General features: G+C 60.5%; 48 protein-coding genes and 2 pseudogenes. 19 read left to right on the top strand and 31 right to left on the bottom strand.

What is annotated here, in order from left to right; all coding sequences use genetic code 11:
* Nucleotides 1–261: 261 nt before the first annotated feature.
* Complete coding sequence (locus EN845_RS31740) at nucleotides 262–912, bottom strand: universal stress protein (RefSeq protein WP_245511860.1); 651 nt, start codon at nucleotides 910–912, stop codon at nucleotides 262–264.
* Nucleotides 897–1085: a hypothetical protein gene (locus EN845_RS36375; protein WP_245511861.1), complete on the bottom strand. Its 189-nt coding sequence runs from the start codon at nucleotides 1083–1085 to the stop codon at nucleotides 897–899. The genes EN845_RS31740 and EN845_RS36375 overlap by 16 nt, the downstream gene beginning before the upstream one ends.
* 213 nt (nucleotides 1086–1298) lie before the next feature.
* Between EN845_RS36375 and EN845_RS31745 the strand changes: the two genes are divergently transcribed.
* On the top strand, nucleotides 1299–1682 hold the full coding sequence (locus EN845_RS31745; RefSeq protein WP_127873514.1) for a phasin family protein: 384 nt from the start codon (nucleotides 1299–1301) through the stop codon (nucleotides 1680–1682).
* A gap of 76 nt (nucleotides 1683–1758) precedes the next feature.
* Nucleotides 1759–2049 carry a cytochrome c gene (locus EN845_RS31750; protein WP_127873515.1) on the top strand — a complete coding sequence of 97 codons (291 nt, stop codon included), beginning with the start codon at nucleotides 1759–1761 and terminating at the stop codon, nucleotides 2047–2049.
* A 99-nt stretch (nucleotides 2050–2148) separates the two neighbouring features.
* Here EN845_RS31750 and EN845_RS31755 read toward each other — a convergent pair whose 3' ends face one another.
* Complete coding sequence (locus EN845_RS31755) at nucleotides 2149–2388, bottom strand: lipoyl domain-containing protein (protein ID WP_127873516.1); 240 nt, start codon at nucleotides 2386–2388, stop codon at nucleotides 2149–2151.
* A gap of 34 nt (nucleotides 2389–2422) precedes the next feature.
* On the opposite strand from EN845_RS31755, the gene EN845_RS31760 reads away from it, so the two are divergent.
* Both EN845_RS31760 and EN845_RS31765 read left to right on the top strand, forming a co-directional pair.
* Nucleotides 2423–2677 (top strand): hypothetical protein, encoded by a 255-nt coding sequence (locus EN845_RS31760; protein ID WP_127873517.1) that lies wholly within the window; start codon nucleotides 2423–2425, stop codon nucleotides 2675–2677.
* Between the two features lie 4 nt (nucleotides 2678–2681).
* Nucleotides 2682–2894 carry a hypothetical protein gene (locus EN845_RS31765; protein WP_127873540.1) on the top strand — a complete coding sequence of 71 codons (213 nt, stop codon included), beginning with the start codon at nucleotides 2682–2684 and terminating at the stop codon, nucleotides 2892–2894.
* A gap of 9 nt (nucleotides 2895–2903) precedes the next feature.
* Here EN845_RS31765 and fixJ read toward each other — a convergent pair whose 3' ends face one another.
* Both fixJ and EN845_RS31775 read right to left on the bottom strand, forming a co-directional pair.
* Nucleotides 2904–3518, bottom strand: a complete 615-nt coding sequence (fixJ, locus tag EN845_RS31770; RefSeq protein WP_127275555.1) for a response regulator FixJ — start codon at nucleotides 3516–3518, stop codon at nucleotides 2904–2906.
* Entirely contained in the window at nucleotides 3505–5061 is a 1557-nt protein-coding gene (locus tag EN845_RS31775; protein ID WP_127873518.1) for a PAS domain S-box protein, read from the bottom strand. The genes fixJ and EN845_RS31775 overlap by 14 nt, the downstream gene beginning before the upstream one ends.
* Nucleotides 5062–5248: 187 nt before the next feature.
* Between EN845_RS31775 and EN845_RS31780 the strand changes: the two genes are divergently transcribed.
* From EN845_RS31780 to EN845_RS31795, 4 genes are all read left to right on the top strand, one after another.
* Nucleotides 5249–6058, top strand: a complete 810-nt coding sequence (locus tag EN845_RS31780; RefSeq protein WP_167531550.1) for a universal stress protein — start codon at nucleotides 5249–5251, stop codon at nucleotides 6056–6058.
* The gene (mgtA, locus tag EN845_RS31785) at nucleotides 6058–8676 is read left to right on the top strand and encodes a magnesium-translocating P-type ATPase (RefSeq protein ID WP_245511862.1); all 2619 of its coding nucleotides are present in this window, start codon (nucleotides 6058–6060) and stop codon (nucleotides 8674–8676) included. Before EN845_RS31780 ends, mgtA begins: the two co-directional genes overlap by 1 nt.
* A 113-nt stretch (nucleotides 8677–8789) precedes the next feature.
* Complete coding sequence (locus EN845_RS31790) at nucleotides 8790–9059, top strand: DUF6455 family protein (RefSeq protein WP_127275558.1); 270 nt, start codon at nucleotides 8790–8792, stop codon at nucleotides 9057–9059.
* Nucleotides 9060–9166: 107 nt separating this feature from the next.
* On the top strand, nucleotides 9167–9715 hold the full coding sequence (locus tag EN845_RS31795; protein ID WP_127873521.1) for a hypothetical protein: 549 nt from the start codon (nucleotides 9167–9169) through the stop codon (nucleotides 9713–9715).
* Nucleotides 9716–9791: 76 nt separating this feature from the next.
* On the opposite strand, the gene EN845_RS31800 is transcribed toward EN845_RS31795, so the two are convergent.
* The 3 genes from EN845_RS31800 to EN845_RS31810 form a co-directional block, all read right to left on the bottom strand.
* Nucleotides 9792–10490, bottom strand: a complete 699-nt coding sequence (locus EN845_RS31800) for a CBS domain-containing protein (protein WP_127873541.1) — start codon at nucleotides 10488–10490, stop codon at nucleotides 9792–9794.
* A gap of 135 nt (nucleotides 10491–10625) precedes the next feature.
* Nucleotides 10626–11165 (bottom strand): DUF2231 domain-containing protein, encoded by a 540-nt coding sequence (locus tag EN845_RS31805; RefSeq protein ID WP_127873522.1) that lies wholly within the window; start codon nucleotides 11163–11165, stop codon nucleotides 10626–10628.
* A gap of 43 nt (nucleotides 11166–11208) precedes the next feature.
* Nucleotides 11209–11442 carry a hypothetical protein gene (locus EN845_RS31810; RefSeq protein WP_127275561.1) on the bottom strand — a complete coding sequence of 78 codons (234 nt, stop codon included), beginning with the start codon at nucleotides 11440–11442 and terminating at the stop codon, nucleotides 11209–11211.
* A 185-nt stretch (nucleotides 11443–11627) separates the two neighbouring features.
* Between EN845_RS31810 and EN845_RS31815 the strand changes: the two genes are divergently transcribed.
* Genes EN845_RS31815 through EN845_RS31825 form a run of 3 tightly spaced genes read left to right on the top strand, consistent with a single transcriptional unit; the run spans nucleotide 11628 to nucleotide 13905 of the window.
* Nucleotides 11628–11897 carry a hypothetical protein gene (locus EN845_RS31815; RefSeq protein ID WP_245464237.1) on the top strand — a complete coding sequence of 90 codons (270 nt, stop codon included), beginning with the start codon at nucleotides 11628–11630 and terminating at the stop codon, nucleotides 11895–11897.
* Nucleotides 11897–12562 carry a response regulator transcription factor gene (locus EN845_RS31820; RefSeq protein ID WP_127275563.1) on the top strand — a complete coding sequence of 222 codons (666 nt, stop codon included), beginning with the start codon at nucleotides 11897–11899 and terminating at the stop codon, nucleotides 12560–12562. Before EN845_RS31815 ends, EN845_RS31820 begins: the two co-directional genes overlap by 1 nt.
* The gene (locus EN845_RS31825) at nucleotides 12562–13905 is read left to right on the top strand and encodes a HAMP domain-containing sensor histidine kinase (RefSeq protein ID WP_127873523.1); all 1344 of its coding nucleotides are present in this window, start codon (nucleotides 12562–12564) and stop codon (nucleotides 13903–13905) included. Before EN845_RS31820 ends, EN845_RS31825 begins: the two co-directional genes overlap by 1 nt.
* Nucleotides 13906–13912: 7 nt before the next feature.
* Here the strand turns inward: EN845_RS31825 and EN845_RS31830 are convergent, their stop codons facing one another.
* From EN845_RS31830 to EN845_RS31840, 3 genes are read right to left on the bottom strand one after another with little or no spacing between them, the layout of a single operon-like run.
* On the bottom strand, nucleotides 13913–15424 hold the full coding sequence (locus tag EN845_RS31830; RefSeq protein ID WP_127873524.1) for an RnfABCDGE type electron transport complex subunit D: 1512 nt from the start codon (nucleotides 15422–15424) through the stop codon (nucleotides 13913–13915).
* Complete coding sequence (locus EN845_RS31835; RefSeq protein WP_245464236.1) at nucleotides 15421–16143, bottom strand: FAD:protein FMN transferase; 723 nt, start codon at nucleotides 16141–16143, stop codon at nucleotides 15421–15423. The genes EN845_RS31830 and EN845_RS31835 overlap by 4 nt, the downstream gene beginning before the upstream one ends.
* A 25-nt stretch (nucleotides 16144–16168) precedes the next feature.
* The gene (locus EN845_RS31840; protein WP_127275567.1) at nucleotides 16169–16930 is read right to left on the bottom strand and encodes an FMN-binding protein; all 762 of its coding nucleotides are present in this window, start codon (nucleotides 16928–16930) and stop codon (nucleotides 16169–16171) included.
* A gap of 328 nt (nucleotides 16931–17258) precedes the next feature.
* Here EN845_RS31840 and EN845_RS31850 point away from each other — a divergent pair, with 328 nt between their 5' ends.
* The gene (locus tag EN845_RS31850) at nucleotides 17259–17954 is read left to right on the top strand and encodes a VIT family protein (protein WP_127873525.1); all 696 of its coding nucleotides are present in this window, start codon (nucleotides 17259–17261) and stop codon (nucleotides 17952–17954) included.
* Nucleotides 17955–18123: 169 nt separating this feature from the next.
* Nucleotides 18124–18339 (top strand): DUF1858 domain-containing protein, encoded by a 216-nt coding sequence (locus EN845_RS31855; protein WP_127873526.1) that lies wholly within the window; start codon nucleotides 18124–18126, stop codon nucleotides 18337–18339.
* Nucleotides 18340–18342: 3 nt separating this feature from the next.
* Here the strand turns inward: EN845_RS31855 and EN845_RS31860 are convergent, their stop codons facing one another.
* Complete coding sequence (locus EN845_RS31860) at nucleotides 18343–19044, bottom strand: Crp/Fnr family transcriptional regulator (RefSeq protein ID WP_127873527.1); 702 nt, start codon at nucleotides 19042–19044, stop codon at nucleotides 18343–18345.
* A gap of 150 nt (nucleotides 19045–19194) precedes the next feature.
* Between EN845_RS31860 and EN845_RS31865 the strand changes: the two genes are divergently transcribed.
* Together EN845_RS31865 and EN845_RS31870 are read left to right on the top strand one after the other, a co-directional pair.
* Nucleotides 19195–19632 carry a pseudoazurin gene (locus EN845_RS31865; RefSeq protein WP_127275571.1) on the top strand — a complete coding sequence of 146 codons (438 nt, stop codon included), beginning with the start codon at nucleotides 19195–19197 and terminating at the stop codon, nucleotides 19630–19632.
* A gap of 99 nt (nucleotides 19633–19731) precedes the next feature.
* Nucleotides 19732–20907 carry an NnrS family protein gene (locus tag EN845_RS31870; protein ID WP_127873528.1) on the top strand — a complete coding sequence of 392 codons (1176 nt, stop codon included), beginning with the start codon at nucleotides 19732–19734 and terminating at the stop codon, nucleotides 20905–20907.
* Nucleotides 20908–20964: 57 nt separating this feature from the next.
* Here the strand turns inward: EN845_RS31870 and EN845_RS31875 are convergent, their stop codons facing one another.
* From EN845_RS31875 to ccoN, 10 genes are all read right to left on the bottom strand, one after another.
* On the bottom strand, nucleotides 20965–21834 hold the full coding sequence (locus EN845_RS31875) for an SUMF1/EgtB/PvdO family nonheme iron enzyme (protein ID WP_127275573.1): 870 nt from the start codon (nucleotides 21832–21834) through the stop codon (nucleotides 20965–20967).
* Between the two features lie 53 nt (nucleotides 21835–21887).
* On the bottom strand, nucleotides 21888–22994 hold the full coding sequence (nirK, locus tag EN845_RS31880; protein WP_127873529.1) for a copper-containing nitrite reductase: 1107 nt from the start codon (nucleotides 22992–22994) through the stop codon (nucleotides 21888–21890).
* A 205-nt stretch (nucleotides 22995–23199) separates the two neighbouring features.
* On the bottom strand, nucleotides 23200–23355 hold the full coding sequence (ccoS, locus tag EN845_RS31885; protein ID WP_127275575.1) for a cbb3-type cytochrome oxidase assembly protein CcoS: 156 nt from the start codon (nucleotides 23353–23355) through the stop codon (nucleotides 23200–23202).
* A 5-nt stretch (nucleotides 23356–23360) separates the two neighbouring features.
* Entirely contained in the window at nucleotides 23361–25640 is a 2280-nt protein-coding gene (locus EN845_RS31890) for a cation-translocating P-type ATPase (RefSeq protein WP_127873530.1), read from the bottom strand.
* Nucleotides 25637–26134, bottom strand: coding sequence for a FixH family protein (locus EN845_RS31895; RefSeq protein ID WP_127275577.1), 498 nt, complete (start codon nucleotides 26132–26134; stop codon nucleotides 25637–25639). Before EN845_RS31895 ends, EN845_RS31890 begins: the two co-directional genes overlap by 4 nt.
* The gene (gene ccoG, locus EN845_RS31900; protein WP_127873531.1) at nucleotides 26131–27690 is read right to left on the bottom strand and encodes a cytochrome c oxidase accessory protein CcoG; all 1560 of its coding nucleotides are present in this window, start codon (nucleotides 27688–27690) and stop codon (nucleotides 26131–26133) included. The genes EN845_RS31895 and ccoG overlap by 4 nt, the downstream gene beginning before the upstream one ends.
* A 178-nt stretch (nucleotides 27691–27868) precedes the next feature.
* On the bottom strand, nucleotides 27869–28732 hold the full coding sequence (gene ccoP, locus EN845_RS31905) for a cytochrome-c oxidase, cbb3-type subunit III (RefSeq protein ID WP_127873532.1): 864 nt from the start codon (nucleotides 28730–28732) through the stop codon (nucleotides 27869–27871).
* A 2-nt stretch (nucleotides 28733–28734) separates the two neighbouring features.
* Nucleotides 28735–28884: a cbb3-type cytochrome c oxidase subunit 3 gene (locus EN845_RS31910; protein WP_127275983.1), complete on the bottom strand. Its 150-nt coding sequence runs from the start codon at nucleotides 28882–28884 to the stop codon at nucleotides 28735–28737.
* A 12-nt stretch (nucleotides 28885–28896) separates the two neighbouring features.
* Nucleotides 28897–29628 carry a cytochrome-c oxidase, cbb3-type subunit II gene (ccoO, locus tag EN845_RS31915; protein WP_127873533.1) on the bottom strand — a complete coding sequence of 244 codons (732 nt, stop codon included), beginning with the start codon at nucleotides 29626–29628 and terminating at the stop codon, nucleotides 28897–28899.
* Nucleotides 29629–29639: 11 nt separating this feature from the next.
* Nucleotides 29640–31250, bottom strand: coding sequence for a cytochrome-c oxidase, cbb3-type subunit I (gene ccoN, locus EN845_RS31920; RefSeq protein WP_127873534.1), 1611 nt, complete (start codon nucleotides 31248–31250; stop codon nucleotides 29640–29642).
* 248 nt (nucleotides 31251–31498) lie between these two features.
* On the opposite strand from ccoN, the gene EN845_RS31925 reads away from it, so the two are divergent.
* Nucleotides 31499–31909 (top strand): hemerythrin domain-containing protein, encoded by a 411-nt coding sequence (locus tag EN845_RS31925; RefSeq protein WP_127873542.1) that lies wholly within the window; start codon nucleotides 31499–31501, stop codon nucleotides 31907–31909.
* Nucleotides 31910–31911: 2 nt separating this feature from the next.
* Here EN845_RS31925 and EN845_RS31930 read toward each other — a convergent pair whose 3' ends face one another.
* Nucleotides 31912–32640, bottom strand: coding sequence for a Crp/Fnr family transcriptional regulator (locus EN845_RS31930; protein WP_127275980.1), 729 nt, complete (start codon nucleotides 32638–32640; stop codon nucleotides 31912–31914).
* 162 nt (nucleotides 32641–32802) lie between these two features.
* On the opposite strand from EN845_RS31930, the gene hemN reads away from it, so the two are divergent.
* Nucleotides 32803–34152 (top strand): oxygen-independent coproporphyrinogen III oxidase, encoded by a 1350-nt coding sequence (hemN, locus tag EN845_RS31935; protein WP_127873535.1) that lies wholly within the window; start codon nucleotides 32803–32805, stop codon nucleotides 34150–34152.
* Nucleotides 34153–34255: 103 nt separating this feature from the next.
* On the opposite strand, the gene EN845_RS31940 is transcribed toward hemN, so the two are convergent.
* The 7 genes and pseudogenes from EN845_RS31940 to EN845_RS36385 all read right to left on the bottom strand — a co-directional run bounded on the left by EN845_RS31940 (nucleotide 34256) and on the right by EN845_RS36385 (nucleotide 41017).
* Entirely contained in the window at nucleotides 34256–34591 is a 336-nt protein-coding gene (locus EN845_RS31940; protein WP_127275978.1) for a DUF779 domain-containing protein, read from the bottom strand.
* Nucleotides 34592–34653: 62 nt separating this feature from the next.
* Nucleotides 34654–36171: an aldehyde dehydrogenase gene (gene adh, locus EN845_RS31945; RefSeq protein ID WP_127873536.1), complete on the bottom strand. Its 1518-nt coding sequence runs from the start codon at nucleotides 36169–36171 to the stop codon at nucleotides 34654–34656.
* 144 nt (nucleotides 36172–36315) lie between these two features.
* Nucleotides 36316–37284: a helix-turn-helix domain-containing protein gene (locus tag EN845_RS31950; protein WP_127275976.1), complete on the bottom strand. Its 969-nt coding sequence runs from the start codon at nucleotides 37282–37284 to the stop codon at nucleotides 36316–36318.
* Nucleotides 37285–37492: 208 nt separating this feature from the next.
* Nucleotides 37493–37924, bottom strand: coding sequence for a potassium channel family protein (locus EN845_RS31955; RefSeq protein WP_127275975.1), 432 nt, complete (start codon nucleotides 37922–37924; stop codon nucleotides 37493–37495).
* A gap of 128 nt (nucleotides 37925–38052) precedes the next feature.
* Nucleotides 38053–40136, bottom strand: a pseudogene (locus tag EN845_RS31960) (mechanosensitive ion channel family protein); the annotation flags it as partial.
* Nucleotides 40137–40262: 126 nt separating this feature from the next.
* Complete coding sequence (locus EN845_RS36380; protein WP_245511863.1) at nucleotides 40263–40715, bottom strand: DUF1214 domain-containing protein; 453 nt, start codon at nucleotides 40713–40715, stop codon at nucleotides 40263–40265.
* Nucleotides 40640–41017: a hypothetical protein gene (locus EN845_RS36385; RefSeq protein ID WP_245511864.1), complete on the bottom strand. Its 378-nt coding sequence runs from the start codon at nucleotides 41015–41017 to the stop codon at nucleotides 40640–40642. Before EN845_RS36385 ends, EN845_RS36380 begins: the two co-directional genes overlap by 76 nt.
* A 50-nt stretch (nucleotides 41018–41067) precedes the next feature.
* Here EN845_RS36385 and EN845_RS31970 point away from each other — a divergent pair, with 50 nt between their 5' ends.
* Both EN845_RS31970 and EN845_RS31975 read left to right on the top strand, forming a co-directional pair.
* Nucleotides 41068–41652, top strand: a complete 585-nt coding sequence (locus EN845_RS31970) for an alpha/beta hydrolase (RefSeq protein ID WP_245511865.1) — start codon at nucleotides 41068–41070, stop codon at nucleotides 41650–41652.
* A 93-nt stretch (nucleotides 41653–41745) separates the two neighbouring features.
* On the top strand, nucleotides 41746–42018 hold the full coding sequence (locus EN845_RS31975) for a hypothetical protein (protein WP_245511866.1): 273 nt from the start codon (nucleotides 41746–41748) through the stop codon (nucleotides 42016–42018).
* Nucleotides 42019–42250: 232 nt separating this feature from the next.
* Here EN845_RS31975 and EN845_RS31980 read toward each other — a convergent pair.
* A pseudogene (locus EN845_RS31980) lies at nucleotides 42251–42366 on the bottom strand (IS630 family transposase); the annotation flags it as partial.

Here is a 42366-nt window from a genome sequence, read left to right on the forward strand (position 1 = left end):
CCGTTGGAACGCCAGATGGCGCGCGGAAACTTGCCCGCGATGCGCTCTAGATCGGCGAAGACGCGGTAGCGACGCTCGGCATGGAGCTGGTCGATCGCGTCCTCGAAGAACCGCTGGTAATTCATGTCCGAATTTCCTTATTTGCTCGCGGTTGCGCTGCGGGCATCAGCTACACCGAACTTGGCAAGGTTAGACGTAACCGTTTGCGGGAGCGGAAGACCTTGATTTATGTCAAAACCACGATTTGGAGGTGTCACCTCCTCAGTTCGATATGAACCGATGCAATGATCCGCTGCGCAGCACAGAACGTGTCACGCCGCCAAAGGTCCTCTCCAGTACCCGGCTATGACCGTAGCCACCGAGAACGATGAGATCGGCCGCAATATCCTGTCCGATCTGGAGGAGGATTTCCGCCGGTTCGGAGCGGCACGCATCCAAGATTTCGGATCGCGCCTTCACACCGTGGCGCGTCAGAAAGAGTTCGACATCCGCTGCATTTTCCCTGGGTCCAGTATTCCCATTGTCCACGGTGGCGATCACGACATCCCTGGCGGTGATCAGGAAAGGCATAGCGTCGACGACGGCACGTCGCGCTTCCCGCGTGTCATTCCACGCAATCAGGATGCTTTCGGCTCTTATCGGCGCAAGGGGTTCCGATGCCACGAGTATCGGACGGCCCGCCGCAAGGATGAGACTTGCCGGATCAAGCACACGATGACGGTCGACCACCAGATCGGCCGTCGGCGGGCCAGCGAGGATCAAGTCGGCGGCACGCGCATTGAGTGCAAGTTGGCGCGTGGGATTGCCTACCTCTCCGCGCCACGAGGCACGATTGCTGCCGTTGACGATGCTCAGGAATTCCTCCCTCAGGCAGTCGAGGCGACCTTCTATCTCCTCTACCTGGCGCCACAACGCTTGGTCGCGGCCTGGTCATCAGTGCTGGTTGGGAGGACAAAATGCGGCTCGGCGGCGCAGAAGCCGATCAGGTCGGCCTCGATCCGTTGAGCAAGATCCCACGCCATCGCGATGCGTGGCGCTGCGATTGCGTCCACGTCCAGTTGAACCATGATCGTCTTGAAAGCCATCGCGTCATTCCATCTGCGGTTGACGCGACTTGGCCATCAAATAGAGGCAAGCACCTTGATGCGGGTCAAACGCAACGAGACCGGTTGGTGCCGGGGCGCTCGTACAGTCCGCAAGGTCAGAGGGTTGATCCTGATCAAGGACACGGCGACGAATGGCGTCAACGTTGCGCTGTGGAGATTATGTTCGCATGCCTCAGGATGGAGTAGTCGATAATGCACACTCAGCCCGAGCCATCCTCATTCGGCACACAATTGTTGCCGATTGCGGGAAATGGCCAGACGTTCTTCCTTGCTGCCGCGTCTCTTCAAGTCCACGCCTTCAAGGCGATGATGCGCTATAACGTCGAAACGCTGGCATTTCTGAAGCATCGTTGCGAACAGGACATCAAGCTGGCCGACGATCTCATCACCTGTCCGGAGTTCAATGACGCTTTCGACATCTTCTCTGCTTTTCTGCAGAATGCGACATCGCAATACGTCAGCGAAGCCGGCAAGGTCGCCGCACTGACCTCCAGGCTTGCTTCGGAAACGGCCAAACGGGTCCGCGAGGAAGCCAGAACCGCGATCGAGGACGCAGCGGCGAAGACAGTCGCGTAGATCGGCAATGCAGAGGTCGTCAGACATGAACAGCTTTTGTGGGCATCGTCGTCTGCCGGCTTCCGTCCTTGCACTGATGCTGCTCGGATATGTGCACCCAGCCCGTGCCGATAGCCTAACGGATCACGGGAAGGCGTTGGTGGAAGTCAATTGCGCCCGCTGCCACGCCATTGGAAAAACCGACAAGAGCAGTCATCCCGACGCCCCGGCGTTTCGCACCTTGTCAAAGCGCTATCCGGTCACCGATCTCGAGGAAGCCCTCGCCGAGGGGATTTCGACGGGCCATCCGGACATGCCTGAGTGGATCGCCAGCCCCGACCAGATCGATGCAATAATCGCTTACATCAACACCTTGCAGAAACCGTGATCGGAGCTGCGGACGCAGCTGGCGACCAAGCCTGATGCTCTCCTTGAGGCTACAAGTGAGGAATGAGCGCAATCAGCCCGGTGAGGCGTCCTCACCGGGCTAAGACTCCAGCGTTGCCAGAATCGAGCCTGGTTCGATGACGGTATTCGCGGTGGCGACAATCGTCGCGCGGCCACCTGCCGGCGCTACAATCTCGTGCAGCGCGTCTTCAACGCGAACTTCGGCTATTCGCTCGCCGGCCTTGATTGTGTCGCCGCTCGTAATGAACCAGCGCTCCAGGATGCCTTCCGGCAACATGCTGGAGGCCCACAGGGCTTCATCGGCCTTGATATAGTGCATCCCAATTCTCCCTATGCCGTCTGATGATATGCGCTTGCGCAGCACGGTCCTTGATCCCGATCAATCGGCGTCCAGCGTCGCGATGGGCGCCGGATCAGGTATCAGCGCTGCGTTGGCAATCAATTGGGCTGCCCGCGCCATGCATGTGATTGGCACCGATGACGATATGGCGTCTGCCGCAGCAGCTATTAGCCAGATCAGCTCGACGCCCGGCAACGCGCATGCCTGTTCGGCGATTCCAGAAAATGATGCAGATCAATGCGCAACGCACCGTTTGCGAAGATTTTGATGCGATGTGGAAACCAATCCTAAGCGCTCCGTTTGGTCGCGATCTCGAACTCGCCGTCTTCGACGAAGACGGCGAGCACGCGCTTGTGTTTGCCTGCAGAAGGGTGACGGAGGGTTGGAAGAATGCTGCCAGCGGTGCCCGTGTCGACATCCGGCCGACCCACTGGCGCGATTGGGACTTGGAGCGGGCCCAGGTCGGAATTCGCAAACCCTCTTGAAAACTCTTCCTAGGGTCGGGATTCCACGATCAGCGCCATGCGCACAAGATGTGACAAGCTGCTTGCGCCCATTTTGCTCATGACATTGGCGCGATGGATCTCGACCGTGCGCGGGCTGATGCCCAGATCGTAGGCGATCGTCTTGTTAGGCAGACCCGAAACAAGTCCATCCAGCACCTGCCGCTCGCGCTCTGACAAGGCCGACAGACGCGTGCGGATATCCGCAGACTGGGGATGCGCCGCGTTTGCTTGGTTCCGATTGGCCAGCGCGGAGCGAATCGCTTCGATCAGCATTTCGTCGTCGAACGGCTTCTCGATGAAATCGGCAGCGCCTTCCTTCATTGCCTGAACGGCAAGCGCCACATCGGCATGGCCCGTCATGACAATGACGGGAATTGTATGCCCGCCCGCCCTGAGTTGCCGCAGGAACTCAATACCGTCTATGCCCGGCATGCGTACGTCGGTGACAATGCAGCCCTCGAGGTTGCCTTTTGCCGTCGAAAGAAATGCCGTGGCCGATTCGTGCAGGCGTACGGCGAAGTCCGCTGTGGCCAGAAGAAAACCGAGCGACTTGCGGACGTCGACATCGTCGTCGACCACGTGCACCAGATCACTGTCGGCCATTTGTGACCTCTTCCTTCTCTACGATGCGCAAGGTGAACCGGAAAGCGGTTCCGCCGGCCGGCGTTACCTCGGCCCATATATGGCCACCGTGCGATTCAACGATGGTACGGCAAATGGAAAGGCCAACACCCATGCCTTGCTTCTTGGTCGTTACGAACGGCTGGAAGAGCTGGGCCGAGACCTCCGGCGCGAGACCCGGACCTGTATCGATTACGCTTACCTCGGCCATCCCATCATCCCGGGCAACGGTTGTGACTTTCAATTCGCGTCGCGTCGCGTCCTGCATAGCCTCCACCGCGTTGCGCATCAGGTTGAGCAGAACCTGCTGAATCTGGATGCGATCGGTCAAGACCAGTTCGGCGGCAGGGTCAAGCTTGTAGCTGACAAGGAGATTTATCTCCCTCGCGCCGACCAGGGCCAGGGACGCGGCTTCCTCGATGAGAACCGGCAGTCGTTCGACCTGGCGCTCGCTTTCGCCCCTGGCCACAAAATCCCTCAGATGACGGATGACGTCGCCTGCTCGCAATGCCTGCTCAGCTGCCTTTTCGACAGCATCCCGAAGCATAGGCGCATTCTCGTCCTGGCTTTTCTCGAGCAGTCGACGACTGCCTTTGAGGTAGTTCGTGATCGCCGTCAGTGGCTGGTTGATCTCATGAGCAAGCGTCGAAGCCATTTCGCCGAGTGCTGTAAACCGCGCCATGTGCAGCAGTTCCTGCTGCTGCTCCTGGATTCTTGCTTCTGCCCGGTGGCGTTCGGTGAGGTCGCGGCAGAAGCCGGTAAAGAAACGTCCGGTTCCCGGATGCATCTCGCCGACGGAAAGCTCCATTGGGAATGTCGTGCCATCCTTGCGCGCGCCGGTAACGGTGCGGCCGAGTCCGATGATCCGGTGCTCTCCCGTCGTCAGATAGCGAAGCAGATAGGCATCATGCTCGTCGCGGTAGGGCGAGGGCATCAGCATTCTCACGTTTTGACCAATGACGTCGCTTGACTGATAGCCGAACAGCGTTTCGGCAGCGGTGCTGAAGGACTGGATCCGGCCCTGTTCGTCAATGACGACCATTGCGTCCGGCACTGTTGCCAGGATGGATCGCAAATGGTCCTCGCGCAGCCGAAGTGCGGCGTTTGCAAAGGAGAGTTCGCTGACATCCGTGCCTTCAATGAAGATCGCGGTGATACGGCCATCGTCAGCCTTGATCGGCTGATAGACAAAATCAAGGATGCGCTCTTCGACCGGGCCGTCGGCTGTGTTGCGAAGGCCAACCTTCACCCCGTGGCCCCTATAGGGCTCGCCGGTCGTGTAGACTTGGTCCAGATGGTCGAAAAACTCATATCCTTCGAGCTCGGGAAAGGCATCCTGCACGGACTTTCCGATCACTTGCCTGTTGCCGATCAATTGCTGGTAGGCGGCATTGGTCAGTTCGAAAACGTGACCTGGCTCGCGCATGAGCGCTATAAATCCCGGAGCCTGATCGAACATTCGCGACAGCAGTGATTTGAGTGTCGTCCCGCCGGGCGACAAACTGAGCGCTTCGTCTTTGATCACCTGAGGTTCCTGAGTTCGAGACGGTGCTACCGGGGCTAATTATCACTTCTCGCCGCTCACGCAAAACGGATCGAGCCGACGTTTTCGTGCGCAGGCGCAGTTGGCGATCTTTGACGCGCGTCAAGGCATTGGACGCTGGCGAATGCAATTCATCACGCATTCCATAGTTCAGCGAAAGGCGTCCGCAATGTCTTACAAGTCAATCATCGTCAACCTCGCCATCGATGCGCCTCCTGCACCTATTGTAAAGGTGGGGGTCGAACTCGCGGAACGGTTCGGAGCCTGTCTTATCGGCTTGGCGGCAGCCGATGTTCCGCCCTTGGTCGCGACCGGCCAAGGCATGGTCTACGAAGGCGAGATCATGCAGATCCAGCGAACAGAAATCGAAAAGCGGCTTGCCGAACTGCGTGCCGAGTTCGAGAGGCTGGTTCCTGCTTCGATCTTTAGCGAATGGGGCCAAGCTGTTTGCAGCCCGACCCGGTTCCTCAGCGTTTCGGCCAGAGCAGCCGACCTTATCGTTACCGGCCAGGCAGGAGACAATGTGTTTCGCGCCGTGGATGTCGGCAGTCTGACACTGGGCGCCGGGCGTCCGGTTCTGGTCGCCGCAACCAACGTCGAGCACGTCCTTGCAAAAACTGTTCTCGTAGCGTGGAAGGACACTAGGGAGGCTCGGCGAGCGATGGCTGACGCATTGCCTTTCCTGGCCAAAGCCAGCGAAGTCGTGATTGCCACGATCGACACCGAGCGCGACGAAAGCATTCGCGACAGCCTCGCCGATGTCGCGGTCTTTCTCGAGCACCATGGCATCAAGGCGCGAACCGAGCTGATCGCCGGTGAGGCTGATGGCGACCGGTTGCTGACATTCGCACGCTCGATCCATGCGGATCTCATCGTCTCGGGCGCCTATGGCCATAGCCGCTTGCGGGAATGGGCGTTCGGCGGCGTCACCCGCACGCTGATCGAAGAGAGCGGCATCAACCGCTTCATGTCGTATTGATGATAGGCGAAGCTGGCCAGCAATCCGTCTCGCCAGAGGACGGTGCCTATTGGTCGATCGAGACCAATGACCTCTTGTTAGGTCTTGAGACCTCAGTCTCGGGGCTTGCTTCGTCCGAAGCGGCATCGAGGCTCGCAAAATTCGGCCGAAACACACCCGCGTCGACGTCAGGCGCGTCGGCCCTGGCAGTGTTTGCCCGCCAGTTCCGCAGCCCGCTGGTCCTGATCCTCATTTTCGCGGCCTGCGTATCAGCCTTCGTCGGGGAGGGCCAGGAGGCTGCGATCATCGGCGCGATCGTGCTGGCAAGCTGCGTCCTGAGCTTCACCCAAGAGTACGGTGCGTCGCTGGCGACCGAAGCACTGAAACAGCGCATTTCGCGCAAGGCTATTGTGTTGCGCGACGGCGCCGAGTGCTCGGTCGCCGCCGAAGATATCGTGCCGGGCGACGTGATCCGGCTTTCGGCCGGAAACCTCATTCCCGCGGACGGTATCATTCTGGACGCGCGCGATTTCAATGTCAGCGAGGCTGTACTGACCGGCGAAACCTTTCCCGTCGTGAAGGCACCGGGGCGGTCGGCGCCCGAGGCCTCCATAGCACAGCGCAGCAATGCCGTTTTCACGGGCACGTCGGTCCGCAGCGGCACTGCAACCGTGCTTGCGGCAGCGACCGGCGCCAGCACTGAATTCGCATCGATCGCCGCCGCCCTGGAGCGACAAATCCCCGAAACAGGGTTTGCCCGGGGTATCAGGCTGTTTGGCTATCTGATGACCGAGATCATGCTGGCAATCGTCATCCTGGTGTTCTTCGCCAATCTGCTGCTGCATCGACCGCTGATTGAATCGCTGCTGTTTTCGCTGGCACTGGCGGTTGGTCTCACGCCCGAACTTCTCCCGGCCATCATCAGCGTGACGCTGGCTCGAGGGGCTCGCGCGATGGCAGCCAATGGCGTCATCGTGCGCCGTCTCGATGCCATCGAGAATCTGGGCAGCATGGATTTGCTGTGCACCGACAAGACGGGGACGCTGACGGAAGGCGTTATCCACCTGGATGGATGGCTCGATGTCGACGGCAATCCGTCAACCGATATCCTGCTCTGGGCACGTCTCAACGCGACCCTGCAGACCGGACTGAAGAACCCGCTGGACGAAGCAATCGCCGGCTCGCCGGGCGAAGGCGCATTATTGGCGGCCTTCACGAAAGTCGACGAAATCCCCTATGATTTCATTCGCAAGCGGCTATCCGTTGTGGTCCGGACCAAGGACGCCCAGAACCTTCTGATTACCAAAGGTGCCGTACAAAATGTCCTCGAAACCTGCAGCTTCGCCCGAGCAGCCACCGGGCTGGAACCCCTCGATGAAACGCACCGTGCGGCAATCGACGAAAAATTCCGGCGCTGGAGCGCGGACGGCTACCGCGTTCTGGGCCTGGCAATCCGTCAGTTCGAGAGCCAGAAAACGTTCAGCAGGAAAGACGAGATCGATCTCGCCTTCGCTGGCTTCCTGCTTTTCCTCGACCCTCCAAAGAAGGGCGTCAAGGAGACGCTTGCCGAGCTCGCCCACCGCGGCATCGCGGTAAAGGTCATTTCTGGCGACAACCGTTACGTTGCCGCGCATCTCGCCCAGGCGATCGGCTTGCGCGCCGACAGGATCATGACCGGCGAGGAGCTTTCGAAATTGACGAAGAGCGCGCTCTTCGCGGGCGTGCAGCACACCGACCTCTTCGTCGAGATCGACCCCAACCAGAAGGAGCGCATCGTTCAGGCCTTGCGGAGCAGGAGCCATGTCGTTGGTTACCTTGGCGACGGCATCAATGATGCGCCTGCCCTTCATGAGGCAGACATAGGCATCTCGGTCGACACCGCTGTCGATGTCGCGCGCGAGGCGGCCGATATCATCCTTCTCAAGCAGGACCTCGGCGTATTGGTGCGCGGCGTCGACGATGGCCGCAAGACCTTCGCGAATACGATGAAGTACATTTCAATCACCACCAGCGCCAATTTCGGCAACATGATCAGCATGGCTGTCGCCTCGCTGTTCCTGCCTTTCCTTCCGCTTCTTGCCAAGCAGATCCTGCTCAACAATTTCCTCTCTGACGTTCCTTCACTCGCCATTGCAAGCGACAACGTCGATCCCGACCAACTGCGCCGGCCTCGCCACTGGGATATCCGTTTTGTGCGGCGGTTCATGATCAGCTTTGGCCTGGTCAGTTCGCTGTTCGACTTCGCGACCTTCGTTTTCCTTCTGTTTTTTGCGCACGCCACGGAGGCCGCATTCCAGACCGCCTGGTTTGTCGAGTCGTTGCTGACGGAGCTTGCCATCGTGCTCATCGTGCGCACGCACAGGGCTTTCTGGGCGAGCCGTCCAAGCCCGTTGCTTGCCTGGCTTACATTGGCCGTCGGGATTATGGCGATCATGATCCCCTATCTGCCGTTTGCAGCCTGGTTCGGCTTCGTGCCACTGCCTCTGCCCGTACTTGTCGCGCTTGTCGCGATTACCGCACTCTACCTATGCGCCTCGGAAGCGACCAAGCGCTGGTTCTTCGGACAAGAGAGCCGGGCCCGCAAGAAGTTGCTTGCCGGTCAGCGGTCCTTTCTCGATCGCCTTGTGGCCAAGGTTTAGCGCCATGCTCCCTGTTTGGGGCTCAGGGATCGGCAACGATACCGCCTGTTGATCGAGATCAACGCCGCTTGCCGCCAACATGCCATGATGGCCAGCAGGCAGGAGTGATTACCATGACCTTTCTCGATTACCTGATTTCAGTTGATGCCAGAACCACCTTGATGGACCGCATGATGCGGAAGCTCGGCGTCGACAGACAGTTGAAAGTCGTAGCCGACCATGCCGCCGTCACCAGCAGGGCAGTGGATCGCTGCCGTTCCTGCGGACATCAGGATGAATGCTCGGTCTGGCTCGACGAACATCAGCAAGCCAATAACCCGCCAGACTATTGCCGCAACGGCGACCTGATCGCTCGACTGCAGCATGCGGCCGGCCAACGCTAGTCATTCGAGTACTCAGCCTGGACGATGTCGTGCTGTCCGTGTTTTGACAGAGTCAACGCAAACCGAGTCTTGCAGTTGACAGGTTTGCATTCCACGGGACCAGGCAGTTGGACACCCTATTTTTTCTGGAAGCATTCCTGCTCTTTGTCGCACCAGGGCCAACCAACGCTCTTTTGCTGACAGGGTCGGTCAAGCGGGAGAAAGCGGTCAAGCTCTTGGCCGCTCAGGCATGCGGATACGGGATCGCATCCGCGTGCTGGTTTTCACTGCGTCCCTTCATGTCGCCTGACGCCATTCAAATACTCAGGCTGGTAGCGGCCGGGTGGCTCGTCATTCTTGGCCTGCGTCTGACGGCAAGCGCCCGGATCAACGCTGCCAAAAGCGGCGACGCCATTTCTGTTGCGGTGACCAGTGCTCTCAATCCGAAGGCCTTCATCTATTGCCTGGCTATCGTGCCGATGAACATCGAACCGCGCGAACTGGGGATCTTCTGGATTGCGCTTCTGGTGATGACAGCTGCCAGCGGATCGGTGTGGCTTTTGCTGGGGCGGCGCTTCTGCGGAGGCAAAACACTGGCAGAAAAAGTTGCGGGCGCCGCGCTTCTTGCCTTTGCCCTGTTACTCCTTCGACCATTGATTCCCCTGGTCGCGCCCTAAGCGCGGCGAAGCCTTGGGCAAGGACCAGCAACACAGAGAGGCAATGGTGCCTCGCTGCGGACCAATGTCAGCTCCGCTACGAAACAAGGACGACCGACACGGGATCGGCGCAGAAGAGATTGTCCTTGACAGCATTGACGCCGGCGACGTTTTCGGCGGCGACTGTCGCTGCCTGGCGCTCGCGTTCGTCGAAGATGGCGCCGCTCAGTGTCACCACACCCTTGTCCACCGTCACGTTGATCAAATCGTTGCCGGCCCATCTCTGCCTCGCAAGCTCGGTAGCGATGTTCTGCCGAATCTGTTCGTCATCGATGACCGTAGCGGCTCCATCCGGAAGGACGTCGAGCAATGCCCGCAGAAGATCAGAGCGGGTGATGATGCCAACGACTTTCCCAGCTTCGACGACCGGAATGCGTTTGACATGGTGACGCGTCATGAGCTCGACGACTTTCGCAAGTGATGCTGCAGGGGATGCCGTCACGACATCTTGCGACATCACCTCTTCAACCCGTCGACCATTGGCGCGGACATATTCGTCGGCGGCCTTTCCGGGGCTGACGAGAAACTCCAGCCAGCGCGAGCGCTTGCGCTCCGTGCCCAGTTCCCCGCGTCGCAGGAAATCGCCCTCGCTGACGATCCCCACCAGCCTGCCGTCGTTTCGAATGACGGGGAGGCCGCTGACCTTTTTGGAGAGCATCAACCCGGCAGCCTCGGCGATCGATGCGGACGGGTCTATGCCGACGACTGGCCTGCTCATTATGGCTTCGGCTTGCATGGTCGTTCTCCGGAGTTTTTCCAACCTCCGGCTTCTTAGATTGCACATGCACGAAGCGCCTTGATCTGAATCATTTTTCGGTCGAGGCAAATGGTCATCCAAAATTGGAACCTTGAATGACTGGGCGCGAACCGGTCAACCAGCGACCGCGGTCTTGGCGACGTTCACACCAAGTTCGTAGACAAGCAGCCCACCGTAGTAGGCTGTCGCAGTGACCAGGAATGCACCGCAAATTTCGATCAAAGGAATGGCGATCGTTACAGCCCGCATGTCACGGTTCCGCATCCAAAGCGCGAACCGCACAAGTCCCCAGACCAGGAAGGCAAAGGCAGTGATACCTCCCAGGCTTTCGTGGATCTCCGCGATATCGCTGCTGAAGCCGGCCGCTTCGGCATGATCCAGGGCAAGACCTCCAAAGAACCAGGTCCCAATGGCGAACACTCCGGCAGACAGGGCTACGAAAGTAGAGATCGTACCGGCGCCAGATCTCTTGGTAACGGCGCTGCCGCCAACCAGCGCCACAAGGTCGATAGCCACAAGCATGTAGATCAGAACAATAGGGAAATGAACAAGAATTGGGTGGATATGTTGAATAGGGATCACGAAAACTCTCCAGAAATTGGCAAGGAGCTTGGATAATTTGCCGGCTTTGCAGCGAGCCTTGGGCCACGACATTGGCAACCGTCATATGCGGTGGCGGCCACGCGCCGTGGGAGACCTAGTCGTTTTCGTCGGCCTCATCGCCTTGTTGGTCGTCACACGCATCGTCGCCACCCTTGATGGCTTTCGGGGTGGAGGCGTCCTGCATCGGGATGGCCTGCAGATCGATCGGACCGGATGGGACAACAGACGATGACGCCCCACATGATCCTTCGTCCGATTCAGCGGCCGCCGGCAGCGCGAAGATCGTGAGGCTTGCAAGTGCTGCAAGGACAAGCATGGAATTGCGCATGGTCTCGTATCCTTCTTGGCGCGGCCATGATTGGACGCGATGATGCCCTGATATGGCCCCCTTGCTTGCTGTGGGCTGAGGATAACTGACAGCAAATTGAAAGCTGCAACGTGCGACATGCCTTGCCGATGAAAAGACAATGGAAGCGTTTGGCGGTGCTGGTTCTCGCGGGACTTGTCTTGGCCATGCCTCTCGCTGCCCGTGCCGACGAGGACGATGACGGCGACCATGACCGGGCGCGGGATTTGTACGAACGCGGCGAAATCAAGGGCCTTGCCAATATACTGGACGTTGTCCGCACCAAAGCTCCCGGCGATGTTGTTGCGGTCGATCTCATCCGCAAGGCCGACAGATGGGTCTACCGTTTTCAGGTCGTGGGTGCCGATGGCCGGCGAAAGACCGTCGACGTCGACGCCGGTGCCGGTGTCATCATGCGCGATGGGGAGGGTGACTGATGAAGATCCTCCTGGCCGAAGACGAGCCCCGTATCGCTGCCGATATCGCGACCGCCCTCAAAGCATCGGGAATGGCGGTCGATATCGTAAAGGATGGTGAAGCTGCCTGGTTCGCAGGCGATGTCGAGAATTATGACGCCGCGATTCTGGATCTCGGCTTGCCCAAGCTCGATGGTCTTACGGTCTTGAAACGTTGGCGGGCGAATGCGCGCAGGTTCCCGGTTCTCATCCTGACCGCAAGAGGCATGTGGACCGAACGCGTCGACGGCATCAATTCCGGTGCCGACGACTATCTTCCCAAACCTTTTGAAATGGAAGAACTGCTCGCCCGGTTACGGGCAATCCTGCGTCGCTCGGCCGGGCAGGCGGCACCCGTGTTGAGGTCCGGGCCGTTGCTCTTGGACACACGCCAGATGCGCATTTCGCTTCGCGGCATTCCCGTTGCGCTTTCGCCGCTGGAATACCGGCTCCTGGCGTTTCTGATGCACCACGCCGGCCGGGTGGTGGCGCCGACCGAACTTGCCGAGCATTTGTACGATTCAGGCAACGACCGCGATCCGAACACGATCGAGGTGATCGTCGCGCGCCTGCGTCGCAAGCTCGGGAGCGACGTCATCGAAACGAGGCGCGGATTCGGGTATCTGATGCCCGACGATTCCCGCTGATGGGCAACTCGATCCGGTTCAGGCTCTGGTTGGCGGCAACGATCTCGATCCTGGTTGCTCTTGCCATCGCCGGCGTTGGATTGCGCTATCTGTTCGAACTTAACGTCGAGCGGCGCGTTGTCAGCGAGCTGACAGTCGACCTGAACGATCTTATTGGCGCGACCAATTTTGCCGCCGATGGCCGTCTTTCGGTCCAGGCGACCTTGGCCGACCCACGTTTCTCCATTCCCTTTTCCGGCCACTACTGGCAGGTGCAGGATACCGGATCCGGCAACCTTGTCCGCTCGCGTTCACTATGGGACGCGACGCTTGCCTTGCCTGATCGCGCAACCAACGGCGAATTCAGGGAGATCAAGGAATTCAAGGGGCCACAAGGGGAGCTCACCATCGCCGTCGAGCGCACGATCATCGACGCCAGTGGGCGATCGTTTCGCGCCGTCGTGGCGGAAGACCATCAAACGGTGAAGGAATCCGTCGATGGGTATGTCCGCGACCTTGCGCCAGCCCTTGTTCTGCTCGCCATTGCCCTCATGGCCGCCTTCTTCATCCAGATCACCGTCGGTCTTGCGCCTCTGGAGACCTTGCGGGTTTCGGTCAGAAACGTGATTGCGCAGCGATCAGCACGGCTCGATGTGGTGGCGCCGAGCGAGGTGCAGCCGCTCGCGGACGAAATCAATCGTCTTCTCGATGCCCAGGAGAAGGCGCTTGCGCGAGCCCGCTCGCGCGCCACCGATTTGGCGCATGGCCTCAAGACACCGCTGCAAGTGCTGTCGGCCGACATCCGGGCCTTGCGCAAGAAAGGCGAGACGGTTCTGGCTGACGAGATTGAAAAGAGCGCCGGAGCGATCCGGCGCCATGTCGAGCGGGAGCTCGCGCGAGCGCGCCTCGCCCCAGGCGTTTCCGGCAAGGCATCCTGCCTTGTGTCGGACGTCGCGGCTGGCGTCATTGCCGTCGTCAAACGGACACCAAGCGGCAAGCAGCTTTCTTTCAAGCTGGATATCGCGGAAGATTTGACGGCCCCAATCGACGAAGGCGACTTGTCAGAAGTTCTCGGCAATCTGGTCGAGAATGCCGCGCGCTATGCAAAATCGTCAGTCCGTGTCGGTGCATCCACTGCCTGGGACGAGGTGACCGTCAGTGTTGCTGATGATGGCCCAGGTATACCGGATGCCGATCGGGAGTCCGCGATGTCACGTGGTGTCCAGCTCGACAGCAAGGGAGGCAGCAGCGGTCTTGGCCTGGCCATCGTTTCCGACATCGTCGAAGCCTATGGCGGACGCCTTGCCATGGCTAACGCCGATCCGGGCCTTGTGGTGACCATTTCCTTGCCGCGACACAGTTGAGCGTGCTTCAGGCAAAACCCGGGAAATAGTCGACCTTTATCTTCGAGCGGCGAACGCCCATGGCCAGCAGTTTCTGGCGCAGCGCCTTGACCATCGCTTGCGGGCCGGAAATGTAGAAAGTGCGCTCGAGGTAGTCGGGTATGGCCAGACGGATCAGGCGCTCGTCGATATATCCGGGATATTGCCCGCGCTCGCCACCGTGCGCCACAGCGTGGATCGTCTTGATGCCAAGCTCCTGCCTGGCCGCGCCAAGCACGTCGCGATAAGCGATGTCCTGCCGTCTCTCTGTTGCGTAGAGGATGACGATCGGTCGCCACTCCTTGCGGTCGATGAGATATTGCAGCATCGAGCGGAACGGCGTGATGCCGATGCCTCCGGCCAGGAACGCGATCTTGGTTTCACGCCGGGCGGGCAGCGTGAAATTGCCGGCCAGTTGCGCGGCATGGATCGTGCTGCCTGGCTTCATGGTCATCAGCTCGCGCTTGAAGGCACTTGATTGCGGATAGAACTTGACGCCGAGGCGGACTGTTTCCTCCGTCGGCGCCGAGGCGACTGTGAAATAGCGGCGGTTGCCGCGATTGTCGGCACGATCGAGGCCAAGCGTCCATTCGAGGTACTGGCCGGCCTCGAATGCGAGCTTGCGTGGCGACCGGAAGACGAAGTCAAAACTGTCGACGGCCGATTGCTCAATGCGTTCCAAGGTCAGCACGAAGCGTGCCTTGGGGCCAGCCGCATAGGCAAACACGTTGCCGGCAAGCAGCGCCAGTTCCGGCGTGAAATAGAACGAGCCGATATGGATGTTGGGAGCAAACAGAAAGCCGACAATGGCGGCAAAGGCGATACGCGGCCAACGCATCGTCGGCGCGGTCAGCGGCTCGGTCAGCATCACGAAGGCAAAGAACAGCAACGGCGATGAACCCAGTGTCTCTGCAAGCGCGGTCCAGTATTGCGATGGGTCCGTGGTTGCCAGAATGGTCGCCAGCGCCACGACAACGAAGGTCGAGACAAGGTCAAGCCGGCGCAGTTTCCGGACAATGAGCATGCCGCCGACGAGCACGATCGGAAGCAATGGCAGATTGCCGCCCACCCACCAGGTGGCTGGCTGGTCGAGCAGCAGCGCGGACAGCGCCACGCCCAGCGCAGCCGGGTTGAAAAGGTGCTTCCGGCCGATGGCGAGAATGAATTTGGATGAAATCGCCCAGACGGATGTGAATACCACTGCCGCAATCCCCTTGATGTCCGTGACCGCAACCGGATCGAGGATAAGCGTCAGGATGAGTGCGGTGATGTAGACGGACTCGTTGTTGGCCGGAACTGCGAAGACATGCGCAAAAACCTTGTTGGTGATCCAGCAGGCGGCCAGCGCAAGCGTTGTGGTGAAGGCAAGCGCAATCGGATCGTGTGGCACCAGCTTGACGAAGCCGAGCACGAACGCTGCGCCGACCAGCGTCATCAGATAGTAGAGGACCAGCCTGTACATGGTCAGGTGATCGAGAAATCGGTCGATGGTCTTGATCATGGCAGGCAAAGGGCTCCGAACCCGGTTGTCGGCGTGGCGCGGCCATTGGCGTCGACGAGATAGCCTTCCAGGCCAGGCGTCTGCTCGATGAAGAGAATGCCGTCACGTCCCATGGCGAAGGCCGCGGTGGCGAAACGATCGGCTTCGAGCACATCGGCGCCGATCACGGTCAGGCTGACGATGTCCTGTATCTGACTGCCAATTCCATGCGGATTGTAGATGTGTTGACCGCGGACATAGGTGCCGGAGGTTGCGACGCCGCGACCGCGGGGATAGACGATCTTTATGATCTCGTCCGCATTGAAGGGATTGCGGATGCCGACGCTCCAGTCATGGCCCGATGCATTCTTGCCGCAGGACTGGATATCGCCTCCCGCCTCGATGAAGAAATCGCTGATGCCGGCTCGCTGAACAATCTCCGCTGCATTGCGAATGGCCCAGCCCTTCACGATGCCGGAAGGATCGAGCGACCCGTCGGGCTTGCGAATATCGAAATATCCGTCCGTCTCGTCTTTCGTCTGTCGGGCGAGAGCGAACACTTCCATCATCTCGCCGCTCCAGTCGACGACCGGAACGTCGCCTCGGTTGATGGCCGTGATTTCACTGTCGGCCCGGTAGGTGCTGAAGCGCCGGTCGATGTGCTCGAAATAGCCGAAGACGGCTTCGATCAGTTCAGCATTCGACGCGCCGCCGAGGTCGACGGCAATGGGCATGCCCATCAAAATTCGCGTGTCGCGCATGGACCTACGACGACGCTTTCTTCAGCGCGCCGCGCAGCGACTGGATGAAAGCCCTGCTGGTTAGCGTCGCGCCCGAAATAATATCGACATCGGCGCTCTGGGCGCTGATCGCTTCGTCGCGCAGCATGGGGAGCGCCTGCCTGTTGATGTTGACGGAGGTGCGGCGGTCGGAGGGATATTTCAGCACTTTCAGCGCCGTCAGTTGCCCGCCCTGTACGAGGGCCTGAATCTGGATGATGCCGTAATAGGCATCGGCCGTCGGGCCGGTGTAGACGCCGTCGGCATAGCTCTTTGCGGCGAGCTTCATGCCCACCCGGACGACCCGTGCTGGTGCATCCGGATATGCCGGCCTCGGCTGCGGGACTGGTATGTAGACGGCGGGCGTAACGGCGAAGGAAGGCGCTGACGAGGCAGGATCGGCGACAGACGGCGCCACTGGCGTTGGGGACGGTTGTGGCGCCACCGGAACCACTGTCGGCTTGACTGGATCATTGGGGCGTTCGGCAGGCGTTCCTATGCCAGCTGTCGTTTCCCCGGAAATCGGGAACCTTGTTCTAAACCGGAGATCGAGGGGCGCCGGCGAGGTGCGAAGCAGCTGCAAAGCCGCAGCGGATGCGGGTTCTTTTGGCTGCACGGAAGGCGCTTCGGCTGCGTCGGCCGGCAGCGCCTCGCCGAGCATATCGTTTGCCGAATCCTTGCCGGCCTGATCCCAGACATAAACGCCCGAGGCGGCGATCACCAAAAGTGACAGGGCAATCTCTTTCATCGGAATTGTGCTTCCACATTGAACCTTGCAAACGCGACCCGTCTGGTCCGCTTCGGAGGCAATATCCCACAACCAAGCTGACAACTGGCTGTCAGCCGAGGTCGAACTGCGAGGGGACAGTGAAAGCTCTAGGGGGACGGTAGATTGGCTTGTCCTAGATCAAGATTGCCGCATGAGCGGCGATGTAGGAAGGTTCTCTCAAACCAGGTAAACTGCCTATGATTGTTGCCAACAAGCCAGCCGGATACACCGGAACCCAGATATTGCTGCATTGGACAATTGCGGCGCTGGGGATGCTGCGACCTGAACGGCGGGGCGCCGTGATATCATGAGCCGGCTGCACAATGAAAACCATCTTGTATCCCGCGTCGGCTGGTTGCGCGCTGCCGTGCTCGGCGCCAATGACGGCATCGTGTCGACGGCAAGCCTGATCGTTGGCGTGGCGGCAGCCGATGCCGCTGCCTCCAATGTTCTGGTGGCCGGCGTCGCCGGACTGGTCGCCGGTGCGATGTCGATGGCGGCAGGCGAGTATGTCTCGGTCAGTTCGCAGTCCGACACCGAACGAGCCGACCTTGCGCGTGAGAGAGAGGAACTGGCGACACAACCAGATTTCGAGCGGCAGGAACTTGCAGAGATCTATGTCAGACGAGGCGTCGAGCCGACCCTTGCCTCGCAGGTCGCCGACCAATTGATGGCGAAGGATGGGCTCGGCGCCCACGCTCGCGACGAACTCGGCATCTCCGAAGTCACCACGGCCAGACCAATCCAGGCCGCGCTGACCTCGGCGGCAGCATTTTCGGTTGGCGCGGCCATGCCTTTGGCGATGGTGCTTGTTTCGCCGGCCGCCTGGCTTGCCGCAACGGTGTCTGTTGCCTCACTCCTGTTCCTGGCGGTCCTGGGCGCCATCGGAGCCAAAGCCGGCGGAGCCAATGTGCTGAAAGCAACGGTTCGCGTCACCTTTTGGGGCGCGGCGGCGATGGCGCTGACCGCCGGTATCGGGGCGCTCGTCGGTACTGCCATATGACGGCGCGGCAGCCATATCCGCTCCGATGGCTGCGAGTACTTTTTCGTCACGCAAGATAGTATTGCCTCAAGACGTTTCAGCGCTGGTTCCATGAAGTTGCGAAAGCGCAACGAAGCCGTCCCCTGAGCGAACTATGACGAGGGCTTCGCAAATCGCGGAGGACTGCGTCGTGAAGAAACCCAAGTCTATCACTCCCAATACGGTGGTTGACGAGATGATGAGGAAATGGCCGGCAAGCGTGACCGTGCTGCTCAGCTACAGGATGCTTTGTGTCGGCTGTCCGATCGGCACGTTCCACACCGTGGCCGAGGCGTGCCATGAGCACTGCGTGGATGAGGCGCGTTTCCTGGCCGATCTGGACGCGACTATCCGGGGCGAACGGTGATCGTCAGTGTTTGCCCGGGTTCTCGGCGAGAACCACAAGGCGATGGGCATCCTTGACCGTGACTTTCTGGCGGCCGCTGGCGATTATTCCGATGTCTTCCCACCTGCTGAGCACCCGGCTGACGGTGTGCAGCGTCGTGCCTGTCATCTCGGCGATGTCCTGTCTCGAAATCGGGAAGTCGATTTCGATACCGCTTTCGGTCTTTCGGCCGGTCTGGTTTGCCAGCCGCAACAAGGCATGCGCGATCCTTTGCTCGACCTGTTCGGTCGACATCTCCACCACCCGCGTCTGGGTCTCCTGCAGCCGGGTACCGACGGTTCTGTAGGTGGTTGCCCCAAATGCCGGGAATCGTCGCGCCATCTCCGCCCACAGAGCGTTGGGCCACTTCAGTACCACGCAGTCGACGGCCGCGAGGGCGCTGGCGGGATAGGTCGTTCGGCCGAGCGCCGCGGCGACACCAAAGATTTCGCCTTCACTGATGTATCTGGCAATGACCTGTTGTCCGTCCGGCGTGGTGCGAACGACGCGGATATGGCCAGAAATCAGCACAAAAAACGAATGAGCCTCTGTCTCCTGCTCGAAGATCGTGGATTCCTTGGCATAGCGTGACGACCGTGCGCTTCGCAGGATTTCGCTTTGTTCTTCCGCAGTCATCCCCTGGAAGAGCGGCAGCTGCGATATCAGAGATCGGTCCAGAGCAGCCAAACGTATCTCCTCACGACCCCAAGACACCGCGCCAGGACGCGCCAACCATTCTTATCGCGAGTTTGCGCCAGCGCAAATTGTTCGCGGGGGCATCAGGCTAAATGAGAGGGAACGGCGCAACGCCGCGAACATGAGACAAAGGACAATTCGATGAAACGCACTATCTTCGCCGCCGCAATCTCCCTTCTCGCGCTCGCTGGCGGCGCAAGCGCCGAAGAGCACGTCGTGCAGATGCTCAACAAGGGCGAAAAGGGCGCAATGGTTTTCCAGCCGGCTTTCGTCAAGGCCGCACCCGGCGACACCGTCAAGTTCGTGCCGACCGACAAGAGCCACGACGCCGAGTCGATCAAGGGCATGATCCCGGATGGCGCCGAGCCTTTCAAGGGCAAGCCCAGTGAGGAAATCACCGTTACGCTGACCAAGGAGGGTGTCTATGGCGTCAAATGCGCGCCCCACTACGGCATGGGCATGGTCGCGATGATCGTCGTCGGCAAGCCGGTCAATCTCGATACCGCGAAAGCGGTCAAACATCCTGGCAAGGCAAAGACGGTGTTCGCGGATCTGTTCACCCAGATTCCCGCCAACTGATCGGCATGAGATAGCCTGCCTGCCACAAACGGGCGGGCATGGGCCGGACGGACCGAGGGCGGCGGTTCATCCGGCCCTGTTCATTTCAGGATGTAGGTCATGGCAATTCCACGTCTGCGGGACTATTCCGGTCCGGCTTTTCTCTCCTATGGGTTCAGACCCTTCTTCTTTCTCGGGTCGCTTTATGCGGGGCTCTCCATTCTGCTCTGGCTGCCGATGTATGCGGGCGGCCTCGAAGCCCATAGTGTGTTTGTTCCGGTCGACTGGCATGTCCACGAGATGCTGTTCGGCTATCTGCCGGCGATCGTGACCGGGTTTCTGCTGACAGCCATCCCCAACTGGACCGGCCGGCTTCCCGTGCAAGGACTGCCGCTGCTGGCGCTGGTCGTCCTATGGCTTGCCGGCCGCGCCGCTGTCTTCTTCTCGGCAGACATTGGCTGGGAAGCAGCAGCTATGGTCGATGGCTCATTTCTGCTTGCGGTGGCTGCCGCGGCAGCCCGCGAAATCGTCGCGGGACGCAACTGGCGAAACCTCAAGGTGCTGCTGCCGCTCGTCGTGCTGGCGTCCGCGAACGGCGCGTTCCACATCGAGGCCCATGTTGAGGGCGTGTCGGACATCAGCCGAAGACTCGGCATGGCTGCGGCGATCCTGCTCATCTCGCTGATCGGCGGGCGAATTATTCCGAGCTTCACACGCAACTGGCTCGTGCGCGAAAATCCCGGCAGGCTGCCGGCGCCATTTGACCGATTCGACATCGCTTCGATAGCCATCTCGGCCATCGCATTGGCAACATGGACGTTCGCCCCCGACAGCGCCACCTCAGGAACGCTCCTGGCCATTGCCGCAACCTGCCAGGCGTGGCGTTTGTCGCGCTGGGCTGGCGAGCGCACCTTGCCGGATCCGCTGGTGCTCATGCTCCATCTTGCATACGCATTTGTGCCGATCGGTCTCGCCTTGGTTTCGGCGGCGATTTTCTTTCCTGTTATCGTGCCGGCCGCTGCAGGGCTCCACGCGCTTGGAGCTGGTGCGGTCGGCGCCATGACGCTTGCTGTCATGACCCGCGCGACGCTCGGGCACACCGGCCGAGAGCTGAAGGCTGGAAAAGGCGCCTTGTTTATCTTCGTAGCCATCCTTCTCGCGGGATTATTGAGAATTCTGGCCGCCTTCGTCCCCTATGGCGCGGTAATCGCCATGGCGGGCGTCGCATGGGTCGCGGCATTTGCCGGCTTCATCCTGGTCTACGGGATGGCATTGATGACGCCCAAGGCGCGGTGAGGCGGCAGAGCAGGCGACCCCCAAGACGAGAACGGAGCGGAGCTATTCCTGATTTTGTCAGCCGAAGCTGAGGTGGGCGAGGATACGGCCCACCCACCCCCGATGGTCCAAGACCAACCTGAACCCCAGATTGTCGGGAGGCAAACCAACGGCGCAACCTCCGCTTTTCCCGTCGCTGACGAAATTCGACATATAGGCTCTGTGCAGGCCTTCCAGGACGTGAACCCCGCAATTGTTGACCGAGCTCGCAACATCGCTGCCGTCTTCGGCGAGCGTCGTGCGGACATAGCAGGTTGAAGTCCACTCCCAGACGTTGCCGGAAAAGTCGGCAAGACCGCGCGAATTCAGTCCGAAAGAGCCGCGGCTCCTGGGCAACGGGTCCGGTTTGCGATTGAGTTCGACCTCCGCCTGATAGCTGGTCAGCCAACGCCTGGCGGGGTTGTTGGCATCGTTTTCGACACCCTCGAATTCGCCAGCGAACCGCTCGGCTGCCGCAAGGGCCCATTCTTCGTCGGATGGCAACCGCCACTGACTGCCGGTTGCTTCAGTATACCACCGGGCGTAGGCAACGGCGTCGAGGTAACTCACGCCGGTTGCGGGTGCGTCACGCGGGACTGAGCGGGTTTCCTCCGCCGGCCGACAGGCGCCGGCCGACACACAAGCTGCGTAATCGGCCGCGCTGACTTGGTACGCCATGATCTCCAGGGGGCCTTCCAGGTGCCGCTCAACCTTGGGATTGGCCTGAGGGCGTCCGTCCTTAAGATACTCGCCCGGCATCGGATAGACGATCGAATGGGGATCAATGCTGATCGTCCTGGCAACGGCGTCGGGCGGCCGATGACCGCCGGCTGCCTGCATCGAGAGCCAAACCGGCAAGGCTAAGGCTGCCACAGCGATCGGAACGAGCTTCATTATGAGAGGCGGCATGTGTTTTCTCCATGCCCGGAGAGTGTCTCTGTCCGGGCATATCGGAGTGCCATTCAATTGGTGGCGATGGGTTTGGGCGCTTCGACCTGCGTCATCAGGTCGTCATCCCACTCGCCCTCGACCTTGAAATGAGCGGTGGCTCCAAGTTCGACGGCCTCGATCAGATTGTGGTTGACGTAGGCGTAGACGCCCGGTTGCAGGAAGGTGTAGAGCGCCGAGCCGGCAGAACCCCCACGGATGAACCATGTCTCGAGATCCTTGGACGGCGGGTTGGCGAATTTGCCCTGTTCCCAGACGTAATCGCCGTGGCCGCCGATCAGGTGCGGCCGCGTATCGCGGTTGGCCTGTGAATGGACGATAAGCACCGTTTCGCCGACCTTCGACTTCATGGCGTTGTCGCCGGTCAGGGATCCGACCTTGCCGTTGAACACCACATGCGTCGGAACGAGACCGCGCATGACCTTGACGGTGTCGTCGTAGCCGTCGCCGGCGGATTCGTAGCTCTTGAAATTGCCCTTCTCGTCGCGCGGAATATAGAAATCACTCTCGCCGATGTAGAAGATCTTGTCGTACTTGACCGGTTCGCCCTTGTCGTTCCTGAGCCCGTCACGCGGCAGCACCATGATGGCGCCGTTCATGCCGGAAACGACATGCCATGGGATCATCGCGCCCCCAGGTGCGCAGTGATAGACAAACGTTCCCGTCCGCGTCGCCTTGAAGCGAAGGGTCACCTGTTCACCGGGATTGATCAACGTCAAGCCGCCGCCACCCAGCGCGCCGGTAGCCGCGTGGAAATCGATATTGTGGGCTAGCGAGTTGGTATCGGGATTGATGAGCGTCAGCTCGATATAGTCGTCCTGATGCACGACCATCAGTGGGCCAGGGATCGAGCCGTTGTAGGTCATCGCATTGAGCTTCGTGCCTTCGGCATCGATGACGACAGGCTTTTCCTCGATCGTCATGGTAAATTCGACGATCTTCGGACCGCCCTTGGCGATCTGATCATGCGGATGCACGAACGGTGGTGCTACGAGCGTGATCTTCTCGCGGGGCAGCCCGCGAATCTCTGCCTTTGTAACCGTGGCCGACAATGCGGGCATTGCTGCAACAGCAACAGCGCCAAGCGCGGCTCCAAAGAGGGCTTCGCGTCGCGTAATCATGTCAATCTCCTGTCTCTCGACCGTTGCGGATGAGCAGAAGGTACATGACCTGACGCTAGCCCTCTTTGCGCTGGCTCAAACTGTGTTGTTAATCGCAGGAACAACAGCTCGGATGCAGAGGTCTTGTGGGTCACGATTTGACATGTGAAAGTTCGGTGTCGCGGTTTTCAGTAACGGTGCGCTGCCACCAGCGTCTTTCTGAATATCAGTCGCCGCTTTTGTCTTCCAGATCAATCAGGATTCGCTCGGCGGCTCCGTCGAGATCTTCGTATTGGCCACTCTTCAATGCCCACAGGAATCCCCCCAAGCCAAGCGCACCAAGAAAGAGAGCGACGGGTATGAGGTAGGTGAGAGTGGTCATGACGATCAGACCAGGTTGTTGAAGTTGGACACCCTGTTGCGGCGAACATCCTTGGCCGTTGAGAACGGTTGCGACGATCGCAGGCGTAGAGCATTGCCAATGACAAGCAGCGATGAGGCGGACATGGCGATCGCCGCGATCAGGGGCGTAACGTGCCCGAGGATCGCTATCGGTACTGCGACCGCATTGTAGACGATCGCGATGACGATGTTCTGCCGGATCAGGCGTCCTGCCTGGCGCGAGACGTCCAACGCCAGCGGGACGGCCATAAGGCTCTCGCGCAGGAAGACGAAGTCCGCAGCGTTGCGGCCAATATCAGCGGCGGTCGCCGGTGCAATCGATACATGCGCAGCGCTTAGTGCCGGCGTGTCGTTGAGACCGTCGCCAACCATCAGAACCCTGTGTCCGTCTTTCGCCAAGGTCTCGATGCGTTCGACCTTGCCGGATGGCAGCAGGCAGGGGACAAAGTCTTCGACACCAAGCACCTTCGCAACGTCGGCGCAGGCTGCCGCTGTATCCCCTGACAGCATTTCGACAGATACCCCGGCGTCGTGTAACCGATCGATGGCTGGTGTGGCATCGGCGCGAAGCACATCGTCGAAAATGAAGGATGCGACAATCATCCCATTCTTTGTCAGGACCGTTCCACCGTATCCGTGTTTGCCTTCGCCGCCAGTTCGAGCCTTCCAGCCGGCCCATCCGCGTCGGCCCAGGCGCCATGTGCTCCCGGCTGCAGTGGCCTCGATTCCGAACCCAGGATGCTCGGTGACGGCCTCGAATTTGAACCGGCCGCCCAGAGTGGCAAAGCCGGCTATGGCCTTTGAGAACGGATGGCGCGAATGCGTGGCCAGGTCGGCTGCCAGGGCCAGCATATCTGGGCTGACCGATGGCGCGTTGACGAGTCGGGGCTGGCCGAGCGTCAGCGTGCCGGTCTTGTCGAACACAGCCGTGTCGATTGTTGCCAGGCGCTCCATGGCCGAGCCGTCCCTGACCATGATGCCGTTCTCGAACAGGCGCCGCGCGGCGACCACCTGAACGATCGGCACTGCCAGGCCAAGCGCGCAGGGGCACGTGATGATGAGAACAGCGATAGCGATCGTCATGGCCCGGTGCCAGTCGCCGGTCGCCGCCACCCAGCCAAGGAATGTCAAGAAGGCGGTGAGATGCACCACGGGGGCGTAGAGCGCCGAGACGCGGTCGGCGATGCGGCGATAGTGCGCGCGGCCGCCCTCCGCGGCCTCCATCAGCCGCACCATCTCCGCCAGGAACGAATCCCTTGCGGCGGCAGTGGCTTCGATGGTCAGCGGGCCGGTGATATTGAGCACGCCGGCCTGCACGGCTTCACCGGGCCCTACGTTTTTTGGCGTGCTTTCGCCTGAAGCCAGCGAGCAGTCGAGATCCGACGCTCCCTGGATGATCTTGCCGTCGACGGGGATTCTTTCGCCAGCTGCGATCAACAACCGCATGCCCGGTTCGATCTCGCCGACTGGTAGATAGTCGCGCGCACCATCGCCGCGAACCACCATGGCGCCACGCGAGGCCAGCTGCGACAGGCCTTTCACCGCGGTGCGGGCACGTTCCCGCATTACGTGATCCAGCGTGCGGCCGATCAACAGGAAAAACAGCAGCGATACCGAAGCATCGAAATAGGCGTGCTCGCCATGGTTGATCGTCTCATAGAGGCTCATCGCGTAGGCAAGTGAAACACCGACCGCGATCGGAACGTCCATGTTCATGCGGCCATGGCGCAGCGCATTCCAGGCCGATCGGAAAAAGATACCGCCGGCGAAGGCGAGCGCCGGAATGGCGATCAGCGCGGAGACCCAGTGAAACAGGTCGCGGGTGGCCCCTTCGGCGCCTGACCAGACCGAGACCGACAACAGCATGATGTTTCCGGCCGCGAAGCCGGCAACGGCGACGGCGCGGATCAGTTCGGCAAGCGTTCTGTCTCTCCTATCAGCGTCGGCTTCGAACAGGTGCGCCTCGTAGCCTAGCCTGCCAAGCGCGGCGACGAAGGGTGGCACCTCGTCCCCACGCCACCGGATCGCGACGCGTTTCGTCGAAAGGTTGACACGCGAGCCTTCGACATTGCCGAGCTTTCCCAGCGCCGTCTCGATCGTCTGGATGCAGGCGGCGCAATGAACCGTCGGCACTGAAAGATCGGTCTGCCGAAGATTGTCGCCAAGCGAGCGGCTGGCGAGCCGGATCTCCTGGCTGGATGGCAGCGTCGATGCGGAGCTGCCCAGGTCCAGCGCCATTTCGGCGCCCGGTGCACAACAACTCATTGCAGCGTTCCATGGGAAATCATGATTCGACGGACGTCGCGGTACGGCCTGTCCAGGCCGGCATCGGCGTCGACCTCGACGATCCAGACGCCGTCCTTTGGCATATGCTGCGCCGCGAATTCCTGGCCTGAAGCAAGGGCCAGCGTGACCGACTTGTCCTCCTTCTCGTATGCGGGATGACGAAACAGCATCTTCACGCCGTGCAGAGGAACCGGCTTGCCGGCTGCGTCGGCGATGCTGTAGCGGACTTCGCCCCATGCGATGGTTAGCTTGCCTGTCCAGCCGAGTGCCGCTTGCGCCCGGCCCTCCTGCGCCTGCTTGTTGAATTGCTGGCTCGCAACATAGGTATTTTCGACGACGAGGCCGGTCCAACTGGTGTTGGCAAGCGTTGCCATGGTCAGGTTGACCGCGATCACCACCCCGAAAAAGGCGAGGACAATGACCAGCATGTGCCGGCCCGTGAATTCCCGAGGCTTCTGGGCATTGGCGGTCATCTGGCGGCCTCTGGAGCGTTGAAAGTGGCGGTGTATTCGTTGGACTCGAAGCTGGCCTTGTCCTCGACGCGGAATTTGAAGGTCTGCGCCGGGGCGCGGATCTGGTCCGCCGGCTGGCGGACGAAGACCTTCAGCATTTTCAGGCGGTCGGGTTCGACCGGAATGGCAAAGGAGCGGCCTGCCGGGATGTCTTCGCCGACCACGCTCATGTCAGCTCCATACAAGCCTTGAATCGTGACGACGATCGTCCTCGGCTCGGGGATCATGTTGAGCAGTTTGACGGTATAGCCATTGCGGATAGACCCGTCGGAAAGCGTGACGAACTGAGGATTGCGATCATGCAGCACGTTTAGTTCGAGCCGATCGCGCGTCAGCAGGGAATAGAGCAGGCCAAGGCCGATCAGCGACCACAAGCCCATGTAGACATAGGTGCGCGGCCGAAAGATCTTGCGAATGTGAAAATGCGCTACCTTGTCGGAGAAAGCGCCGCCAGCGGTCCTGACGAGCGATGGATTGACTGGGCTGGAGCCGCCTGCTGTCGCCAGCATCATATTGGCGTTGTAGTCGGACAGCGTCGCATAAGCGATCAGCCCATGCTCCCTGCCGAGCTTGTCCATGACACCGTCGCAGGCGTCGATGCAAAGCGCGCAGGTGATGCATTCGAGCTGCTGGCCATCGCGAATGTCGATCCCCATCGGGCAGACCGCGACACAGGCGTTGCAGTCGACACAGTCACCTGCGGGCTGGCCAACCGCCAGCACTTTCTTGGCGTGACGCGAACGCGGTTCGCCGCGCCAGTCGTTGTAGGTGACGGTGAGAGAATTTTCGTCAAGCATGGCCGCCTGAATCCGCGGCCATGGGCACATATAGGTGCAGACCTGTTCACGCATCAGGCCGCCGAACGTGTAGGTGGTTGCCGTCAGCACGGCGATGGTGATGTAGGCCACGGGTGCGGCGCTGCCGGTCCAGAGCTGGCCGAGCAGTGTCGGTGCGTCAGCAAAGTAAAAAATCCAGGCGCCTCCAGTCGCCGCGCCGATGACCAGCCAGATCGCATGCTTTGATACGCGCAGCACCAGTTTGCGGGCGGTCCAGGGACCCGTATCGAGCTTCATGCGGGCATTGCGGTCGCCTTCTATCGCGCGTTCGACGACGAGGAACAGATCGACCCACACCGTCTGAGGGCACGCATAGCCACACCAGGCACGGCCGACAGTCGAGGTGATCAGGAAAAGACCGACGCCGGCCATGACCAGGAGGCCCGCCACATAGAAGAATTCCTGCGGCCATATCTCGATGAAGAACAAGTAGAAGCGCCGATTGGCGACATCGAGCAGCACCGCCTGGTCGGGTGCAAACGGACCACGGTCCCAACGCAGCCACGGCGTCAGATAGTAGATGCCAAGCGTGATCGCCATCACCAGCCATTTGAAGCGGCGAAAGCTGCCTGAGGCGCGCTTTGGAAAGATCTTCTTGCGCGGCGCATAAAGAGGCTGACGGATCTTGGCGGAATTGACCGCCTCGGCTTCCAACCGCTCTACCTGCGTATTGTCCAGCAACGACTTTTCTCCGCTCTACACGCAGACGGCGATTTGAATGCGCCGGGCAACAATGCCGCCCGGTGGACCTGCCCGCGTTGATGCAAGTCAATCTTGGCGTTGCGGAAAAGAGTCGAGGCCCGGCTGGGCCGGGCCTCGTCGCCTGGAAGGTGAAGGGTCGAGAACAGGTCCCCGCTTCCTATTCCCCACCGCCAAGCGAATGGATGTAGACGGCCAGTTCCTTGACCTTGGTTTCGCCAAGACGCGCTCCCCAGGCTGGCATGACGCCCTGCTTGGGTGCGCGAACCTGGTCGGCGATTGCCGTCTCGCCTGAGCCATAGAGCCAGATCGCGTCGGTCAGGTCGGGGGCGCCGAGCTCCTTGTTGCCTTTCGCGTTGTCACCATGACAGGCAACGCAGTTTTCTGCGAAGACCTTGGCCCCGGGCTGGATCAGACTAGCATCGTGGACCTTGCCGGACAGGCTGGCAACGTAGGCGCTGACTTGGGCGATCTGGGCGGCGGTTATGATGTCGCCAAAGGCAGGCATTTCCGACAAGCGCGTGTCCGGATCGGACGCGAAGCGGATACCATGCGTGATCGTCTGCTGGATCTGCTCAGCCTTGCCACCCCAAAGCCAGTCGTCGTCGTTGAGATTGGGAAAGCCCTTGGAGCCCTGGGCACCGGAGCCGTGACATTGCACGCAATTGACCTTGAATGCGGCGCCACCTGCAGCGACTGCGAATTCGCGCAAGGCATCGTCCGCGGCTATCTGCGAGACGGTCTTGGATTGCACCGCCGCGACATATTTGCCTTTGGCGGCTTCAGCCGTGGTCAGCTCGTTCTTGACCTCGCCGCGGCTGGAATAGCCGAGCACACCCTTCGTCGCCGAGTGCAGCAGTGGCCATGCCGGATAGGCGATCGTGTAGCCGATCGCCCAGACGATGGTGAGGTAGAAAGTCATGACCCACCAGCGCGGAAGCGGATTGTTCAGCTCCCTGATGCCGTCCCATTCGTGGCCCGTGGTTGAGATGCCAGAGATTTCGTCGATGTGCTCGTCGCTCATGATTACTCGTCCTCAAGGGGAATCCGGGCAGCCTCGTCGGCCAGCTTGCGACTGCCAGGGCGGAGGGAGAAGACAATTGCCCCGACAAAGAAAAGCGCCATGGCGACCAGGCCCCAACTGTCAGCAAACTCCCGCATCAAATTGTATTGCATGGATAACTCTCCTCAGCGGTAGCCGGCGGCTTCGTCGTAATTCTTGAAATCGACCAATGTGCCGAGCATCTGCAGATACGCAACGAGGGCATCCATTTCGGTCACCTTTTGCGGATTGCCGTCGAAGTCGCCGACCTTGGCTTTGGGATATCTTTTCTGAAGGCCGGAGGTGTCGGCATTCGGGTCGGCCTGCGCCATCAGATCGGCGTTGGCGTTGGCGATCATGTCATCGCTATAGGGGACACCGACACGCCTGTTGGCGATCAGGTGCGTAGAGAAATTCTTCACCTCGATCTGCGCGTCCTTCAGGAAGGCATAGCTCGGCATGACCGATTCCGGCACCACCGAGCGTGGGTCGGCAAGGTGCGCGACGTGCCAGGCATTCGAATAACGGTCACCAACCCGGGCGAGATCCGGCCCGGTGCGTTTGGATCCCCACTGGAAGGGGTGGTCGTACATCGACTCCGCAGCCAGGCTGTAGTGGCCGTAACGCTCGACCTCGTCGCGAAACGGCCTGATCATCTGGCTGTGGCAGAGGTAGCAACCTTCGCGCACGTAGATGTTGCGCCCGACAAGTTCGAGCGGCGAATAGGGGCGCATGCCTTCCACCTTCTCGATCGTGTTGTCGAGGTAGAAGAGCGGCGCGATCTCGACGATGCCGCCGACGGTCACCACAAGAAGCGAGCCAACGAGAAGAAGCGTGGCGTTCTTCTCGATGAGTGCGTGTCTGTCCATCAGGCTCATTCTCTGGCTCCTTATTCGGCAGGCTGCAGGGAGGGTGCGGAGCCCGGCATCGGCTCTTCCGCGCGCTTGTATCCAAGGATGGTCATGGTGATGTTCCAGGCCATGATCAGGGCGCCGGAGAGGTACATGGCCCCGCCGATGGCACGCATGACATAGTATGGGTGCATGGCGGCGACGGTTTCAGCAAAGGAGTAGACCAGGAAACCCTGCTCGTCGTATTCACGCCACATCAGGCCCTGCATGATGCCGGATACCCACATCACCGCCGCGTAGACAACGATGCCGAGCGTCGCCAGCCAGAAGTGCCAGGTGACCAGCCGCAGCGAATAAAGACGTTCACGGTTCCAGAGCTTCGGCACCATGTAGTAGATCGCGCCGAACGAGATCATGCCGACCCAGCCGAGCGCACCGGAATGGACGTGGCCGACGGTCCAGTCGGTATAGTGCGACAGTGAGTTGACCGTCTTGATCGACATCATCGGTCCCTCGAAGGTGGACATGCCGTAGAAGGCGATGGCCATCACCATCATGCGGATGATTGGATCCGTGCGGATCTTGTCCCAGGCGCCCGAGAGCGTCATCAGGCCGTTGATCATGCCGCCCCATGACGGCATCCAAAGCATGATCGAAAACACCATGCCCAATGTCTGCGCCCAGTCGGGCAGGGCCGTGTAGTGGAGGTGGTGCGGACCGGCCCAGATGTAGAGGAAGATCAGCGCCCAGAAGTGAATGATCGACAGCCGGTAGGAATAAATCGGCCGGTTCGCCTGCTTGGGAACGAAATAATACATCATGCCGAGGAAGCCGGCCGTGAGGAAGAAGCCGACGGCATTGTGGCCGTACCACCATTGCGTCAGGGCGTCCTGGACACCCGAGAACGCCGAGTAGCTCTTCGATCCAAGGAAAGAAGCCGGCATCGACAGATTGTTGACGACGTGCAGCATCGCGATGGTGACGATGAAGGACAGATAGAACCAGTTGGCGACATAGATATGCGGTTCCTTGCGCTTCAGGATCGTGCCAAGGAACAGGATGAGGTAGGCAACCCAGACGATTGTCAGCCAGATGTCGACATACCATTCGGGTTCGGCGTATTCGCGGCTTTCGGTGATACCGAGCAGGTAGCCGGTCGCGGCCATCACGATGAAGAGCTGGTAACCCCAGAACACGAACCAGGCGAGATCGCCACCGAAGAGCCGGGCGCGACAGGTGCGTTGCACGACGTATAATGATGTGCACAGCAGCGCATTGCCGCCGAAGGCGAAGACGACGCCCGACGTATGCAGCGGCCGCAGGCGGCCGAAATTGAACCAGGGCTGGATATTGAGATCAGGGTAGGCAAGCTGCAGCGCGATGACAACGCCGACCAGCATGCCGACCACCCCCCAGAACATTGTAGCGATGGCGCCGTAGCGGATGGGTCCGTCCATGTAAGCGGAGGGGTCGACCGGCGCGGCCACGTCGAATTTCGTGTTGCGGAGGAGGATGGCGACAAAACCGAGCAGCACGAAAAAAAGCACCCACATATGCTGTCGGAAAGGCTCATCTGCACCGAAGCCGGCGGCCACCAGAGCCACAAATGTGAACAGGCCCAAAGCGAAGATTGGTGTGCCGAACTTCATGAGATGCCCCCGACCTTGGATACCGATGCGCGGACGCCAATCCGCGTGGACACCAATTCAGCAGTTGCGTTGTCGCCGCCTTGATCCATGTCAAAGCTCAGTGCTTTCGGATTGGGCAGCGTTGGTCTGCAAATGACTGGAGGTCGCCGTTGAGCCGCAAGAAAGGGCCAGGGTCGTCGCTGTTCGAAGTACGCGATGGAGACACCGCACCAACTGACCGATCCACAGAAGTGGTCCCGGCCGCGGTGATGAAGCGCGCGCACAGGGAGAAGTTGCAACTCTGCGATGCCTTGGAGAGAATCGCGGATGCATTGCCCGGCGTCGATCGTCTGAAGTGCCTCGGCACGGCCAACGCCATCGTCCCGCTGCTGCGCGACATCCATCGATATGAAGAGACAGTCATCTTCCCCGCCTACGAGGAGGCCGTGGTCGGCAGTAATGCGAACCTTGCTTCAACCCGGCGACTGCGGGCTGAACATGTGGAAGATGAGTGCTTTGCCGGTGAGGTGACCGAAATTCTGCTGGCCATCGGTCATGGCGAGACAGTCGAGAACCCCGAGGCCATCGGCTTCATGTTACGCGGCCTGTTCGAGAACTTGCGCCGGCACATAGCGTTTGAACGCGAGCACGTCCTCCCGATGATCGGGATCGTCGATTGATCCTAGGCGCCGGAGCGTCGCTGCAGCCGGTCCAAGCTATCCACGACAACATGCCGATTGTTCTCTATCCGGATTACGCTATCTGATCGCAGCCTGGTCAGCTGGCGGCTGACGGTCTCGATGGTCAGACCAAGGAAATCGGCGATGTCGGCGCGGGTCAAAGGCAGGTCGAAACTTGTCGACTGGGCGGCCGGGTCAAGCGTGGGGTCGATGTTTCTGGCGATCATGAGAAGAAAGCTCGCCACCTTTTCCGAAGCACTCTTGCGGCCCAGCGTCACCATCCAATCGCGGGCGTCATCGAGTTCATTCAGCGTCTGCTTGAAGAGACGGTGCTCCAGTTCCGGCGATTCCTTCATCATCCGTTCGATGGCGGCCTTCGGAAACGAGCACAGGGAGACTGCCGTTGCGGCTTCGGCGTTGATCGCGCTTTCCACCTTGAAGGGCCGGCCCAGAAAATCGGGAGCAAATTGAAGCCCGACAATCTGCTGGCGCCCGTCCGAAAGGCTCTTTGTAAGCTTGACCACGCCGGAAAGCACGTTCGAGTAACTGTCGACGGTTTCGGCGTCGCCAATCAATTCCACGCCCGGTTCAACGGTATGCTTCGACGAGGTCTTGGCGAGGCCGACTAATTGTTCGGGATCGAGCGCTCCGCAAACACCGTGGTGCCGCGCTTCGCATGATTGGCAAAGCACGGGAATGCCGGCGCTGTGTACATCCTGGCGCACTGTCATCGTGGTCGTCCGCGGAACCAAAGGTCCCGTCAGGATATAGCATCGGCCCAGCAAAAAGCCTTGCGGCAGTTTGTCCGCAGCCGATGGGCATTGACCGAGATCAAGGCGGTTGTCGCCCCTGGTGAGCAGTATCGCGCGACACAGCCCGGAGTTGATTGCGACATGCGGCCAGATCTAGTTGCCAGACTTGGTGAGAACGTGCCGCGCTATACCAGCTACCCAACGGCGCCGCATTTTCATCCGGGCGTCGATGCTGCCGCTTGTCGTGGCTGGCTGCAGGCGCTCAACGAGGGCGACGAGATCTCGCTCTATTTGCACATCCCCTATTGCGACAAGCTTTGCTGGTTCTGTGCCTGCCATACCAAGCAGACGCGCCACTACGAGCCCGTGACGGCCTATCTTCGCTCACTGCATGCCGAGATCTCTACCGTTGCCAGTCTTGTCGGAGGCAAGGGCCGCGTGCATGCCGTCCATTTCGGCGGCGGTTCGCCGACGATGCTCAAACCGCAGGACATAGTGGCGCTGGCAACAGTGCTGCGCAACAGCTTTGCATTCCTCCCCGGCGCCAAGATCAGCGTCGAAATCGAACCCAACGACATGGACGAAGCCCGCCTCGACGCGCTTGCCGAAATAGGCATGACGAGAGCGAGCCTCGGCGTCCAGGATTTCGACCCCAAGGTCCAGAAGGCCATCAATCGCGAGCAGACCTTCTTGCAGACCAAAGCCGTCGTCGACGGCGTTCGCTCGCGCGGTGTCGAATCGGTCAACCTGGACCTGCTCTACGGTTTGCCGCACCAGACCAGGGAGAGTGTCCTATCCACGGTCCAACAGGCGCTGTCGCTGGAGCCGGACCGGATCGCGCTTTTTGGCTATGCTCATGTGCCATGGTTCAAGAAACATCAGACAATGATCGACGACGCCTGGTTGCCAGGCCCGGAGGAGCGGTTCGCCCAATCGCAACTGGCAGCGCGCGCCATCCTCGACCAAGGATATGAAGCAATTGGGCTCGACCATTTCGCAAAACCAGGCGATGCGCTGGCGCTGGCCGCGCGGTCAGGGACGTTGCACCGCAACTTCCAGGGCTATACCGAGGATCGCTGCGAAACCTTGATCGGCCTCGGTCCGTCATCCATCAGCCAGTATCGGCAAGGCTATGCACAGAACATGCCTTCGACCACAGAGTATGGCCGCATGGTGGCTGACGGCGGGCTGGCGACCGTCAGAGGCATCGCGTTCTCCGTGGATGATCGCGTTCGCGGCTGGATCATCGAACGGCTGATGTGCGACTTCGCCTTTTCCGCGATCGACTTGGTTGAGCGCTTCGGCGAAGCCGGCCAAAAGCTTCTCAGCAAGGCAAGCTCGACCGCCCTGCTTGATCCAGCGCCGATGCTTGAATTGAACGGTGACCACTTCGTCGTGCCGGTGGAAAGCCGGCCCTTTGTCAGAAGCGTCGCCGCGAAGTTCGACAAGTATTTCGAAACCGGCAAGGCGAGACATTCGGTAGCGGTCTGAGCGGCGGCTTGGTCGCGAACTGAATGCGATGGGACCGAACGTTGTGTCAGGGCCGTCAAGCCTATGACGGCCGTGTCCATGACCCGATGGATGACCCACATCCTCATCTGACAGCGCAAATGGTCGACCGCGTCAGGAATCGCTTCTCGCGTCCATTGTCGAGCGAGAACATGCCGCCGCGACCAGCCACCACGTCGATAATGAGATCGGTGTGCTTCCAGGCTTCGAATTGCGAGGCCCCGATGTAGAATGGCGCCTCACCGATGTGGCCGAGTAACACATCCTGGTCACCGATGATGAAGCCAGCCACCGGATAGCACATTGGCGAAGAGCCGTCGCAGCAGCCACCGGACTGATGGAACAGCACCGGGCCATGATCGGTGACGATCTCCGTGATCAGTTCAAGGGCTGCCGGCGTCGCTGTGACTTTTGCATGCATGGTCTTATCCGGTTTCCAGTCATGCGCGCGGTCCCTTGGGGCCGCGCGCATGGGCGCAGCGATCAGAAGAAGCCGAGCTTCTTCGGGCTGTAGCTGACCAGCATGTTCTTGGTCTGCTGGTAGTGGTCGAGCATCATCTTGTGGGTCTCCCGGCCAATGCCGGACTGCTTGTAGCCGCCGAAGGCCGCATGCGCGGGGTAGGCATGGTAGCAATTGGTCCAGACGCGGCCAGCCTGGATTGCCCGGCCGAAGCGGTAGGCGCGGTTGGCATCGCGTGTCCAGACGCCTGCGCCCAGACCGTAGAGCGTATCGTTGGCAATGCTGAGGGCTTCGTCGTCGTCCTTGAAGGTCGTGACCGATACCACCGGCCCAAATATTTCCTCCTGGAAGATGCGCATCTTGTTGTGACCCTTGAACACCGTGGGCTGGACGTAGTAGCCGCCGGCGAGGTCGCCCGGCAGAAGATTGCGCGCCCCACCGGTCAGCAACTCCGCTCCTTCCTGGCGGCCGATGTCGATGTAGGACAGGATCTTTTCCATCTGCTCAGACGAGGCCTGAGCACCGATCATCGTCGCCGGATCGAGCGGGTCGCCCTGCACGATCGCCTCGACGCGCTTGAGGGCGCGTTCCATGAATCTGTCGTAGATCGATTCATGGATGAGCGCACGGCTGGGGCAGGTGCAGACCTCGCCCTGGTTCAGCGCGAACATGACGAAGCCTTCGATAGCCTTGTCGAAGAAATCGTCGTCTTCGGCGACGACATCCTTGAAGAAGATGTTGGGTGACTTGCCGCCCAGTTCCAGCGTGACGGGAATGAGGTTCTGGCTGGCATATTGCATGATCAGCCGACCCGTCGTGGTCTCGCCGGTAAAGGCGATCTTGGCGATGCGCGGTGACGAAGCGAGCGGCTTGCCGGCCTCGAGGCCGAAACCGTTGACGATGTTGAGCACGCCTGCCGGCAGCAGATCGCCGATAAGATCGGCCCAGAGCAGGATAGCGGCCGGGGTCTGCTCGGCTGGCTTCAGCACCACGCAGTTGCCGGCCGCAAGCGCGGGAGCAAGTTTCCAGCATGCCATCAGCAACGGGAAGTTCCACGGGATGATCTGACCGACCACGCCGAGCGGCTCATGGAAGTGATAGGCGACGGTGTCGTCGTCGATCTGCGAAAGGCTGCCTTCCTGGCCGCGCACGGCGCCGGCGAAATAGCGGAAATGGTCGATGGCCAGAGGCAGGTCGGCCGCGGTCGTTTCCCGGATCGGCTTGCCATTGTCCCAGGTTTCTGCACAGGCGAGGAGATCGAGGTTCTCCTCCATGCGGTCGGCGATGCGGTTGAGGATAAGCGACCGCTCGGCCACGCTGGTCCGTCCCCAGGCATCCTTGGCGGCATGGGCCGCGTCCAGGGCCGCATCGATGTCCTGGGCATCTGAGCGCGCCACCTCGCACAGCAGCTGCCCGTTTACCGGCGAGTGGTTCTCGAAGTAACGGCCGGACCGCGGTTCGGCCCATTTGCCGCCGATGAAATTGCCATAGCGCTTGTCGAAGGGCGCCTTGACCGAGCGTGAAAATTCAACCTTGTTCATGTGTCTTCCTCCCAAAGCTGACGTCGCGGGATGCGACGCTTCGGAAGAGACTTGCGATTTTCGCCCGTAGTTGTCACCGCACTGGTCACCGCGGTCGGACATGATGTGTCGCAGAATTGCGACAGTCATGGTCGCCAAGGGAGTTCAGTGAGACCGATGGACATCCAGGCGGTTGAGCTTGCGGTGGAGCGTCGCGCGGCTGATCCCTAGCGCCTGAGCTGCAGCCGAGACATTTCCGTCAGCGCGCGCGAGTGCACGCTGGAGAGCCCCGCGCTCTGCCTCAGCGAGAATTTTGGAGCCGCGCTCAGCCCAGCCGAACAAATCGGCGGCGGGCATCGGCTTGTCGAGACACTGCTGGGTAATGCCAAGCGCCAGGCGCGCCGAACGGGTCGCGCCGACCACGAGATCGTCCGCGTCAACGGCGATCAGCGCTCCGGAGCCTTTGTCAGTCACTGGGGCGAGCAGAATTCGCGCCTTTGGGAATGCCATCTTGAAGTTTTCACCTTCGATCCGACGCACCGCGTCGACCACAGCCATCGAGATGAGATTGGCGAAGGCTTCGGTCAGATCAGCCCGGCAGGAAGACACGTCAAGCGCGGCTACAAGATTCCCTTCATGATCGTGGATAGGAGCGGTGGTGCAACTGAGCAGCGTGTTGCGCGTATGGAAATGCTGGTCACGGTGAATCGTGAGAGCGCGCCGCTCGACCAGACAGGTGCCGATCCCGTTGGTGCCTTGGCTTTCCTCGTTCCAGACGGAGCCAGTCCACAAACCCCAGGAACGAAACGTCTCGTCATCGACGGGCGCACCGCGCCGTTCGACCGGCACCCCGTCACGATCGGCAAGCAGGACACAGCACCCGACGCCGCCAACCGCGAGATAGAGCCGGTCGAGACTCGATTGGGCAGCTTGGACGAGAGGTTCGATGCGTTGCCCGGCCTGTCCCAGTTCCGCCTCCGTCAGATAGCGTGGGGGGCTACAGTCGGCTGGATCGAGCCGATGCAAATTGGAAGACCGTCGCCAGGAAGCAACCAGTGCGGACTTCGCTGCAGCGTCCGAGGCAATCGCCGCCTGGATGCGGTCGGCATGATGGCCGTATAGATCCTCGCCCATGCTTAAATCCTCCCAACCTGATGTCTTTCCTCCCGATCTGACCGGTCTGCGGTTCCCGTAGCACATAGTCAATTCGTCGAAAGAAGCAGAAAGCGGATGTCTTCCTCTCGCCTGTCTCTGAGCAATTCGTGGTTACCATCGACAGAAAGCCTACCGACAGATTGACGCGCGTTCATTGATCGGGAGCAAATGGGAGCATCTGCTGCGGTCAAAAATGCTCGCCGGCCTTGAACGGCCCGATGCGGGTGCCTGCTGCTATCAGGTAGGCTGTCGACCAGCCGATTAGCAGGAACCCGTTCACGCCCTCGAGTGCCGCCAGGACGCGCCACGCATGGGCGGGCACGATGTCGCCGTAACCAACCGTCGAGAAAGTGATGGTGGAAAAGTACAAGGCAGTTTCGAAATCGGCGAAGATGTCGAGCATCCGGTATAGCCCAGCCCAAAGCCAGACCTCCGTGGTCATGACGGCAAAGAGACCCATCACCACGCTGATCATCGCGACGATGCGGCTGCGGCGCCCGTGCATGCGAAAGCGGGACACAAGGTATCCCATCGCATGTGTGACGGCGATAAGGCCAAAGGTATGAACCAGCACCGTCAGGCTTATGACGATTGTGCCGATGAGCAGATTTAGAACCATAGATAATCATACCGATCGAAATCACGACCCAATTTGTGCCAGATCAAATCTGCAGTGCAGGGGGTGTCCCGGCCTTTTTCGCCAAGTCTCGCAGTGGCGTTGTCACAAAGCGGGCCGGATTCGGAAGTGCCATCAGGCGCCGGGTTTGCCGCTAGCTCTTAGCCTGCTTCAGCTTGAGTAGTTGCTGCGCGGCGGCCGCGTTGTCGCCGCCACCCTCCACATGCACGGTGGGAACGGCGAGCTTGATGCCGTTCTCGTCAAATGCCTTCTTGATCATCATGAACGCTCGCCGCTTGATGCCGAACTGACCTCCCGGCTTGGTCATCAGCTTCATCCTGATGTCGATCCCGGAATCGCCAAAACTGTCGACACCTTGCATTTTCAGCGGCTCGATCGTATCGGCCGCGAACTCGGGATCCGCGGCCAGCTCCTGACCGATCTTCTTGATGAGCCTGCGAGCGAGGTCTATGTCAGAATCGTAGGTGATGCTGAGAGCCATCTTGTCCATCACCCAGTCACGGCTCATGTTCTGGACGGCGCCGAGCTGGCCGAACGGCACGGTGAAAATTGGGCCGCGGTGATGCCGCAGCCTGACTGATCGCAGGCTGAACGATTCGACGGTGCCCTTATAGCTGCCGCTCTGGATATACTCACCGACACGGAAAGCGTCGTCGAGCATATAGAAAACGCCGCTCAGCACGTCCTTGACCAGTGTCTGCGAACCGAAGCCGATAGCGACGCCGAAAATGCCCGCGCCGGCGATCAAAGGTGCAATCTGCACGCCCAGTCCGGACAGGATTGTCAGCACTGCGACGGCCGCGATGAAGACAGCAAGCACGTTGCGGAATATCGGCAGCAGCGTACGCAGCCGGCCGCTGCGGGCAAGGTCGTCCGCGCTTGACCCGTCTTTTGACGCGAGCTCCATCCGATAAGCGATCAGCGCCTTCGCCAGCTGCCACAGCAGATCCGCTACCAGGAGGATGATGATGCTATTGAGCAGGCCCGAAATCACGATCGCGCCTGTTTCACTGCCGGCAAGGGCAGCAGCCCTGATGCGCCAGACATAGGCGAGCCAAGCGACCGCCGCGCCAATCATCGCTGCCCTGGCTCCCCTGACGATCAGCACGTTCAGCATGATGCCGAGGGCGCCGCTGCGCTGCGCTCTGCTGGCGAAGGCCTGTGCGACGTTGCCAACCCCACGCACCGCCACCGGCAATAGCAGCGCATAGAGGCCGAGCCACAGCACGCCGAGCAGTCCTGCCACCCAGGCCAGCCAAAGCGCGATCAGATAGAGCGTCAGCAGCGAATGCCTGGCAGCGGAAGCTGCGCTGCCCGGCCGCCGCCAGACGATTTCGATGGCGATGGCCAACATGCCCAGGCCACAAAGCAGGGCAACCACCCGCGCCACGTCGACCGAGAAACCGATGCTCGGCATGAGGCTGACCACGGCCCAGCCAAACAGCAGAAAGCCTGCGATGAGGCTCACGCGCCGAAGCCAGAAACGCTGCGCGGTCGAGTTTGCAACAGGAACTGTTGTCAGCGTCTCATCCGGCGTCCTGCTCTCCGCGCCGGCGAGTCCAAACAGCAACCTGACAATTGCGCGGACGACACGCACGGCGATGAAGGCGAGCAGCAAAGTCAGCACGATGCGGCGCAGCAAAGGCGGCCAGTCGAACGCGAGGAACGAGCCGATGGCTGCCAGAGCAAATGTCAGCAAGGCAGCGACCTCGGACAGGGCTGCCTGTCCGGGATCAATTGTTGGGTCAGAACCGCCAGGCGACAAAGCCCGGCGGACCAGCCACTCGGCGCCGAAGCCGACGACAGTCAGCACTGCCAGGATCAGGATCACCAGCCCGGGCCTACCTGAATTCACGTCGCGCGAGACGACGCCGGCGGCGTTAGCTGCCTCCTGCGGGATGCGAGGAATGGCATCGGTGAGCGCGACGAGACGTGCGCGAACGGCCAGCTCCCAGTTCGAGATTGCGTCGGCCAGCGATGCGGCAGACGGTTCCTCGGCGGCTACCGGTATCTTTCCTTCGAGCCATACCTTGACCTCCGGATCGGACAGCAGGTCGAGGAATTGCCGTGCCTTTTCGGGCGGCACGCCGTCCGGAGGCTGCTGGGCCCAGGAAGCTCCAAGGAGCACCCAAAGGAAAATCGGAATGACGGCCGACAGTAGAAGACCAATTCGAGTGGGCAGTGCATTGCTCATCGAGCGCTCCGGCAAGTTTCGATCGACAGTACGACCAGACGTTCCCGCAATCGAACGAACCATGCCGGATCGAACGCGGAACCCTGCTACTTGACCACCTCAAACTCGCCCGGCCGCCAGGTCTTGTCAAACCAGGGTTCGAGCGGGCCATAAAGCCGAAGAATCGGATACCATCCATCCCTTCCCGGCTTCGGTCTTGACCCAGTTCGCCTCTTTACCTTCAGGGGCCTTCGGGCCGAAATAGAGATCGACCGAACCGTCGGAGTTCTCGGCGAGCTTGTCGCGCTTGTTGTTCTTGCTCGGGAAGGTCTGGCCCGTCTCAAGCTCCGAGCGCGTCTGCGGATCGCCGATCACCACGGACCAGAAATCCTTGACCGGCGGATTAGCGGGAATGTGGAGGCTGTACGTCTTGGCACCGTCCAGATAGTCGCCGTTCACGTCGGTTGAGGCATAGGCGTATTGGGAACCGACGCCGATCATTTTCTGCACCATGGCGGGCGTGTTCACCGTCGCCTGGTAGGAGTCGAGATTGCGGCCGCCCTCGCCGCCGTCCCGGAGCCATTCATAGCTGCCGTCCACGAAGCCGCGTTCCAGGAGCTGTTTGGATAGAGTTGGGCGCCGTCGAGGCGAGGGCGGAAGGCCAGCGCGCGGGCGGTTGCGTTGCCGATAGCGAGCGCTTCGACCAGCAGCTTCTTCATCCGCTCGTCCGGCGCGAAGGGCTTGCCCTTCTGGATGCCGATGGAGGCAAACAGGCCCAGCATTTCCGGATCGAGCATCGAACTCGGCTCACGCTCGATGACCGTGTGGAGCTCTTCATAGAACTCGTAGTCGATGGCGTGGATGGTGTTCACCGGCTTCCGCGATCCGCTGATGAATTCCATCTTCGGCGGGTTATCGCGTTTGGGCCTCGCGGGGCAAGACGCTGGACTGCGTGTACGACAACAACAGCGCGACCATCGCTCGCGACGGATTGGAGCGGACGCTGCGCCTTTTGCTGGCCAGCGATGCCGATGAAATCAACGTCCTCGCGCATTCGATGGGCAACTGGGTGACCGTCGAGGCATTTCGGCAAATCAAGATATCGGGAAACCTCACTTCCGCCAGCAAGCTTGGTACGGTGATACTCGCCGCCCCCGACATCGACGAGGACGTATTCAAATCGGAAATGCAGCGAATTGGGAAACCAAAAAAGCCGGTTTTGATCATTGTCTCGCGCGACGACAAAGCATTGGGTCTGTCGAGGCTTATCGCTGGCGGCAAAGATCGGATTGGGGCGAGCAGCAACACGGCGGAACTCGCAGAACTCGGCGCGATAGTCGTTGACTTGTCTGATGTGAAAGCCAACGATGCGACCAATCACGGCAAGTTCGCCCAAGTCGCGGAAATTGCGCCGGATCTTCGCAAGGCCCTGGCGCAGGGTATTCCAGATCAGGAAGAGGGCGGGCTGGCCGGCGCCACGACCCGCGTTCTTACTTTACCCGTCGCGGCGCCGATAAAGATCCTGACGGCCAAGTAGCGCTTGCCGCAGGTATTTGACTTATAGAGAGGATGAACGATGACAAGACTTAGCTTGAGATTGGCCGGTGGTGCGGCTGCGATCGCCGTCGCCATGATTTTTGGCGGACTGATCGACACAGTTGTACCGCTCCCCTCTTTCGTCGGCGACGCGCAGGCGCGAGTTGGCCATCCGCTCACGCCCGGCAGCGTCGCTGGCGTTGCGAGGCGCACCACCCGCCGAACAATCCGTCGGACGGGTGTCTACGTGAACAGCCTCCCGGCCGCATGCGTGAAAACCACCGTCTACGGCCCCGTACTGTGGCACTGTGGCGGCAGGTATTATCAGGCCTCCAGCGGGCGCTACGTCGTCGTCAACATACAGTGACTTTGGGTGGCTTCTGGCAATAGTGCTCCCGGACAGGCGCGATGCGCCTGTCCGTTGGGGCCGTGCCAGCCTTCTGCGGTCCCACCGTCCCAGTTTGCGCCGAAGGAGCCCCATTTGTTCCGGAGCGCAGCGCTGTTGCTGATCACGGGACGTTCACGCGCGCCTTTCGCTCCTGGGCGGGGATGCCGCCCAGGAGCTTCAGCCGGCGATCCGAAACGGCCACTAGAGCGTTTCATGTTTTGACGGAAGCGTATCCGGCGTTTTCGAAGTAGTTCTTGCATTCGGCTGCCTCGATGGTTTCGACGAGGTGGCCGATGTGGCGCCAAGTTTCCTCGATGGTGCGTTTCT

It is taken from the genome of Mesorhizobium sp. M8A.F.Ca.ET.202.01.1.1, from assembly GCF_004791595.1.
Classification (GTDB): Bacteria; Pseudomonadota; Alphaproteobacteria; order Rhizobiales; family Rhizobiaceae; genus Mesorhizobium.

What these genes read in the sequence shown, in the direction of transcription:
- EN845_RS36375 (WP_245511861.1), bottom strand. Translation starts at nt 1,085, where the DNA reads ATGGCTTTCAAGACGATCATGGTTCAACTGGACGTGGACGCAATCGCA.
- EN845_RS31745 (WP_127873514.1), top strand. Translation starts at nt 1,299, where the DNA reads ATGCACACTCAGCCCGAGCCATCCTCATTCGGCACACAATTGTTGCCG.
- EN845_RS31750 (WP_127873515.1), top strand. Translation starts at nt 1,759, where the DNA reads ATGCTGCTCGGATATGTGCACCCAGCCCGTGCCGATAGCCTAACGGAT.
- EN845_RS31755 (WP_127873516.1), bottom strand. Translation starts at nt 2,388, where the DNA reads ATGCACTATATCAAGGCCGATGAAGCCCTGTGGGCCTCCAGCATGTTG.
- EN845_RS31765 (WP_127873540.1), top strand. Translation starts at nt 2,682, where the DNA reads ATGTGGAAACCAATCCTAAGCGCTCCGTTTGGTCGCGATCTCGAACTC.
- fixJ (WP_127275555.1), bottom strand. Translation starts at nt 3,518, where the DNA reads ATGGCCGACAGTGATCTGGTGCACGTGGTCGACGACGATGTCGACGTC.
- EN845_RS31780 (WP_167531550.1), top strand. Translation starts at nt 5,249, where the DNA reads ATGTCTTACAAGTCAATCATCGTCAACCTCGCCATCGATGCGCCTCCT.
- mgtA (WP_245511862.1), top strand. Translation starts at nt 6,058, where the DNA reads ATGATAGGCGAAGCTGGCCAGCAATCCGTCTCGCCAGAGGACGGTGCC.
- EN845_RS31790 (WP_127275558.1), top strand. Translation starts at nt 8,790, where the DNA reads ATGACCTTTCTCGATTACCTGATTTCAGTTGATGCCAGAACCACCTTG.
- EN845_RS31800 (WP_127873541.1), bottom strand. Translation starts at nt 10,490, where the DNA reads ATGCAAGCCGAAGCCATAATGAGCAGGCCAGTCGTCGGCATAGACCCG.
- EN845_RS31805 (WP_127873522.1), bottom strand. Translation starts at nt 11,165, where the DNA reads ATGTCGTGGCCCAAGGCTCGCTGCAAAGCCGGCAAATTATCCAAGCTC.
- EN845_RS31810 (WP_127275561.1), bottom strand. Translation starts at nt 11,442, where the DNA reads ATGCGCAATTCCATGCTTGTCCTTGCAGCACTTGCAAGCCTCACGATC.
- EN845_RS31815 (WP_245464237.1), top strand. Translation starts at nt 11,628, where the DNA reads ATGCCTCTCGCTGCCCGTGCCGACGAGGACGATGACGGCGACCATGAC.
- EN845_RS31820 (WP_127275563.1), top strand. Translation starts at nt 11,897, where the DNA reads ATGAAGATCCTCCTGGCCGAAGACGAGCCCCGTATCGCTGCCGATATC.
- EN845_RS31825 (WP_127873523.1), top strand. Translation starts at nt 12,562, where the DNA reads ATGGGCAACTCGATCCGGTTCAGGCTCTGGTTGGCGGCAACGATCTCG.
- EN845_RS31830 (WP_127873524.1), bottom strand. Translation starts at nt 15,424, where the DNA reads ATGATCAAGACCATCGACCGATTTCTCGATCACCTGACCATGTACAGG.
- EN845_RS31835 (WP_245464236.1), bottom strand. Translation starts at nt 16,143, where the DNA reads ATGGGCATGCCCATTGCCGTCGACCTCGGCGGCGCGTCGAATGCTGAA.
- EN845_RS31840 (WP_127275567.1), bottom strand. Translation starts at nt 16,930, where the DNA reads ATGAAAGAGATTGCCCTGTCACTTTTGGTGATCGCCGCCTCGGGCGTT.
- EN845_RS31850 (WP_127873525.1), top strand. Translation starts at nt 17,259, where the DNA reads ATGAGCCGGCTGCACAATGAAAACCATCTTGTATCCCGCGTCGGCTGG.
- EN845_RS31865 (WP_127275571.1), top strand. Translation starts at nt 19,195, where the DNA reads ATGAAACGCACTATCTTCGCCGCCGCAATCTCCCTTCTCGCGCTCGCT.
- EN845_RS31870 (WP_127873528.1), top strand. Translation starts at nt 19,732, where the DNA reads ATGGCAATTCCACGTCTGCGGGACTATTCCGGTCCGGCTTTTCTCTCC.
- EN845_RS31875 (WP_127275573.1), bottom strand. Translation starts at nt 21,834, where the DNA reads ATGCCGCCTCTCATAATGAAGCTCGTTCCGATCGCTGTGGCAGCCTTA.
- nirK (WP_127873529.1), bottom strand. Translation starts at nt 22,994, where the DNA reads ATGATTACGCGACGCGAAGCCCTCTTTGGAGCCGCGCTTGGCGCTGTT.
- ccoS (WP_127275575.1), bottom strand. Translation starts at nt 23,355, where the DNA reads ATGACCACTCTCACCTACCTCATACCCGTCGCTCTCTTTCTTGGTGCG.
- EN845_RS31890 (WP_127873530.1), bottom strand. Translation starts at nt 25,640, where the DNA reads ATGAGTTGTTGTGCACCGGGCGCCGAAATGGCGCTGGACCTGGGCAGC.
- EN845_RS31895 (WP_127275577.1), bottom strand. Translation starts at nt 26,134, where the DNA reads ATGACCGCCAATGCCCAGAAGCCTCGGGAATTCACGGGCCGGCACATG.
- ccoP (WP_127873532.1), bottom strand. Translation starts at nt 28,732, where the DNA reads ATGAGCGACGAGCACATCGACGAAATCTCTGGCATCTCAACCACGGGC.
- EN845_RS31910 (WP_127275983.1), bottom strand. Translation starts at nt 28,884, where the DNA reads ATGCAATACAATTTGATGCGGGAGTTTGCTGACAGTTGGGGCCTGGTC.
- ccoO (WP_127873533.1), bottom strand. Translation starts at nt 29,628, where the DNA reads ATGAGCCTGATGGACAGACACGCACTCATCGAGAAGAACGCCACGCTT.
- ccoN (WP_127873534.1), bottom strand. Translation starts at nt 31,250, where the DNA reads ATGAAGTTCGGCACACCAATCTTCGCTTTGGGCCTGTTCACATTTGTG.
- EN845_RS31925 (WP_127873542.1), top strand. Translation starts at nt 31,499, where the DNA reads ATGAAGCGCGCGCACAGGGAGAAGTTGCAACTCTGCGATGCCTTGGAG.
- EN845_RS31930 (WP_127275980.1), bottom strand. Translation starts at nt 32,640, where the DNA reads ATGACAGTGCGCCAGGATGTACACAGCGCCGGCATTCCCGTGCTTTGC.
- hemN (WP_127873535.1), top strand. Translation starts at nt 32,803, where the DNA reads ATGCGGCCAGATCTAGTTGCCAGACTTGGTGAGAACGTGCCGCGCTAT.
- EN845_RS31940 (WP_127275978.1), bottom strand. Translation starts at nt 34,591, where the DNA reads ATGCATGCAAAAGTCACAGCGACGCCGGCAGCCCTTGAACTGATCACG.
- adh (WP_127873536.1), bottom strand. Translation starts at nt 36,171, where the DNA reads ATGAACAAGGTTGAATTTTCACGCTCGGTCAAGGCGCCCTTCGACAAG.
- EN845_RS31950 (WP_127275976.1), bottom strand. Translation starts at nt 37,284, where the DNA reads ATGGGCGAGGATCTATACGGCCATCATGCCGACCGCATCCAGGCGGCG.
- EN845_RS31955 (WP_127275975.1), bottom strand. Translation starts at nt 37,924, where the DNA reads ATGGTTCTAAATCTGCTCATCGGCACAATCGTCATAAGCCTGACGGTG.
- EN845_RS36385 (WP_245511864.1), bottom strand. Translation starts at nt 41,017, where the DNA reads ATGGAATTCATCAGCGGATCGCGGAAGCCGGTGAACACCATCCACGCC.
- EN845_RS31975 (WP_245511866.1), top strand. Translation starts at nt 41,746, where the DNA reads ATGATTTTTGGCGGACTGATCGACACAGTTGTACCGCTCCCCTCTTTC.